51 protein-coding genes and 4 pseudogenes (2 of these 55 cut by a window edge) are annotated in these 56,942 nt (G+C 58.2%); 21 read left to right on the top strand and 34 right to left on the bottom strand.

Features of this window, described 5'->3' with window-relative positions; translation table 11 throughout:
* The 4 genes from POR16_RS19885 to mksB form a co-directional block, all read right to left on the bottom strand.
* Window positions 1-1,112, bottom strand: the 5' portion of a protein-coding gene (locus POR16_RS19885; protein ID WP_005890953.1) for a right-handed parallel beta-helix repeat-containing protein. Its footprint begins 136 nt before the window's first position; only the first 1,112 of its 1,248 coding nucleotides appear in the window; it begins with the start codon at window positions 1,110-1,112; the stop codon falls past the left edge of the window.
* A gap of 172 nt (window positions 1,113-1,284) precedes the next feature.
* Window positions 1,285-4,113 carry an Mks condensin complex protein MksF gene (gene mksF, locus POR16_RS19880; RefSeq protein ID WP_005890954.1) on the bottom strand — a complete coding sequence of 943 codons (2,829 nt, stop codon included), beginning with the start codon at window positions 4,111-4,113 and terminating at the stop codon, window positions 1,285-1,287.
* The gene (mksE, locus tag POR16_RS19875; RefSeq protein ID WP_005890955.1) at window positions 4,110-4,817 is read right to left on the bottom strand and encodes an Mks condensin complex protein MksE; all 708 of its coding nucleotides are present in this window, start codon (window positions 4,815-4,817) and stop codon (window positions 4,110-4,112) included. The genes mksF and mksE overlap by 4 nt, the downstream gene beginning before the upstream one ends.
* A complete protein-coding gene (gene mksB, locus POR16_RS19870; RefSeq protein WP_005890956.1) occupies window positions 4,807-6,084 on the bottom strand; it encodes an Mks condensin complex protein MksB in 1,278 nt (425 codons plus the stop codon). Before mksB ends, mksE begins: the two co-directional genes overlap by 11 nt.
* A 145-nt stretch (window positions 6,085-6,229) precedes the next feature.
* Here mksB and POR16_RS19865 point away from each other — a divergent pair, with 145 nt between their 5' ends.
* Both POR16_RS19865 and rimI read left to right on the top strand, forming a co-directional pair.
* A complete protein-coding gene (locus POR16_RS19865; protein WP_005890957.1) occupies window positions 6,230-7,036 on the top strand; it encodes a hypothetical protein in 807 nt (268 codons plus the stop codon).
* Complete coding sequence (rimI, locus tag POR16_RS19860; protein ID WP_005890959.1) at window positions 7,029-7,481, top strand: ribosomal protein S18-alanine N-acetyltransferase; 453 nt, start codon at window positions 7,029-7,031, stop codon at window positions 7,479-7,481. Before POR16_RS19865 ends, rimI begins: the two co-directional genes overlap by 8 nt.
* 9 nt (window positions 7,482-7,490) lie before the next feature.
* On the opposite strand, the gene POR16_RS19855 is transcribed toward rimI, so the two are convergent.
* Entirely contained in the window at window positions 7,491-7,895 is a 405-nt protein-coding gene (locus POR16_RS19855; protein WP_005890961.1) for a hypothetical protein, read from the bottom strand.
* Window positions 7,896-8,071: 176 nt separating this feature from the next.
* Here POR16_RS19855 and can point away from each other — a divergent pair, with 176 nt between their 5' ends.
* Window positions 8,072-8,710, top strand: coding sequence for a carbonate dehydratase (gene can / locus POR16_RS19850; RefSeq protein ID WP_005890963.1), 639 nt, complete (start codon window positions 8,072-8,074; stop codon window positions 8,708-8,710).
* Between the two features lie 71 nt (window positions 8,711-8,781).
* Here can and POR16_RS27155 read toward each other — a convergent pair whose 3' ends face one another.
* The 4 genes and pseudogenes from POR16_RS27155 to POR16_RS19835 all read right to left on the bottom strand — a co-directional run bounded on the left by POR16_RS27155 (window position 8,782) and on the right by POR16_RS19835 (window position 13,296).
* The gene (locus POR16_RS27155; protein WP_412458892.1) at window positions 8,782-9,570 is read right to left on the bottom strand and encodes a methyl-accepting chemotaxis protein; all 789 of its coding nucleotides are present in this window, start codon (window positions 9,568-9,570) and stop codon (window positions 8,782-8,784) included.
* A gap of 69 nt (window positions 9,571-9,639) precedes the next feature.
* Window positions 9,640-10,446, bottom strand: a pseudogene (locus POR16_RS27150) (MCP four helix bundle domain-containing protein); the annotation flags it as partial.
* A 131-nt stretch (window positions 10,447-10,577) separates the two neighbouring features.
* Window positions 10,578-11,225 (bottom strand): HD domain-containing protein, encoded by a 648-nt coding sequence (locus POR16_RS19840; protein WP_005890967.1) that lies wholly within the window; start codon window positions 11,223-11,225, stop codon window positions 10,578-10,580.
* Window positions 11,226-11,280: 55 nt separating this feature from the next.
* Entirely contained in the window at window positions 11,281-13,296 is a 2,016-nt protein-coding gene (locus POR16_RS19835; protein ID WP_005890969.1) for an acyltransferase family protein, read from the bottom strand.
* Window positions 13,297-13,550: 254 nt separating this feature from the next.
* Between POR16_RS19835 and POR16_RS19830 the strand changes: the two genes are divergently transcribed.
* The 3 genes from POR16_RS19830 (at window position 13,551) to POR16_RS19820 (ending at window position 15,939) form a co-directional block, all read left to right on the top strand.
* Complete coding sequence (locus tag POR16_RS19830) at window positions 13,551-13,892, top strand: zinc ribbon domain-containing protein YjdM (protein ID WP_005890973.1); 342 nt, start codon at window positions 13,551-13,553, stop codon at window positions 13,890-13,892.
* A 128-nt stretch (window positions 13,893-14,020) separates the two neighbouring features.
* Complete coding sequence (locus POR16_RS19825) at window positions 14,021-14,452, top strand: thiol-disulfide oxidoreductase DCC family protein (RefSeq protein ID WP_005890975.1); 432 nt, start codon at window positions 14,021-14,023, stop codon at window positions 14,450-14,452.
* 266 nt (window positions 14,453-14,718) lie between these two features.
* On the top strand, window positions 14,719-15,939 hold the full coding sequence (locus POR16_RS19820; protein WP_005890976.1) for a sugar transporter: 1,221 nt from the start codon (window positions 14,719-14,721) through the stop codon (window positions 15,937-15,939).
* A gap of 67 nt (window positions 15,940-16,006) precedes the next feature.
* Here the strand turns inward: POR16_RS19820 and pcsA are convergent, their stop codons facing one another.
* The 4 genes from pcsA to POR16_RS19800 all read right to left on the bottom strand — a co-directional run bounded on the left by pcsA (window position 16,007) and on the right by POR16_RS19800 (window position 20,834).
* Window positions 16,007-16,726, bottom strand: coding sequence for a phosphatidylcholine synthase (pcsA, locus tag POR16_RS19815; protein WP_005890977.1), 720 nt, complete (start codon window positions 16,724-16,726; stop codon window positions 16,007-16,009).
* An 86-nt stretch (window positions 16,727-16,812) separates the two neighbouring features.
* Window positions 16,813-18,828 carry an alkaline phosphatase D family protein gene (locus POR16_RS19810; RefSeq protein ID WP_042932343.1) on the bottom strand — a complete coding sequence of 672 codons (2,016 nt, stop codon included), beginning with the start codon at window positions 18,826-18,828 and terminating at the stop codon, window positions 16,813-16,815.
* Between the two features lie 219 nt (window positions 18,829-19,047).
* A complete protein-coding gene (locus tag POR16_RS19805; protein ID WP_005890979.1) occupies window positions 19,048-19,485 on the bottom strand; it encodes a GNAT family N-acetyltransferase in 438 nt (145 codons plus the stop codon).
* A 152-nt stretch (window positions 19,486-19,637) separates the two neighbouring features.
* Entirely contained in the window at window positions 19,638-20,834 is a 1,197-nt protein-coding gene (locus POR16_RS19800; protein ID WP_005890980.1) for a GGDEF domain-containing protein, read from the bottom strand.
* A 339-nt stretch (window positions 20,835-21,173) separates the two neighbouring features.
* Between POR16_RS19800 and gmd the strand changes: the two genes are divergently transcribed.
* Window positions 21,174-22,220 carry a GDP-mannose 4,6-dehydratase gene (gene gmd / locus POR16_RS19795; RefSeq protein WP_005890983.1) on the top strand — a complete coding sequence of 349 codons (1,047 nt, stop codon included), beginning with the start codon at window positions 21,174-21,176 and terminating at the stop codon, window positions 22,218-22,220.
* An 88-nt stretch (window positions 22,221-22,308) separates the two neighbouring features.
* Here the strand turns inward: gmd and POR16_RS19790 are convergent, their stop codons facing one another.
* Window positions 22,309-23,271: a GDP-mannose 4,6-dehydratase gene (locus POR16_RS19790; protein ID WP_005890985.1), complete on the bottom strand. Its 963-nt coding sequence runs from the start codon at window positions 23,269-23,271 to the stop codon at window positions 22,309-22,311.
* A gap of 261 nt (window positions 23,272-23,532) precedes the next feature.
* Between POR16_RS19790 and POR16_RS19785 the strand changes: the two genes are divergently transcribed.
* The gene (locus POR16_RS19785; protein ID WP_024690778.1) at window positions 23,533-24,846 is read left to right on the top strand and encodes a methyl-accepting chemotaxis protein; all 1,314 of its coding nucleotides are present in this window, start codon (window positions 23,533-23,535) and stop codon (window positions 24,844-24,846) included.
* A gap of 173 nt (window positions 24,847-25,019) precedes the next feature.
* Here POR16_RS19785 and POR16_RS19780 read toward each other — a convergent pair whose 3' ends face one another.
* Window positions 25,020-26,591, bottom strand: coding sequence for an alkaline phosphatase D family protein (locus POR16_RS19780; protein ID WP_024669613.1), 1,572 nt, complete (start codon window positions 26,589-26,591; stop codon window positions 25,020-25,022).
* Window positions 26,591-27,151 (bottom strand): GNAT family N-acetyltransferase, encoded by a 561-nt coding sequence (locus POR16_RS19775; RefSeq protein ID WP_005890990.1) that lies wholly within the window; start codon window positions 27,149-27,151, stop codon window positions 26,591-26,593. The genes POR16_RS19780 and POR16_RS19775 overlap by 1 nt, the downstream gene beginning before the upstream one ends.
* Window positions 27,152-27,352: 201 nt before the next feature.
* Here POR16_RS19775 and POR16_RS19770 point away from each other — a divergent pair, with 201 nt between their 5' ends.
* The 7 genes from POR16_RS19770 to mltA all read left to right on the top strand — a co-directional run bounded on the left by POR16_RS19770 (window position 27,353) and on the right by mltA (window position 34,601).
* The gene (locus POR16_RS19770; RefSeq protein WP_005898009.1) at window positions 27,353-27,760 is read left to right on the top strand and encodes an ExbD/TolR family protein; all 408 of its coding nucleotides are present in this window, start codon (window positions 27,353-27,355) and stop codon (window positions 27,758-27,760) included.
* A 2-nt stretch (window positions 27,761-27,762) separates the two neighbouring features.
* Window positions 27,763-28,518 (top strand): energy transducer TonB family protein, encoded by a 756-nt coding sequence (locus POR16_RS19765; protein WP_024669615.1) that lies wholly within the window; start codon window positions 27,763-27,765, stop codon window positions 28,516-28,518.
* 20 nt (window positions 28,519-28,538) lie between these two features.
* On the top strand, window positions 28,539-30,821 hold the full coding sequence (locus POR16_RS19760; protein ID WP_005890993.1) for a TonB-dependent receptor: 2,283 nt from the start codon (window positions 28,539-28,541) through the stop codon (window positions 30,819-30,821).
* Window positions 30,822-30,847: 26 nt separating this feature from the next.
* Window positions 30,848-31,498 (top strand): MotA/TolQ/ExbB proton channel family protein, encoded by a 651-nt coding sequence (locus POR16_RS19755; RefSeq protein WP_005890996.1) that lies wholly within the window; start codon window positions 30,848-30,850, stop codon window positions 31,496-31,498.
* A gap of 61 nt (window positions 31,499-31,559) precedes the next feature.
* Window positions 31,560-32,813, top strand: a complete 1,254-nt coding sequence (locus POR16_RS19750) for a phospholipase D-like domain-containing protein (RefSeq protein WP_005890999.1) — start codon at window positions 31,560-31,562, stop codon at window positions 32,811-32,813.
* Entirely contained in the window at window positions 32,810-33,295 is a 486-nt protein-coding gene (locus POR16_RS19745) for a GNAT family N-acetyltransferase (protein WP_005891002.1), read from the top strand. Before POR16_RS19750 ends, POR16_RS19745 begins: the two co-directional genes overlap by 4 nt.
* Window positions 33,296-33,410: 115 nt before the next feature.
* Window positions 33,411-34,601 (top strand): murein transglycosylase A, encoded by a 1,191-nt coding sequence (gene mltA / locus POR16_RS19740; RefSeq protein WP_005891005.1) that lies wholly within the window; start codon window positions 33,411-33,413, stop codon window positions 34,599-34,601.
* Between the two features lie 100 nt (window positions 34,602-34,701).
* On the opposite strand, the gene POR16_RS19735 is transcribed toward mltA, so the two are convergent.
* Both POR16_RS19735 and parS read right to left on the bottom strand, forming a co-directional pair.
* Window positions 34,702-35,163: an RES family NAD+ phosphorylase gene (locus POR16_RS19735; protein WP_122381138.1), complete on the bottom strand. Its 462-nt coding sequence runs from the start codon at window positions 35,161-35,163 to the stop codon at window positions 34,702-34,704.
* The gene (gene parS / locus POR16_RS19730) at window positions 35,160-35,609 is read right to left on the bottom strand and encodes a type II RES/Xre toxin-antitoxin system antitoxin (RefSeq protein ID WP_005891013.1); all 450 of its coding nucleotides are present in this window, start codon (window positions 35,607-35,609) and stop codon (window positions 35,160-35,162) included. The genes POR16_RS19735 and parS overlap by 4 nt, the downstream gene beginning before the upstream one ends.
* Before the next feature lie 275 nt (window positions 35,610-35,884).
* Between parS and POR16_RS19725 the strand changes: the two genes are divergently transcribed.
* The 3 genes from POR16_RS19725 to aroA all read left to right on the top strand — a co-directional run bounded on the left by POR16_RS19725 (window position 35,885) and on the right by aroA (window position 38,728).
* Window positions 35,885-36,889, top strand: a complete 1,005-nt coding sequence (locus tag POR16_RS19725) for a response regulator (RefSeq protein ID WP_005891015.1) — start codon at window positions 35,885-35,887, stop codon at window positions 36,887-36,889.
* Window positions 36,890-36,892: 3 nt separating this feature from the next.
* Complete coding sequence (locus POR16_RS19720; protein ID WP_005891018.1) at window positions 36,893-37,375, top strand: PAS domain-containing protein; 483 nt, start codon at window positions 36,893-36,895, stop codon at window positions 37,373-37,375.
* A gap of 96 nt (window positions 37,376-37,471) precedes the next feature.
* Window positions 37,472-38,728 (top strand): 3-phosphoshikimate 1-carboxyvinyltransferase, encoded by a 1,257-nt coding sequence (aroA, locus tag POR16_RS19715; protein ID WP_005891019.1) that lies wholly within the window; start codon window positions 37,472-37,474, stop codon window positions 38,726-38,728.
* Window positions 38,729-38,822: 94 nt separating this feature from the next.
* On the opposite strand, the gene POR16_RS19710 is transcribed toward aroA, so the two are convergent.
* From POR16_RS19710 to POR16_RS19665, 10 genes are all read right to left on the bottom strand, one after another.
* Entirely contained in the window at window positions 38,823-39,485 is a 663-nt protein-coding gene (locus POR16_RS19710; protein WP_005891022.1) for a ChrR family anti-sigma-E factor, read from the bottom strand.
* Window positions 39,485-39,997, bottom strand: a complete 513-nt coding sequence (locus tag POR16_RS19705; RefSeq protein WP_024669623.1) for a sigma-70 family RNA polymerase sigma factor — start codon at window positions 39,995-39,997, stop codon at window positions 39,485-39,487. Before POR16_RS19705 ends, POR16_RS19710 begins: the two co-directional genes overlap by 1 nt.
* Before the next feature lie 217 nt (window positions 39,998-40,214).
* Entirely contained in the window at window positions 40,215-41,096 is an 882-nt protein-coding gene (locus tag POR16_RS19700; RefSeq protein WP_005891031.1) for an aldose 1-epimerase, read from the bottom strand.
* The gene (locus tag POR16_RS19695) at window positions 41,071-42,042 is read right to left on the bottom strand and encodes an EamA family transporter (RefSeq protein ID WP_005891036.1); all 972 of its coding nucleotides are present in this window, start codon (window positions 42,040-42,042) and stop codon (window positions 41,071-41,073) included. Before POR16_RS19695 ends, POR16_RS19700 begins: the two co-directional genes overlap by 26 nt.
* Before the next feature lie 83 nt (window positions 42,043-42,125).
* Window positions 42,126-43,406: a TRAP transporter large permease gene (locus POR16_RS19690; protein WP_005891039.1), complete on the bottom strand. Its 1,281-nt coding sequence runs from the start codon at window positions 43,404-43,406 to the stop codon at window positions 42,126-42,128.
* Window positions 43,407-43,934, bottom strand: a complete 528-nt coding sequence (locus tag POR16_RS19685) for a TRAP transporter small permease (protein WP_005891042.1) — start codon at window positions 43,932-43,934, stop codon at window positions 43,407-43,409.
* A gap of 62 nt (window positions 43,935-43,996) precedes the next feature.
* Window positions 43,997-45,022, bottom strand: coding sequence for a TRAP transporter substrate-binding protein (locus tag POR16_RS19680; protein WP_005891046.1), 1,026 nt, complete (start codon window positions 45,020-45,022; stop codon window positions 43,997-43,999).
* Between the two features lie 56 nt (window positions 45,023-45,078).
* The gene (locus POR16_RS19675; protein WP_024690768.1) at window positions 45,079-45,963 is read right to left on the bottom strand and encodes a glucurono-1,5-lactonase; all 885 of its coding nucleotides are present in this window, start codon (window positions 45,961-45,963) and stop codon (window positions 45,079-45,081) included.
* 43 nt (window positions 45,964-46,006) lie between these two features.
* Window positions 46,007-46,831, bottom strand: a complete 825-nt coding sequence (locus POR16_RS19670) for an NAD-dependent epimerase/dehydratase family protein (RefSeq protein ID WP_005891050.1) — start codon at window positions 46,829-46,831, stop codon at window positions 46,007-46,009.
* Between the two features lie 179 nt (window positions 46,832-47,010).
* Window positions 47,011-48,279, bottom strand: a complete 1,269-nt coding sequence (locus POR16_RS19665) for an OprD family porin (protein WP_024669627.1) — start codon at window positions 48,277-48,279, stop codon at window positions 47,011-47,013.
* A gap of 464 nt (window positions 48,280-48,743) precedes the next feature.
* Here POR16_RS19665 and budC point away from each other — a divergent pair, with 464 nt between their 5' ends.
* Entirely contained in the window at window positions 48,744-49,508 is a 765-nt protein-coding gene (gene budC, locus POR16_RS19655; RefSeq protein WP_005891056.1) for a meso-2,3-butanediol dehydrogenase, read from the top strand.
* A 122-nt stretch (window positions 49,509-49,630) separates the two neighbouring features.
* Here the strand turns inward: budC and POR16_RS27145 are convergent.
* A pseudogene (locus POR16_RS27145) lies at window positions 49,631-50,227 on the bottom strand (methyl-accepting chemotaxis protein); the annotation flags it as partial.
* A gap of 306 nt (window positions 50,228-50,533) precedes the next feature.
* Window positions 50,534-51,418: pseudogene (locus tag POR16_RS27140) on the bottom strand (methyl-accepting chemotaxis protein); the annotation flags it as partial.
* A gap of 507 nt (window positions 51,419-51,925) precedes the next feature.
* Here POR16_RS27140 and POR16_RS27135 point away from each other — a divergent pair.
* Both POR16_RS27135 and POR16_RS27130 read left to right on the top strand, forming a co-directional pair.
* A pseudogene (locus POR16_RS27135) lies at window positions 51,926-52,900 on the top strand (cache domain-containing protein); the annotation flags it as partial.
* Between the two features lie 45 nt (window positions 52,901-52,945).
* Window positions 52,946-53,806: a methyl-accepting chemotaxis protein gene (locus tag POR16_RS27130; RefSeq protein WP_371903717.1), complete on the top strand. Its 861-nt coding sequence runs from the start codon at window positions 52,946-52,948 to the stop codon at window positions 53,804-53,806.
* Window positions 53,807-53,919: 113 nt separating this feature from the next.
* Here the strand turns inward: POR16_RS27130 and POR16_RS19640 are convergent, their stop codons facing one another.
* From POR16_RS19640 to POR16_RS19625, 4 genes are all read right to left on the bottom strand, one after another.
* Entirely contained in the window at window positions 53,920-54,183 is a 264-nt protein-coding gene (locus tag POR16_RS19640; RefSeq protein ID WP_005887007.1) for a hypothetical protein, read from the bottom strand.
* 283 nt (window positions 54,184-54,466) lie between these two features.
* Entirely contained in the window at window positions 54,467-55,231 is a 765-nt protein-coding gene (locus tag POR16_RS19635) for a hypothetical protein (RefSeq protein ID WP_005891064.1), read from the bottom strand.
* Between the two features lie 483 nt (window positions 55,232-55,714).
* Entirely contained in the window at window positions 55,715-56,611 is an 897-nt protein-coding gene (locus POR16_RS19630; RefSeq protein ID WP_005891067.1) for a LysR family transcriptional regulator, read from the bottom strand.
* Between the two features lie 167 nt (window positions 56,612-56,778).
* A protein-coding gene (locus POR16_RS19625; protein WP_005891070.1) for a zinc-dependent alcohol dehydrogenase family protein crosses the window boundary here: on the bottom strand, window positions 56,779-56,942 show its end. Its footprint extends 829 nt past the window's final position; 164 of the gene's 993 nt are visible here — the last part of the coding sequence; the start codon falls outside the window, past its right edge; the stop codon is at window positions 56,779-56,781.

Here is a 56,942-nt window from a genome sequence, read left to right as displayed (position 1 = left end):
ATGGGCTCCGGTAACGTCCACGAGTTGTGTGTCATATCCAGCCCCTCAGTGTTAACCGTCAACCTTCCCTTGTAGGCAATGTTGTTGACCAGATTGCCAAGGGCAATCGGCGAACCGTCCGCTGCGATGCCCAACATGTTGTAATTCGCACCATTGGAAAAGGCAGTGTTGTTAATGAAATCAAGTGCCAGTGTGTGGTGGTTGGCATAGAAGCCAGCAGACTTATTGTCGAAGGCGACTGAGTTGCGAACGGTATGTTTGACGCCGTCAGGTACATACTTCCCGCCGTAGCCTCCCGCCTTGATGCCGTTACCGTTTCCCGCCTCAAGTTTCGTACGCGTGCCAGGCAGATAACCTTGCTGCCATGCCCACGAGTTTTCGATAGTTACTGGCGAGAAGGCATTGATCAGGTCAAAACCATCGTCGGAGTTGTCCCAGGCGCGGCAACCGCGGAATATATTGCCTGGGTGGCCCGCTTTGATATGCGCACCGAAGCCATCGGCACTCTGGCCTGCACCGTTTGAGGTGTAAGGGTCGTAGTTGTCGTGGGAGTCAGTGTTCAGCACCAGATTGTAGCCGCCGTTTTGAATGAACAGGCCTGGCCCCATGTTGTGATGCAGATTGAGTTGCTCGAAGGTATTGTGGCTGCCGCTGTTCCAGATGCCCCAGGATTCGTGATTAAGATGGTTTTCCGGTTGCTGCGGGACACCGGTCACCTCCAGCCCTTTCAGGTGTAACCAGCTGCCGGTTACATTGAAACCTTTGACGCGGCAATCGTCTTTCATGGCAGAGAAGTCGAAGACAGGTGTTTCGCCCGGATAGGCCCAGTAGCGGATAGGTTTGTTTTCGCTGCCGCTGTTGTTCAGGGTGATGGCATTGACGGTGTCTGTACGCGTGGCACAGCTGTTTACGCCCGCGGTGTACGCATAGACTCCTCCGCGGAAGTAAACCGTGTCGCCAGCCTTTGCGGCTTGCTGCGCACGCATGATGGATCGCAGCGGTGCGGCTTTTGTACCGGCAGCGTGATCATCACCGTTGGGGGCAACGTAATAGTCAGTTGCATGGGCTGTTGCAGCAACGGCCAGCAAGGCCGTCAACAGTATCGTTCTCATGAGGTTACTCCAAGCCTGCCTCATGTGATCGTATGCGTGTTTGCTGCAACCCATTATGAATTCGATGAACAAAGAGCGTCTTCGCCGATGGCCTGCAACAAGGCCTCGCTCAATTCAAAGACAGCAAAAAGGCCGCATTCTCATGCGGCCTTCTGGTTACAACTGACCGTCCTTACGAAACGACTTCCGGAACCTCCGGAACCTCCGGCTTCACTTCATCGCGACGCTGAATGTATTTCCAGTCCGCCTCATCGATGTAGATGCCATTCGGTCCGCTGCCGCCTTCCAGGTCGATGGCCACATGAGCTGAAACCTGCGGCTTCACACTTGCAAGGATCGGCACGAAGCCCAGTTGCAGGCTTGTTTCCAGCAGCGCAGCCTGGTTCTTCTCGTCGATGTCTGCCGCTTCGTCGAGGTAGTAGGGCAGGCGCACGCGACCCGCCTGATCTCTATCCATCAAGTGCAGCAACAGGTACATGTTGGTCAGCGCCTTGATGGTCATCGTGGTGCCGTTGGACGCTGCGCCGTCGATATCGGTATGAATAACCGGCTGACCATTGACCTTGGTAATCTCGAACGCCAGCTCAAACAGGTCTTTCAGGCCCAGCTGGTTGTGATTGGCAGCCACCAGTCTTGCCAGGTATTCCTTGGCCTCTTCGTTCTTGTTGTCCTGTTCGGCGCTCTGACTGAGGTCGAAAACCGACAATGTCTCGCCTTCTTCGTACTGTCCGGCGCTGTGGATGATCTGATCGATGTGTTTCAACGCTTCCTTGTTCGGGGCAAGGACGATGCGGAAGCTCGCCAGGTTCGACACCTGGCGCTTGTTGATCTCGCGGTTGAACAGTGCCAGTTGATGCTCGAGGCTGTCGTAGTCGCTGCGGATATTTCGCAGTGTACGAGCGATGTCGGTCACTGCAGCGCGACGAGCCTTGCCCAGCGTCAATGCTTCCTCGCTGCGGTGCGCGTAGGCATTGATCAACAGTTGCAGACGGCGCTCCATGTCGTCCTCACTATCGAACTTGGCCACACCTTTCAGACGAACCTGAGCATACAGGGCTTCTATCTGGCCATCGCTGCGCAGCAGGCCCTGCCAGCTGTCTTGATAGTCATTGAGCAGAGGCAGCAGGTTATCCATCGAGTCGTCGATCGGGTCCATGAACGGCGTGCCGAATGGCAGGTCAGCGGGCAGCAACTGGCGGCGTCGCAGAGCATCGTCCAGCGTGCGCTGCTTGGATTCCATATCGCCGATCTGGCGTGCGATCAGTTGCAGCTTGGCTGACAGTTGCTGAACGCGTTCGGTGAATGCATCACTGGAGCGTTTCAGCTCATCCTGAGCTGCTTCCATCTGTGCCAGTTCTTCCAGCTTGCCGGACTCTTCTGCGCTCAATGTCTGGCAGCGACGGAAATCTTCCAAGGCTTTCTGGGCATCCAGCACCTGCTGATACAGCGCTTCGGTCTGTGTCTTGCTCGCCGAGCGGTCTGCAGCTACCGCCTGTTGGGTTTTCAGTTGCTTGAGCTCTTTCTCCAGGCGTTCCTTCTGGTCACGCAACGCAGCGCGGTCCGCCAGTGCCTGCAATGCAGGAGGCTCGATATTCGACAGGTTGATGTTCAGTCCAGGCACAGCAAACTGCTCGCCTTTGAAGCTGTCCAGAATGGCTTCCAGGGACTTGACCCAAGCACCATTCTCGTCCAGCGAAATACCCTGCTCGCCCAGCGGCAGGCTGAACAACGCGCTGTTGAACAGGCGCATCAACCGCTCTACATCCGGCTGGGAAAACTCTTCACGCAGGCGCGCGTAGCTATTGTTGTCGGCATGGTCGAGTTGCTGCCTGACTGACTTGAGGCGTTTTTCCAGATCCCGCAGACGCTCGTCCAGGTCTTCCGCGCTGAACTGCCGGGACTGGGCAAGCGCACCGGCGAGTTCGTCGTGGGCATCTTTGGCGGCCAGCAACTGCTGTTCGAGGACCTTGACGTCGTCGACCAGCGCGAAGCGATTCTTGAGCACAGACAGCTCGCCAACCCAGCGCTGAATACTGCTGATTTCACGCTCCAGACGCATCAGCTCTTGAGTGCTGCTGCGCTGGTCGTTCTGCATTTCATCCTGCTGAGCGCGGTAATGCTCGGCCTGAATGACCAACTCTTCCTTGCGCGCACCGGAATAGTCCGACCAGGTGCCCAGCAACGAATCGAGGATGGGCGACAGGCGATGCAGCTTGCCACGCAGCAGGTCGCGTTGTTTGACGCCGGCAGCCAGAGCCTCGACCAGCGGGCCAGCCAGCACCAGCGAATTGTAATCCTGCTCCATGCGCCGCACGTCGCGGAACGCTTCTTCACAGGCCGCGATGTAATCGACGCTGCCCGAGCGCAGGCTGTGCTCGAACGCATCCAGAAACAGCTGCTTGAGTTTGGCCGCAGTGATTTCGCGCATGTGCAGCAGGTTGATGAACAGCGCGCGGAAGGTCTTGAGGCTTTGTTCGCTGGTAGAGCGCAGCGGGATCAGTGTCAGGTCCAGCGGAATCGACGTATGGCCGCCGACCAGCAAGCGGCGCAGCTCGTCCGGCTTGAGTTCGTAGGCCTTCAGCCCTTGGCTTTCCAGATTGCTGAACAGCTCTTTCTGACGCAGGCAGGTGTCGTTCTTTTGGTAATGACCCAGATCCAGCTCGCCAGCGTACGCGAAGAACTGATGACCGAAGCCACCACCCGGGCCGCGCCCTACAACGCCGATCACGTGTGGGCCGTGGGGCAAAGAGACTTCGACCAGAATGTAGCTGGTGTCAGAGGCAAAGTAGAAGCGTCGCGACTGCTCGAGACTGTACTTGCCGAAGCTCATGTCCGACATGCGCGCCAGAATCGGAAACTGCAGGGCGTTGATCGAGGCACTTTTGCCAAGGTTGTTCGCGCCATACACCGACAGCGGGTTTTCCAGCGGGAACAGGCCCAGGCTGTAGCCGGCAGTGTTCAACAGAGCAAAGCGGCGGATGCCATAACGTTCCTGGCTCATGTGTCCATCTCCTGTCGTTGCTCATCGGCAATTGCCCGGGCCAGCGCCTCTTCCTCGGTTTCTTCGCCAAACTCGGCGAGATCCAGAGGATCGTCTGTTTCCAGCAGTTTTTCGTCGCTGTCATCATCGATAAGCACAGGCGTCGGCAGCGGCAGGGCGCTGTGCAGGCTGGCCGCCAGATCGCGGTCCTGTTGCACCGACAGGCACACATCGAGAAAACGGTGCATCGGCGGCAGAAAGCGGTAGATGCCGACTTCTTCGCTGGCGAAACCCAGTTGAGTCATGCGGCGCATGATCTTCTCTTCCAGTTCTTCCTGAGTCTGCACTTCGGCCTGGAGAAACAGGTCGCGGTACTTTTCCAGCATGGAAGGCAATTCGTCGCGTCCCAGGCTGCCGCCGTCCAGCACCGACATAGGGTCACGGCCCTGATCGGCCAGATGCTCGACGAGAATGAAGGTGAACAGCGCCAGGCGCTGAGCGGTCTTGTTGACCTGCGCGGCGGCCAGTTCCGGTACGAAATAATAGAAACCGCGTGTGTCGCAGACCAGCTCGTAGCCCAGAGCCTTGAACAGCGTGCGGTACTGATCCTGACAATTGGACAGTTGGGCGTACAGCTCCGGGTCGCGGCGGCTGATGTGGTAGCCCTTGAACAGCTCGCGAAAGATCGGCGCAAGCTGGGACATTTCGGATAGATCAAGATGCATGAACGGTGCTCTCGGAATTCTCTGGCTGCTCGTCTTGAGGAGCGAGCAGGGCAAAGGAGCGCAGGCTGACGCGGTGCTCCCGGGTTAAATATTCGCGACGCTCCAGGCGTTCGCGGACGAAACGCTTGTCACGCGACAACCGCGAGAACCAGTACAGCAGCTCGTCGGTTTCGCCGGTCGGCTCCTGCTCCAGCAACCAGACCATCAGGTCGGGCATCGGCAGGGCGTTTTCGCAGCGTTCAAGCATTTCCTTGACGGTGCGCGGCGCACGTGGCGGCTCGCCTTTGCGTGTGCCGCTGGCCTTGGGGAATTTAGCGGGTTTGGGCTCGAAGCGCGCCAAGGCATACACATAAGCCTCGACCTGGCTCGCGCTGCCCAGAAAGGTACTTTGCGGACGGGTGAACATCGGCATGGCCGCCTGTGGCACCGCGTCCAGGCCTTTGCGGCGGATAGCCGACAAAGCCAGCGCCGCGCCGCGGGTCACCGCATTGTGACGACGGGCCTCTTCGCGCAATGGCAGCAGCAGCTCGCGCGCATGACGCAGTGTCAGCTGGGCGCTGGTCTGCATTTCAAGGATGCGCGCATGTGTTCGCAGCAGCATGTCGTCATCGACCAGATGGCCGAGACGCTGTTGCTCGGTCAATAGGCGCAGCAGCACGTTCTCGACCTTGCGCACGCCCTGTTCGAAAGCACCATCGGCGTTGACCAGTTGAATCATCGGCTCGACGTATTCATCCCAGGTGGCCAGCACTTCTGCATAGCGCTGGCGCAACGGGATCTGCCGGTCGCTGGTCTTGGCCCGGTCAGCGACTGCGACCAGTGCCTGCTCGTCGTTGGCCAGCTTCTTGAGCACGTCGCGGACGCGCATGTCCAGCAGCCGCAGCTGTCTGGCCAGATCGTTGGCATCGCGAACATCGAAGGCGTCCTGAATGTAACCGGCCAGTCGTTCAAGGTGGCGCAAGTAGGCTTCGATTTCCAGGCACAGACCAAGGCGATGCTCGCGGCGCAGATAGGACAGGAAGTCGTGAATCTGCGCGTTGAGTTCAAAGCGGTTCGGGCTTTTCGCGACGGGCACCAGAATGTCCAGACGAATCCACACGTCCAGCAGGTTGGTGATGTCTTGCGGGGTGCTGTCCTGTTGCTGTGCGGCCAGTTGCAGACGCAGTTCGCTCAGGCTCAACGTACCCTGGTCGAAATGTTCGCATAAGGGCTCGAGTAGCGCCCAGTGCTCGGCAAGGGCGCGCAGGACGCGCTTGGGTTCGATCATCGTTAGGCCGGCTTGTTGGCAAGTGAAAAGCGGCAATTGTACTGCATCAGTCGCCTGATATTTCACCTCGCGGCGATATGCTGCAGCGCGAAAACACGAACAAGGCTAGAATTGCGCGCTTAACTTATCCACAGGTGGCTGACCCTTGCTCAACGAGTCCCGTCGCCGCGCTTACTTGACCGCCATGCAGGTGGTCAACTGGCTGCCGCGCACAGAACTGCCATTCGCCGCACCCTCACGCCCTGAACTGCTCGTGCCGTTGCCGGCTCTGGTCGAAACGCAGAGTGTTGCACCTGTTGCTGCACCTGCGGCCCAGGCTGCTCCCGCTGAGGCGTCGAAGGTCGTGCCGATTGCACGTCAGCCCGAACGACCGAAGATTGAGGTGCCTCGTCCTTCGTTGGCCAGCACCCGCACGGCTGCCCCGGTAGCCGAAGAGGCCGAGCCGACGCCGCCCAAGGCGCCGGTCGTGCCGCCTCCGCGCTTTGCTTTGCAATTGTTGCGTGCCGGACGCTGCCTGCTGCTGGTCGAGTTGACGACCGGCCAGCCTTTTCAGAGCCGCGATCCTTCCTATCTGCTGCTCAAGGACATGCTGCGCGCAGCCGGTCTGCCCGACAGCCCGCAGATTATTGGCGAACCGGTTCGCTGGCCGTTGCTGGTACGCGGGCAAATGGACCAGGGGCCGGAAGCGGCGCGCGACTTCGTGCAGGGCTTTGTCGGGGCACGCCTGGAAGACGAAGCCTGCGCCTGCCTGTGGCTGATCGGTCTGCCGTCGATGAAATACGCCGGTGAAGTCGATGCCGAATCTTACAACCGCGAACTGCAGGTCGAGGGTCTGGGCGTTGCCTGGGCACTGCCAGGCCTGGAACTGTTAATGGACGAGCCTGAACGCAAGGCTGATGTCTGGAAAGCCATGCGTCGGCTGATGACGCGCTGGAAATCGATTGATGAGTGACGCCGTAACCTTTCGCCGCATGACCGAAGCCGACATGGACGCTGTGCTGAAAATCGAATATGCGGCGTTTACCCACCCATGGACGCGCGGGATTTTTCTCGACGGGCTCAAATCCTATGAGATCTGGCTGATGTTCGAAGGCGCGCAGCAGGTCGGTCATGGTGTCATTCAGGTCATCATCGACGAAGCACACCTGCTCAACATCACTGTAAAGCCGGAAAATCAGGGACGTGGTCTGGGGCTGCTGCTGCTCGATCATCTGATGAAGCGTGCTTACCAGCTCAATGCCCGGGAATGCTTTCTGGAACTGCGCGACAGTAATCGGCCAGCCTATCGTCTGTATGAAAACTATGGTTTCAACGAGATAGGCCGGCGTCGTGATTACTACCCGGCAGCGGACGGTCGTGAAGATGCCGTGGTCATGGCCTGCACGCTGCTGGACTAACCGTTTACATCAGCGCTGATTGCTGTCCAGTGGGTCGATGATCGCCATTTCCTCTTCATCGAGACCACTGCCTGCGCCGATTTCATCTTCATCGACGACGGTCAGATCAAGATCAGCCGGGTCGCCATCGCCCTGCTCGGACGGCGACCGCGCCCCGTCTTCATGGATCAGCGTTTCCGGAGACAGGTCGTCGTCAGTCGAGTGGTGGTCGTCCGTCGAAGCGCCCGTCAGGCCGGCCTCACGTACGCGTTGATCCGGAATTTCATGTTGCAGCTCGCCTTCAGGGATAAGATCGCCGATACGGGCCGGTTCTTCCTCGTCGAAATCGAGTGTTTCCATGGAGCCCATGCGATCTTCGTTGTCATCGATGGGTTCCGGTTCGGTCGCTCCGAACGGGCGGCGTGGATCGTTCATAAGAAATCCTCATTTCACGTGGTCGTGGAAAGTGGACCGGCCATGACTTTGAAGATTCCTTTTTGTTGACCGGCAGTTGATGGCTGATGAACCTGTGTGGGTGGCGGTAAGAAAGACGTGACTTGAGGGATTCGACTCCAGTCCAAGGCTGGGCATCATTATCGAGGCGTCAAAGCATGAACGAGCTACAAGACCTGATTGATAACAATGCACGCTGGGCCGACGCGATAAAGCAGGAAGACCCTGACTTCTTCGCCAAGCTGGCCCGCCAGCAAACGCCTGAGTTTCTGTGGATCGGTTGTTCCGACGCGCGCGTGCCGGCCAACGAGATCGTCGGCATGCTGCCCGGTGATCTGTTCGTTCACCGCAACGTGGCCAACGTGGTGCTGCACACTGACCTGAACTGCCTGTCGGTGATCCAGTACGCGGTAGACGTGCTGAAGGTCAAGCACATCCTGGTCACCGGCCACTATGGCTGCGGCGGCGTGCGAGCTTCCATGCAGGACCGTCAGTTCGGCCTGATCGACGGCTGGCTGCGCACAATCCGTGACCTGTATTACGAAAATCGCGAATTGCTGGCCAAACTGCCGACCGAAGAAGAACGTGTCGACCGCCTGTGCGAACTGAACGTGATTCAGCAGGTGGCCAACGTCGGTCATACCAGCATTGTGCAAAACGCCTGGCATCGTGGGCAGAGCCTGTCGGTGCATGGTTGCATCTACGGCATCAAGGACGGTCGCTGGAAGAGCCTCGACGTGACCATCAGCGGCTTTGAGCAACTGCCGCCGCAATACCGTCTGCGTCCGCAGGATTGATCGACGCGCAACCGCGCTGTTTCAACGCCAGCCCGCCTGTTTAAATGCAAGGGCTGGCGTTGATGCAATCTTCACAGCACGAACCGTTGCACCATCAGGTTCAGGTCGCTGGCCAGCATCGACAGCGCGTTGCTCGCAACGGTTGTCTGCTGTGCGCCCGAGGCTGTCTGGCTCGACAGATCGCGAATGCTGCTCAGGTTGCGATCCACTTCACTCGCTACCTGAGCCTGCTGTTCCGCCGCACTGGCGATCAGCAGGTTGCGATCGTTGATTGTGGCCGTCGAGCTGATGATAACGTTCAGCGCCTCGCCGGTCGCAGCGGCCTGCTCCAGCGTCAGATTGGCCTGAGTTGCGGTATGCCTCAGCGAACTTGCCGTCTGCTGGGTGCTCTGCTGCACGCCGTTGATCAACCCTTCTATTTCCGCTGTGGACGCGCTGGTACGTTGTGCCAATGAGCGCACTTCATCGGCGACCACGGCAAACCCGCGTCCCGCTTCACCCGCGCGCGCGGCCTCGATGGCGGCGTTGAGCGCCAACAGGTTGGTCTGATTGGCGATGGCGCGAATCACGTCGAGAATGCTGCTGATGCTCTGTGTGCGCTCGGCCAGCCCTTCGGCCTGATGGGACGAGTCGAGGACATTTTCGGTCAGTGCCCTGATCGAAATGATGGTCGCCGACAGCTTGTCCTGCCCTTGCGCTGCGGCCTGAGTCGATGCCTGGGACTCGGTCACGGTGTTGCTGGCGTTGCCTGCCACTTCCACGGCAGCCTGGCTCATCTGATTGACTGCGACGGCAGCTTGCTCGATTTCATCGTTCTGCAATTGCAGGTTGAGCGCGCTGGCCTCGGCGATGCTGCCCATCTCCTGCACCGATTGTGACAATTGTGTCGCTGCTGCATAAATCTGATCAATCGTGCCATGCAGGTTGTTGCGCATGCGCCCGAGCGTCATCAGCAGCAGCGCGGTTTCGTCCTTGCCTTCAGCTATCGGATGGTGGGTCAGGTCGCCATCGGCGATGGTGCTGGCGATTTGCAGGGCCTGGCGCACAGGATGAATAATGCTGACGCTCAGGCGCCATGCCAGAAGCAGGGTCAATGCCAAGGCAACCGCGATGGCGCTCAGGGCGATGATGCGGGTCTGCTCGTAGCGGGCGCCGGCTGCCTCCACCGCGCTTGCCGCACTTTGCTTGTTCAGCTCGCGCAGCAGTTGTACCTGCATGTCCATCAGGTCGCCTTGCATCATGAGCATGGTGTTGGCCAGCATTCTGGCTTCATCCAGCTTGTTCTGCTCGACCAGTGTGATCTGACTCAGCAGGCCTGGCATGAAGGCCTTGTAAGCCTCTTGCAGCGCCATGATGGAGTCGTGTTCGGTGCCGGACTGAACACGCGCCAGGTATTCCGAAAAACCTTTATCGACCTCGTTCTTGAGCTGTTCTACGTTGATCTTGCTGTTGATGACGGCCCCTGGGTCGTCGGCGTTGGCAATCAGGCGGGTGGTTTCACTGCGCAGCTTGACCAGGCCGATTGCGATGGCATCAGCCACGGCGATACTGGGCAGAGCGCCACTTTCGACGACCTCGCCCTGATTGCGTATCTCCTGCATCTGCAGCAGACAGAAAGCGCCCAGAGCAACCATCAGCAGAGAGGTGATGCCGAAGCAGATCACCAGGCGAGGCGTGATCCTGAAACGACGCAGGATGGTTGTCGTTGTGGTCTGCCGACGAGAGAAACGAGGCATCAATCTTTTCACGGCACACAACCCCTATAAACACACGGACCTTCTAGGAGAGCCGTTTATAGGGCAGTTGTGTGATGTCTTTGTGACATCTAGCGTTTCAAACGAAAACAAACCACAGTTCACGGCAGCGGTTAGCCAATTTCTTCCATCATTTCGTCCAGAAAGCGCTTCAATCGCGCGTGTCTGACCTCTGCCATCTGTTTGCCCGTAGGGGTCTGAAAGCCTTCTGCGAGATGAAGCAGCTTGGTATAGAAGTGGTCGACGGCAAATTCCTTGTCGTCATAGGGGCGCTGGTTGGCGTAAGGATCAACTGGGTCGTAGAGCGATCTGCCCATCCGGCCTGACACATAAAAAGTGCGCGCCACGCCGAGCATGCCCAGCGAGTCAAGCCGGTCAGCGTCCTGCAAGATTTTTGCCTCCAGCGTCAGCGGAGTTATCGCCGCCGAGAAGCTGTGAGCCTCGATGGCATGCGCAACGGCCGCGATGTTTGCTTCGTCCCACCCAATGCCTGCCAGTAGCTCATTGGCCCTGGCGGCCGCCAGTCGTGACGCTCCGGCACGGAACGGCGAGTCTTTCTCGACCGAAACACAGTCGTGCAGCAACGTGGCAGCGATCAGCACCCGCGCATCGCCGCCTTCCCGATCACGGATAGCGCAGACGTTTTTCCAGACGCGCAGCAAATGCGAGGCGTCGTGCGATCCATCGATTTTTTCGGCGTGGGTATACGGGATCAGCTGGTTGGCGAGATCCTCGAATGGGGCGAAGCGTGCGGCGATCATGGGTCGTCCTGAAAAGTGGGGCTCGACCAAGGATTGCAGAAAGCACGCCCCTCTGTCATTGGGCAATGATCTGGTTGATCTGCGCAGCAAGCAGCCCGGCACCTTCTGCATTGAGGTGGTTGAAATCCTTGTAATAGGATTTCAGATCGCCTATCAGGCACTGCCCAAGCTTGCAGAATGCGCTGTCCGGGATAATCAGGCGGATCTGATCTGACGCCTGTGCATGCTCGAACAAGGTGCGTGTGAAGCGCTGAAGACGTTCATGCGTTTCCACAGTTACCGATACTTCGCTGATCAGTTGCAGTGTCTGTGCTGCGTTTTTCGGGTTGTTGCGAGCCAGCCGGTAGTAAAGGTTTTTCGGCTCGATCAGTTGTTGCGGCACTTGCGCGACGATGATGACTTCACTGCCAATCGCTCGATAAGCCTGAACGGTGGTTTCAAGGGCTTGCGTGAAAACGATTCGCGAAGCTTCGCGGGTGCGCTCCTGCCGGGAGGCTGAAATCAGAAAGTATCTGGCCGAAAGTTTTTTGCCGTAATCGCCGTCGGTGTAAAGCGTCCAGCGGGCGACCAGCACCACTTTTTTGATTTTGTGCTTTTTCACGTAGGCAAATTCACGACCGGCCAGCGCTTCGCACACCCCCGGCGCATGGTTGCCGCTGACGACGTCCACACCCAGCAGCGGCAGGCAGCCGCCCAGCCCGATATGAACGACGGTTGTGCCCTGGTCACGTGCGACTGCATCGAAGGTCGACAGCAGGGCTTCAGCATGACTGTCGCCGAACACCGCCAAGGCTGGCGTCCCTGTGCTGTCGCGCTTGCCGAACAGACAGAAATCGATTTCGTCCTGGCCGCAGCGGTCGCGTATCTGTGGGTCGGCGAACTGCCGATACAGAGCCGGGTCGACATCAAAACGCTGGCCAAAGCCGTTGTTCAGATAGCCGGTCAGCCCCAGAGCGATGAACAGCGCCGATGCGAGACCTGAGAAGGTGAATACCTGCTGACGGCTGAAGCCACCTTTGAAGCCACCTTTTTGGCGAAAAGGCTGTTCGACAAATCGCCAGCTCAGCCAGGCCAGCACCAGCGACAGCAGCGTCAATGCCAGCATGACCTGCAGGCCGGGTTCCGCCAGGCTGCTCTGACGGGCGAAGGCAAAGATGGGCTGATGCCACAGGTAAGCGCTGTAGCTGACCATGCCGATGAGCACTAGGGGTTGACTGCTCAGCACCTGTCCGGCCCAGGTATTTTTGTTGGCGTAAACGATGATCAACGTTGCGCCCACAACAGGCACCAAGGCATTGAAGCCCGGAAAAGGCGTGTTGCTGTCGAACGCTGCTACAGCGTAAGCGATGAGCAAAATGCCCAGTAGCGCCGCCGCCTGAGCTACAGGGCCCGCGGTGTCTGCTTTGTGGGGGCGCCAGGCAAAGTAGAAGGCGATGAACGAACCGGCCAGCAACTCCCAGGCGCGTGCGTGCAACAGGTAAAACGTGCTGCTGGCGTCGTGCTGCGCTCCCCGTTGCGCCAGTGTCAGGCTGCCCAGTGCCACAACTATCAGCAGCGCGACGAGCCTGCCGCGACCGATGCGCCAGCCCAGCATCAGCAACAGCGGAAAAAGCAGGTAGTACTGTTCTTCGACTGCGAGTGTCCAGGTGTGTAGCAGTGGCTTGAGTTCAGCCGTTGCGTCGAAATAGCCACTTTCCAGCCAGAACAGCACATTGGAGGAAAACGTCGGTACTGCTACCAGGCTCTTGGCGAAGTATTTCAGGTCAGGCGGGTCAAGGGTCATCCAGGCGACTGGCAGGCAGACGAGCATGACCGCGAACAGCGCGGGCAAAATGCGCCGTGCGCGCCGCTCGTAGAAATTGATCAGCGAGAACGTGCCGCGTGCCATTTCCGCGATGATGATCGAGGTAATCAGGTAGCCGGAAATCACAAAAAATACGTCGACGCCGACAAATCCGCCGCTCAGGAACGGTAAGCCCGCGTGATAAAGCATGACGGGAACGACGGCCAGCGCGCGCAGGCCATCGATCTCGGGGCGATAGCCGAGCGCCGGGTTGTGTGGAATGCCCATGGGGTGTGTTCTCGGGTGGTACAGGGGGATAGGCAAGAACTGCGATAGCTACCGCCAGCGCCGGGCGCAGGACGGAAATGCATAAAGAAGAGGGCAAGGAGGAAGTCGGTTCAGTGGCCTGTATTTTTTAGTTCAGTTGCCTGCATCTGTCCACTCGATGACCTCGCTCCCGGCTATCCACAAGCAGCGCTTACCCTTAAACCGGAAAAGCCCTTTATAATTCATGGTTTTTACCCCCTGATGCGAGAACCCCTGTGAGCTTACCGTCCTGCCCGAAATGCAATTCCGAATACACCTATGAAGATGGCAGCCTGTTGATCTGCCCGGAATGCGCCCATGAGTGGCCTGCTGACGCCGGTAGTGCCGATGCAGCCGATGACGTGAAGGTCATCAAGGACTCCACCGGCAACGTCCTGCAGGACGGCGACACGATCACCGTGATCAAGGACCTGAAAGTCAAAGGCTCATCGTTGGTGGTCAAGGTAGGCACCAAGGTCAAGAACATCCGTCTGGTCGACGGCGATCACGATATCGACTGCAAGATCGATGGCATCGGCGCCATGAAGCTGAAGTCCGAGTTCGTCCGCAAAGTTTGATTCGGTCTGGTAATCGCTTTAACGTGAACGCCTCGCCTGTCGCTCGACAGGCGGGGCGTTCGTATTTTCGGCTGCACTTCGCCTGTGCTCTGCTGCAACAGGTGGCTGCTCTTACAAGGCAGGTAATCATGTCCACAACCCCCGCGCCGTATTTGCAGCCTGATGAGTGTGTCGTGCTGTTCGATGGCGTCTGCAAACTGTGCAATGGCGTGGTCAGGTTTCTGATCCGCAACGATCCTCATCGACGCTTGCGCCTGGCAGCCGTGCAGTCGGACGAGGGCCAGGCCCTGCTGAAATGGGCCGGCTTGCCGCTGGACGAATTTCATACCATCGCGGTCATCGTCAATAATCGGGTGTTTGTGCGCTCGGACGCCTTTCTGCACATCATGGGTCTATTGCCTGCGCCGTGGCCGTTGCTCAAGGTGCTGCGTATTTTTCCGCGCGTTCTGCGTGATTGGGCCTACAACCGCATCGCGCTCAATCGTTACCGCCTGTTTGGTCGCTATGATCACTGCCTGTTGCCATCGCCAGAGCACCGGCAGCGCTTCCTCGGAGATTGACGACCGGCGGTCACCTGCAAAATCTCATACCTATGGACGGGTTGTGATCCACCTTGGTGGTCCGTAGAATTCGCGCATCTGGCTGTATTCCCTATATTCACAATAATCCACTTCACACACTGCGCCCGGTCTTGACGGTCGAGCGGAGCGTTTTTGCGTTGGTTTTTCAGTGGGACAGGCCGTGGTTTTATGCACAGGTGCCATGCGTGTTGTGATGCGTGGCGGTCGACCTCCGGGTTTGAATATTTTTAGAGAGCTGTGAATTCTTGATAACGACACCTCCGAACGCCCATGAAAATGAAAGCGCTGGCAGCTGGCTGGGCGTCTTCGCGTTGGCCTTGGCGGCCTTCATTTTCAACACCACCGAGTTCGTGCCGATCGGCCTGCTGAGCAACATCGGCCAGAGCTTCGACATGACGCCGGCACAGGTCGGGCTGATGCTCACGATCTACGCCTGGGTGGTGTCACTGATGTCGCTGCCGATGATGCTGGCGACGCGCAATATCGAGCGGCGCAAGCTGCTGATGTTTGTGTTTGGCCTGTTTGTGGTCAGCCACGTCATCTCTGCGATGGCCTCAAGCTTCGCGATCCTGCTGGTCAGCCGTGTCGGTATTGCATTTGCGCATGCGGTGTTCTGGTCGGTCACCGCATCGCTGGCAGTGCGTATCGCGCCACCGGGCAAACAGGTTCAGGCCCTCGGGTTGTTGGCGACAGGTACCTCGCTGGCCATGGTCCTCGGCATTCCGCTGGGTCGGGTGCTTGGTGAGGCTCTGGGCTGGCGCACCACCTTTCTGGGCATCGCCGGGGTCGCTGCGCTGGTGGTTTTCCTGTTGGCCCGCGCGTTGCCTTTGCTGCCCAGTCAGAACTCTGGCTCGTTGCGCAGCCTGCCGATCCTGTTCAAGCGTCCGCGCCTGATGGCGATCTATCTGCTGACTGCCATCGTCGTGACTGCGCATTTCACCGCCTACAGCTACATCGAACCGTTCACCCAGACGGTGTCCAGGCTCAGTGGCGAAATGACCACGATCCTGCTGCTGGTCTTTGGTGGCGCAGGGATCATGGGCTCTATCATTTTCAGCCTGTTCAGCGATCGGTTCCCGAATGGGCTGTTGATCACTGCCATTGGCACCCTGACGCTGTGCCTGCTGATGCTGTTGCCGCTCTCCGGCGATGCAATCTCGCTGGGTACGCTGACTGTGGTCTGGGGCATGGCGATCATGTGTTTCGGGCTGCTCTTGCAAGCGCGCGTGCTGGCGCTGGCGCCGGATGCGACCGATGTGGCGATGGCGCTGTTCTCGGGCATCTTCAATATCGGTATCGGCGGCGGGGCGCTGCTGGGCAGTGTGGTCAGCAGTCAGCTGGGGGTGGCGGATGTCGGCATCGTCGGCGGTTTGCTCGCCCTGAGCGGGCTGGGACTGTGCTGCTATACGACGCACCACTTCGGCAAGGTCCGGCCTGCGGCTGAGGCGGCTGCCTCGAGCAAGTGATGCTCGCATAAAAAAGCTCGCTGACCGCGCAGGGCGATCAGCGAGCTTTCATGGTCTGACAGTCAGCTCAGGCCTTGAGCCGGCCCAGCCATTCCAGTGAAGTTCTCCAGATGCAGATCCCCAGGAAGTAAGCCGACATGGTCATCCACACGCCCATGACCACGGGGCCATTGTGCGGATGGTTGCTGATCAGCAGGGCGCTGGATAGCAGCCATACGGTGGTCACTGCGATGTTGATCGGCATGAAGCGACGCACACGGAAAGGGTGCAGAAACTTCATGCGGGTCAGGGTCAGCAAAGCCAGAGCGATGATGGTGATGAATGTCAGCCAGGGCGCCGGCGAAAGAATGTAAAGGCACAGTGCGACTACGTTCCAGGCCGCAGGAAAGCCCTGAAAGTAGTTGTCCTTGCTCTTCATGTCGACGTTGCAGAAGCAGAACAGCGACGAGACCAGGATCACCGAGATGCTCAGCAGCAGGGTGTAGTCCGGCACCGGAATGTATCGGTAGATGAACAATGCGGGGATGAACACGTAGGTCAGGTAATCAATCACCAGGTCCAGCACCGACCCATCGAAGTGCGGAAGTACCGAGGTGGTGTTGACCTTGCGTGCCAGCGAGCCGTCTACGCCATCTACGATCAGCGCCGCACCGAGCCACAACAGGCAGGCTTTGGGTTCATTGTTAAACAAGGCAATGGTAGCCAGAAACGCAAGGACGACGCCGGTGGCGGTGAAGCCATGCGCGCCCCAGGCGTTGATTCTGGCTATGCGTTGATTGGTTATCACGGGGCGCTCTCCAGGAAATAATGCTTGCCAGGGTGTGCCGCAAACCTGACGGGTAGCAACTATCGACCCGGCAACTGCCGATAAGTTTAGCGGTGACTATCCCTTGTTTTCTGGTTGTTTTCCAGAAAACTGCGATCTGTTCCCGACCGACCGTCCCTGTATTCTTCCGGTTCGACGAAGCAGGTAGGCGATTCACCGTTGGCATTGAGTTGGTTGATCAGGGTCGGCTGGCCTTGTTCATTGAAGAAAACCTGACCGACACCTGCCGAGTTCCATAAGCGTTCACCAGCCTTGCTGTGCTCGGGCGTGCGCGGGATGACCTTCATCAGGCGGCGCTTGGTGAACCAGTTAAGCGGTGAGCGGGGTGAGTATAACCAGCGATTCAACCGATCAAAAGTATCGAGTAAGCGTCGGGGGAATTCATTCTTGATACCGCTGCTGGTGATCTGCCATATATGAGGCCCGCCACTGCGGTGGCGAATCAGGATTTCGTAGACAAACGAGTAATGCACATCGCCTGACAGAATCACGTAATTACCGGGGGTTCTGGAGTGGCGAAAGATGTTCAGAATGACGTTGGCTGCGCCCCGGTGGGCCATCCAGTTCTCGGCGTCTACCAGCAGCGGATAGCCGCACCAGCTGAAAATCCGCTGTATTGCTTCGATCAGCTTGACCCCGAACACCGGCGCGGGCGATACGATAATTGCCGATTCATGATCAATCAGCTCCTGCTGCAGTTCGCAGAGCGCCTCCCAGTCCAGCAGACCCGACGGATGGTTGAAATTCGACTCGCTGCGCCAGCGGCGGGTCCGGGTGTCGAGCACCACCAGCGCCGGGCTGGTCGGCAGAACGTAATGCCATTGCTGGAACTTCAGCAACTGATCGATCAATGTGTCCTGCGAGCGGCTGTCCAGCCAGTGGTCATTGCCGACAGCTTCGGCGCTCAATGAATGCGCCTGCCTGATAAGGTCGTTGAGCGCATCAGGATCATTCCCCCAACCCTGGCACAACAGGTAGGCCAGCAAGGCGTTGCCGATGATGCGCTTCGAGAACGGGTGGCCGTAGGCTGTTTCTTCCCAGTTTGCCGACAAATTCCAGTCATCGGTGATGTCGTGGTCGTCGAAGATCATCAGGCAGGGCAGGTGCGCCATGGCCCGCGCTACGCTGCCCAGGCCTGAAATGAACTCATCGATCAGTTGCTGCTCTTTGGCATAGCGTTCGAGTTCTTCTGCATCGAGGCGCGGCATGCCAGGTTCGATAAGGGTCCACGGCACAGGCGACCAGACCAGCAGGTACATCGCCATGACCTCCGCCAGGGTGACCAGATGGTTGTCCGCTGTGCTGCTGGTGAATACAGGTTTGCTGGCGCCACCAAAGAACCGTTCGCGCAGGGTGTCGTTGCTTTTCAGCGCGGGCAACAGATCGGCGCGCTGATAATAGCTGGCCGGATGCACGTAGAGGCTGGCGCTGTCCTCGACCACTGCGCCGTCGAGCTGCTCGTTGAACAGCCCCAGGCGGTTGATCAGCGCGTGAACGGCGCGCAGCATTGGCCCGGCGACATCGTCGGCGTAGACCTGATCGCCGCTCATCATCAGCAGTGCGGGGCGCTGCAGCGGGTCCTGGGTGTCGGCCAGCAAGCGGTCCACACACAGCAGACCGTCCGCTGCGCAATGGTGCGGCTTGCGGCAAGAGCCATGCAGCAGATGATCGATGCTGCTGCGCACCACGAAGTTCGGGTAACGAGCGCCCTCGTAAAGCAGGTGCGGCGCCCAGTCGGCAATACCCCCTGGCTCACCTTCCACCCGCAGGTCGTAATCGATCCAGGTATCTCGCGGCAGATCGGCTTTCAGTTGCAGATCGATCAGATGAACAAAGGCGTGGCGGCCCACCGCAATGACCTGACATTGCTGCTCGGTGAGAGGGTGCTCAATGAACTCGTCCGCCGCACGATCAGCACCAGCATGGCGTAGACGCAGCGTGAGGCTCAGAGGACGCGAACCCACGAGCCACATCACCAGGCGGTTGGCTTCCTGACGGCGTAACAGCGGGCCTGCGAGAACGGAAGGTAGTGACGCGGGTTGTTCGGCGGACGAAGAGGGCATCCTGATTCAAAGCTCTGGCGGACCGTAGGCGCAGAATAGTAACGCAGCAGGGGCGGAACATTCTTGTTACAAAGCGTGCGTAACGGGGTCAGCGTGTTTCTGAACGTTGCAGACAAGTGGACCGCTTCAATGGGCGCTCAGGCAATGAGCCAATTGTTGCAGCGCATGGCGGCGAGCCTCGCCGCAATCGATAATCGCACCAGGCTCGCCGCAAATACCTCAGGGCTGTTCGCTCGACAGGCGCTTCTGGAAAAAGTAGCGTTTGTGCCCGCGCGGGTAGTCATCGAGCTGGCCGAACTCGGTGTAACCGTGACGGCGATAGAAGTCCGGCGCCTGGAAGTCGAAGGTGTCCAGCCATATGCCCACACAGCCTCTCTCTATGGCCAGATCTTCGGCCATCTGCATCAGACGTGAGCCCATCCCCTGTCCACGGACCTGCTCCGGCACGACCAGTAACTCGATGAACAGCCATTCGAACAGAATGCGCATGTGCAGCCCCCCAAGAACCTCCTGCGTCTCGTCATCGCGAATGAATATTGCAATCTTCTCGGACTTCCCGTCCCCTGCCTGCTCGGCGTTGAAACGCTTCAACGGCTCGAGAATCGCCAGACGATCCTCTTCAGTGGGGTTGTTATTGATGTCAATGTGAACGCCCATGCGATGGCTCCCAGCCAAATGATTGCGCGTCGAGATTAAAGCGGGAAGGGGAGTGGGGTAAAGCCTGGCAAATCACTTACCTGTCGGGTGATCAGGCCTGCCTTGCAACAGCGGATAGCGTCCGCACTTGCCGTTTCTGCCGCCTGGAGGCATCAGGGCTGGCAAAACACAGCATTGCGCCCGGCGCGCTTGGCAGCGTACAGCGCATCGTCGGCAGCGCTGATCAGCGTGTCGTAAGTGGTCAGGGGGGCAATCGCAGACGCGACGCCGAGGCTGATGGTGACGTGCGCGCCTTCCCCCTGTGCAGGATGCGGCAGCTTTAGGGCAGCCACCGAGGCTTTCAGCGTTTCTGCCATTTTTGTGGCCTGGCCAGCATCGGCATTCATCAAGACCAGCACCTCTTCACCGCCAAACCTGAACGCCATTGCACCACAGGCGGTTGCACTTCGCTGAATCTCGTTGCAGAGCAATTTCAGGCAGACATCGCCTTGCGGATGGCCGTAGTTGTCGTTGTAGGATTTGAAGTGATCAATATCCAGCAGGATGATGGCCACGCTTGCCTGCTTTTTTCGAGCGCGCTCCCAGACCGACGTCAGCACTTCGTCCTGATAGCGTCGATTGAACAGGCGGGTCAGCGCATCGGTACGTGCGTATTCCAGCAACTGCACTTGCAGCAAGCGCCCGCGCAGCGCAAAAAGATAGCTGAGACGGGCTGCCCGCTCCAGAAAATAGGAAGCCATCAACAGCAGCATGACCGTGGAGACGAACAACAGTGCATTGGCCTGCCAGATGAGCACATCACCAAAGTTGGCGATGTAGGTGGTCACTAGCTGGATGATCAGCATGGATGACATTGCAGCAGCTGCGTGGCGCAGCGGCAACTGCTGGATCATGGTGCAATAGACCATGATCAGCAGCATGCCCAGCTGATAAAAGATCTGATAAGGGCTCTCGCTGTAAATCATCACCACCATCGGCATGAGCGAGCACAGCACGGTAGCCACGGCTGCGGTCGTTTCCATCGCCTGACGAGAGGGAAAGCGCCGAGCGAGCACCAACAGAATGATAAACATAGGTGTGATCAGGCACAGACGGCCCAAGGCCACGTACATAAACACATCCCGCAAAATCAGCCAGTCACTGATCAGAAACAGGTTATAGATCAGGCTGCCACCGATGCTCATGACTGTCAGAAACTCACGCCGTTGCAGCCGGGTTTCCACCTGGTAACGCCGCTCGAGAGCGCGGTTGAAGCGCAGCCCGCCCACGCCTGTAACAATCGTTCGCTCGACCTCGGCAAGGGTTTGCGAATCTTCAGGGCTGGGACGATCAAAGGGTGAGGCGAGCATGTTGCACCAAGCATTAACATCGAGAGACATAAGACATTATGCATGATGTCTTAGTGCCATCAATTTGCGTCAAGCTAATTCATAATATCGACCAGCGGTCTGTGTGGCCGCAGCGCCAAGGCGCTATATCAGCCGTCGGACTCGCTGTCTGATCCTCCCCGAGTGATCGCACAAGTGGCTATTTGAAATTGACCGGCTGCACTTCAGATTCCAGATCTATAGTGATCGGGTGCTTCGACTCAAACTCTGGGTTGTCTTCGAAGCGCGCGTGCTGCTGTTCATCGACACAGCGCACTACAATAACTACACGCCGAGCCAGCCCCAGACCGGAATCCCATTATGACCACACCCACAGAGTCCGTAATCATCACTGGCGTCACAGGCCAGGATGGCGCTTACCTTACTCAGCTTCTGCTGGAAAAAGGCTACAAGGTCTACGGTACTTTTCGCCGTACCAGCTCTGTCAATTTCTGGCGGCTTGAGGAACTCGGTGTCGCCGAACATCCGAATCTGCATCTGGTCGAGCATGACCTGACAGACCTGAGCGCGAGTATTCGCCTGCTGCAAAAGGCTGAGCCCACCCAGATATACAACCTGGCAGCGCTGAGCTTCGTCGGTGTTTCCTTCGATCAGCCCATCACGACAGCGGAAATCACTGGTCTTGGAGCCGTCAATCTGCTTGAAGCCATACGGATCGTGAACCCGAAAATACGGTTTTACCAGGCATCGACGTCCGAGATGTTCGGCAAGGTGCAGGAAGTACCGCAGGTTGAGACGACGTCGTTTTATCCGCGCAGCCCCTATGGTGTCGCCAAATTGTATGCGCACTGGATGACGATCAACTATCGGGAGTCCTACGGCATCTTTGGTGCCAGCGGAATTTTGTTCAATCACGAGTCTCCGCTGCGCGGCAAGGAGTTCGTCACCCGCAAGATCACCGATGCCGCTGCTCGTATTTCACTGGGCATGCCGCAGATTCTGGAGCTGGGCAACCTGGACGCACGGCGGGACTGGGGCTTTGCCAAAGAGTATGTCGAAGGTATGTGGCGGATGCTGCAGGCCGACGAGCCTGACTCTTTCGTCCTGGCAACCCATCGATCCGAAACTGTTCGTGATTTTGTATCCATGGCGTTCAAGGCTGTCGACATCAACCTTGAGTGGGTGGGCAGTGCAGAAAACGAGCGCGGCATCGACGTGAACACAGGCAAGCCTCTGGTGCAGGTCAATCCACGGTTCTATCGACCGTCTGAAGTCGAATTACTGATCGGCAATCCTGAAAAAGCCAGAAACGTGCTGGGGTGGGAGGCAAAGACCGGTCTCGAAGAGCTGTGCCGGTTGATGGTAGATGCCGATGTAAAGCGTAATCAGAACGGGCGCTCGTTCTGATTGAAGCCCTGCGCGCGGCAGGGCTGAGCTTCAAGGCGTCATTGATCATGACGCCTGTGCTGGCAATCCGGTGAATATATTCGATTGCTCAAACTACTGTTGATGCCACTTCGTGACGCCAGTAGTTCAGAAGGTTGGCAAGCGTTTCGTTCAGGCTGGTAGTCGGTTTCCAGCCCGTGAAGCCTCGCATCGCGGAGTTGTTGCCGAAGGCGCTGGGTATGTCCGAAGGACGCATGCGCTCCGGGTCGACTTTTACTTCGATGGTGCCTGAGCTTAGTGCCATGAGATGCGCAAGTATGGTTTCGAGGCTGGTGGGCTCCCCGCTGCAGATGTTCAGGCACCCGGGACAGTCTTCTCGCGTGTCGGCCAGCGTCAACAAGGCGATATAGGCCTCGCACACATCATGCACATCAAGAAAGTCTCGCGCCGCCAGCAGGTTGCCGACTTTCAACTCGGGTAGCTGTTTTCCCGCCTCGATCAGGGCGATCTGTCTGGCAAACGACGCGGTAGCAAAATCAGGCGACTGCCTGGCACCAATGTGATTGAAGGGGCGTACGACAACTCCTCTGTGGCCCTGACGCAAATGCTCGTTGAACGCCGCTTCTGCCGCGAGCTTGCTCGCTGCATAGGGGTTCATCGGCTTGCAGGCGCTCTCTTCGCCCAGCGCGGTGCCTTGCTTGAAGGTTTCGCCGTATACCTCCGACGAACTCACGAACAAGGCAAAGGCATCGGGAGCCTTTCGTTGCAGTGCCTGTAACAGGTTTACGCTGCCCATGACGTTGGTTTGCCAGGTCAGTACAGGGTCTTTGAAGCTGGTAGGCACATGGGTGATCGCTGCCAGATGCACAACGTGAGTCGGCGCTGTTCGAGACAACGCGTGCTCCAGGCCCTCTGCATCGCGAATATCACAGCGTACAGACTCGCTGGCCTGTGCGGACAGCGACGACTCGGCGCCTACCAGTGCAATGACATGATGCCCCGCCTGTTGCAGCCTGCTGCACAGCGTCTGGCCTACAAATCCATTGGCACCTGTAATCAGAATGCGTTGCATCAAAGCTTCCTCAAATGACCGTGCGTCAGGCAACGGAGCTTAACAGACCCTTTCGGCCCGGCAGGACTGGCCCTGCCGCACATCGACATCAGCTTTGCCCCTCTGGTTTCAATCCAAGGCTAGCTCAAATGCGGATTTTCGGTTCTACGTCACGAATGTCAGGCAAAACATAGAATTTCACCTGTCATATTCCGACGAAATGCCTCCACTGCGTCTACGCTTGTGCCGATATATACGTACAACCCTCTCAACGGTGCAGCCATGTTCAATACTCGCTTGAAAAAGGAATTACAGGCACAACAGGCCGAGTTATTCATGTACCGGCAAATGCAGAAAGGTATCGACGCGCGAATGCTGTCGATGACTCTGGATGCCAGCAACCGCATCTCCCACGCCAACGGGAATTTCCTTCAGGCGCTGGGCTATACGCTCGATCAGCTTGTTGGCCGTGACATGGACCAACTGGTGCCGAGTTACGTCAGGCAGCTCGCGTGTTATCGCGACCTGAAGTCAGCGACGCAGAATGGTGAGTCGGTCATCGACAGGTACCGTTTTCTGCATGCCAATGGCAGCCTGGTCTGGATCCGCGCGATGTGGCAGCCGGTTCTGGATGAGCAGGGCAAGCTGACGCACTTGCAATGTTACGGATCGGATATCACGGAGGTCGTCGAAAAGGCTGCCGAGAATGCTGCGTTCATTCAGGCCCTGTTACGCTCGAGTGCCGTGATCGAGTTCGACCTGAGCGGGCATGTGCTGACTGCCAACGAACAGTTTCTGCGCGGCATGGGTTACAACCTCACGCAAATCAAAGGCAAGCACCACAGCATGTTCTGCGATTCGCATGAAACGTCGCAGGCTGCCTACCGAGATTTCTGGGCAACGCTCAACCGTGGCGAGTTTGTCGCTGGCCGGTTCAAGCGCATCGACAGCAGCGGCCGTGATGTCTGGCTGGAGGCGACCTATAACCCGGTCCATGATGCGCAGGGCAAACTCTACAAGGTCGTCAAGTTCGCCACGCTGGTGACTGATCAGGTAGCCCGCGAAGATGAAGTCAGCCAGGCAGCCAGCGTAGCTTTTGAAATATCCCAACGCACTGACGTCAGTGCCCAGCGTGGCGCAGATGTTGTACAGAATACTGTCGATACCATGCGCAAGATCTCCGAAGAAATGCAGTCGGCGTCCTCCGGAATCGAAGCCTTGGGCAAACAGTCAGTGTTGATCAACTCCATCGTACAAACCATTGGCGGCATCGCCCAGCAGACCAATTTGCTGGCGCTGAACGCCGCCATCGAAGCCGCCCGGGCTGGTGAGCAGGGCAGGGGCTTTGCGGTGGTTGCCGACGAAGTTCGTCAGTTGGCAGGCCGTACCAGTGCGGCGACCGAAGAAATCGTCACCGTGGTGCAGCAAAACCAGGCGCTGGCTGATGAAGCCGTGCGCGGCATGGCCAATAGCCGCACTCAGGCCGAGCAGGGCCTGTTGCTGGCTAACGAGGCAGGCGCAGTGATCGTCGAGATTCAGGAGGGTGCGAAACAGGTGGTCGGTGCGGTCGGACGGTTCGCCAATCAGTTGAAATAGTGCGCTGCGCCTCGATACTCTGCTTCAGATGCTGCGCGATAGATAGAAGGCTTTTTCGCTGATCTGCGGAAAAGCCTTTTTATTGGGTCGCGATTTCTCCTACAGTAATCTCTCTCGAAACGAAGCGGGTTTGACTGTCGCGCAGGGGTGGACAATAGAAGGGCGCTCAGCGCCTATCCCTCCATAGCCCCCGCCTTTCCGGCTTCTACCACAAAGCGCTTGAGCGTCGACACGCTGGCGGCAGGGTCGAGCACATCCGAAACCACCTGGAAGCGGGCAGACATCTGATGTTCAGTCAGGTCGACGGCGACGTAGCCACGCTGACGACTTTCGAAGAACTTCACGTGCGGGTTGAGCCCGAGAATGCTATTGAAGGCCTCGAACGGCGGCCCGCCGGATGTGACCGAGGTGCCGACGAATTCGGTGGCGATGACGGCTGAGTCCGGGTTGCCTGCATCGGCATGCAGGTCAGTGGTCCAGAACGAATGAATATCGCCGCCCCAGAACACCGGGTTGCGGGTTTGATGGCGTTGCAGAGAAGCCAGCATACGCTCGCGAGTGGTCATGTAGCCGTCCCAGCCATCGGTCCAGCGGCCCAGTTCCTGGGTACCCGGATTGCGTTGTATCAGCGGCGCGACCAGCAAATCCTGAGCGATGACATTCCATTGTCCGGGGGATTGAGCAAAGCTGCGGTCCAGCCAAGCTTCCTGCTCCCAGCCGAGCATGGTGCGTTTCGGGTCAGTAAGGTCAGCGCAGTCGCCGCGTGCGACGTAGCCCTTGTGGCTGCCGCTGGCCGGAATGCAGGGTTGTTCAGAGCGATATTGCCGACCGTCCAGAACATGAAAACGAGCCAGACGGCCGTAATCCAGATTGCGGTAGATGCGCATATCCGGCCCCTTGGGCAGGCTGCTGGCGCGCAACGGCATGTGCTCGTAGAAGGCTTGGTAAGCGGCGGCTCGGCGACGCAGGAAGCTTTCTACCGATACGCCCGGATCCTGGGACCACTGCGCTGCGTAGTCATTCTGCACTTCGTGATCGTCCCAGGTGACGACGCTCGGCGCGCAGGCATGCAGGGCTTGCAGGTCCGGGTCGGTCTTGTACTGCGCGTATCGGTTGCGATAGCCGGAGAGGTCCATCGGGTCTGGTGTGGCATGGCGACGCGGGAACTGGATTTTTTCAGAAGATGCGTTCATCTCATAGATATAGTCGCCGAGAAAGAACACCAGATCAGGCCGCTCTGCCGCCAGGTGCCGGTAGGCGCTGAAATAGCCGGCTTCCCAATGTGAACACGACACAAAACCGAATCGCGCCGCGACCATGGCGGTTGCTGGCGGCGCAGTGCACGCCTGGCCCACCGGGCTTTGCGCGCCCAGGCTTTCGAACTGATACCAATAGGGACGGCCTGGCTGCAGACCGCTCGCTTCAACATGCACTGAGTGCGCAAAGCGCGCATGGGCAGTGGTCTGGCCCGAACGCACAATGCGTGTCATGGCCGCGTCGCTGGCGATTTTCCAGCGCACTTCAACTGGCTTGGTCAAGCCACCGTCGCCTGTCGGGGTGACTGGTTTGGGGGCCAGACGTGTCCAGATCACAAAGCCGTCCGGCACCGGGTCGCCAGACGCCACGCCTAGCGTAAACGGATAATCGACACCGGCGCTGCGGGCGAACGGGCTCAGGATCGACAGTAAGGTGGCACCGGCCACTCCCGTGATAATGCGGCGACGGTCCGCGTTGAAATCAGTCATTACATGGTCTCCGACGCTACGTACTGCGAGCGCAATAGCCCGAACAGCAGCATGTCCTTGAATACACCGTTTTTCAGAAACACCTCTTTCATGCATCCCTCGTACGACAGTCCGCACTTCTCCAGCACCCTGGCGCTGGCCGGGTTGTCGCTGAAACACTGACCTGCGATGCGATTGAGGTTCATGTTGGTGAAACCGTGCATCAGCAAGCCCTGAACCGCTTCGCAGATGTAGCCCTTGTTGCGGTAGTCGGCTCCTGTCCAGTAACCCAGGTTGGCGCTGTGATGCGATTTGGAGAAGCGTAACGAGACGACCCCGGTCAGCTCTAAGGTCTCCCTGACGTGAACCCCGAGGGTCAACGTTCGACCTGCGGCAAAATGTTCGGGTATTTCAGCGATGAATGCCTGCGCATGCTCCAGCGTATAGGGGCTGGGCAGCGTCGAGGTCATGGCCGCGATAGTGGGCTCGTCTGCCAGGCGTGACAGGGTCGAAGCCTGGTCCGGGCGCAACGCAGCGAGCAATAGACGCGAGGTTCGGATAGTTGGCAGCAGGACGCTCATCCGTATTTTCCACCGGGTTAAATGCTCAAACGCTGCAGCGTTGTGATGGCGTTTGTGTGACAGATGCAAGAATCATTTATGTGCCACAGGATGTGCGCACAAAAGCCATGTAACAGTCATGTATCGGACTTGTAAAACCAACCGATCGGTCATGTTCGGTTGTTAGATTCTCGGCCTCTTACAAGAGAGCGAGAAGCTGGCATGAGAACGTGGGATGAACCCAAGAAGCGCAAGGCACACATCGAACTGATCCCGATGATCGACGTGATGATGTTCCTGTTGGTGTTTTTTGTACTGGTAAGCCTGAACGTGATTCCGGCTCTGGGCATGAAAACCCAGCTACCCAGCGCCAGCAGCTCTCAGCAGCTCAAACCGCAGAACAAATCGATCCTGACCCTGGGGCTCAACGGCGAGTTGCAACTCGACGGCAAGGCCACCACCGTCGACGCTCTGGTGCCAGCCTTGAAGGCGCTGGAAAAGCCGGACACCAAAACCACCATCATCGTGAACAGCGACAAAGGCGTTGAAGTCGCACGCCTGGTCGAGGTCATGGACACCTTGCGTCTGGGTGGCTTCACATCCGTTTCCATCGCTACGCGTAAGTCCTGATCATGTACGCCCTGTTTCGCGTACGCCAGTGGCTTGGTGGCCTGCCTGCGCTGCTGGCACTCATTGCAATCGTGATTGGTGTGCAGACTCGCCCGCTGAAAATGGAGCCGGTCTACGACGAGTCTGCAGTGGAACTCGCGCTGATCGAGCCCGAAGCGCCTGCGCCGGAGCCATTGAAGCAGGCCGAGCCGCCTCCGCCTCAGGCCGAAGAGCCGCCGCCTCCGCCACCCGTAGTCGAGAGCGAAGACGCCGAGCCTGCTCCGCCGCCCAAGCCCGTTCCCAAGCCCAAGCCAGAGCCGAAACCTGAGCCGAAACCTAAACCTTTGCCCAAGCCCAAACCGCCAGTGGCCAAACCCGTCGAGCCGGTTCAGGCACCCAGCAAACCGGTGGTCAGCGCCCCGGTATCGCCGCCGTCACCACCCGCGCCACCCGCACCGCCGAAGGTGGACTCTCAGGGTATTGAAGGGGGTTACCTCAAAGGGCTGCGCAACGAACTGGACGGCTACAAACAATACCCGACCGGACGTCAGGCATCGCTCGAGCGCCCGAGTGGCGAAGTGGTGGTGTGGTTGCTGGTCGACCGTCAAGGGCACGTGCTCGATTCCGGTATTCAGAGCCAGGCCTCCAGCATGCTGCTCAATCGAGCCGCGACCAATAGCCTGCGCCGCATCAAGCAGGTCAAGCCATTTCCTGAACAAGCCTTCGGCGGGCGCAATGAACAGCGCTTTACCGCCACCTTCAACTACAGCGTGCAATAGCACTGACAAGGAACAATGTGATGAAGTTTTCCAGGATTCACCTTGCGTTGGTCGCCGCTGGCATGAGCCACGGCATGGCCATGGCTGACCAGAACGCCAGTGATGTCGGCACCATTGGCGTGCAAGGCAAGGCAACTGCCGGTGGTGGTTACATGGTGCAGGAGGAAAGCATCAAGGCGCGTTCCACTGTCACTAAAGAAGCACTCGACAAGCAGACCGCGACCGGGAATGCGATCGACAAGCTCAAGTACACGCCAGGCCTGAACATCTCCAGCGAAGACGCCACCGGTCTTTCAGGATTCAAGTTCACCATGCGCGGGCTCAACTCCGATCAGGTCGGCATGTCGGTTGACGGCATGCCGATCAATGACTCCGGCAACTACGCGCTGTATTCCAACCTGCTGGGTGACCCGGAAAACATCGATCAGATTTTCGTGACTCAGGGTGCTGCAGAAAGTGACGGCCCGCACATCGGTTCCAGCGGCGGCAATATTGGCATTGTGACCATTCGGCCCACCAAGGAAACCGGCGCATTCGTCAAACAGGTGGCGGGCAGCAACGGCACTTACAAAACCTTCGCGCGGCTCAATACCGGTGAGATAAACGGGCTAAGCAACTGGTTGTCGATGTCTCACACCGAAGGCCAGAAATGGCGCGGTGACGGGGCAGTGCGCGCTGACAAGGTGGAATGGAACAGCTTTTTCGACATGGGGTCGGGCAATACGGCCAACCTGATCCTCAAGTACCACGAGCAAGACAACAACAGTTACAGCCAGCTAACAAAGAGCCAGTTTGAACAAGGCGGCCGCAAGTTCGACCCTTATCCGTCCAGGCCTGCACTGGGCAGCAACGGCAAACTCTCCGGTTATTACGAGCTGGCGCAAAACCCGTTCCAGACCTTCACCGGTGTGCTCAATACGCAATTTAAACTGGCCGACAACCTGTCGCTGTCCGTCATACCTTATTACTTCTGGGGCAACGGCAGCGGTGTAAACAGCTCGTCCTACGCGCTAAACCGCGGCTCTAACCTGGGCGGTGTATTTGACCTGAGCAATCTGCCGACCGCTGCCGCTTATAACGCTGACGGTTCATCGACCACTGGCGTTTATTACCGGCCTTCACGTACCCAGACCTGGCGCCCCGGCATCACCACCAAGTTGAACTGGGACATCAACGACGAACACAGCGTGCAAGTTGGCTACTGGTATGAACGCGCGCGCCAGTTGCAGACCCAGCCTTTCATTCGCCTGAAGAGCAACGGCAAGCCGGAAAGTATCTTGCCGGACTCCGATTACGTGGTCGATGCCAATGGCAACGAGATCCAGGGCCGGGACCGCTATACCGTTACGCCTGCGCAAAAAGTCTGGGCTCAGGACACGTGGTATTTCGCCCCTGACTGGACACTCATTGGCGGCCTGGCCTTCATGAATGTCGAACGAGAAGGCGACAACCACGGCAGCCTCACCGAGCGGCCGGAAAAACGTGACCAGACGTATAACAAGCTGCTGCCCAACGTCGGTCTCAAATATCAGCTCGATGAGCGTGACCAGTTGTTCTACAGCCTGTCGCGCAACATGCGCATACCGCAGAACTACGTGCTGTACGACCCGGGCACCGGCTCCATCAACAGCAAGCCGGAAACCAGCTGGAACCACGAACTGGGCTGGCGCTTTACCGACCAGGACATGACGCTGGCGGCCACCCTGTTTTACATGCAGTTCAAGGACCGTCAGGTGTCTTCGAAGGACGTCAACGGCGACTTTGCCGATATCAACGCCGGCGCAGTGGACAACAGCGGTCTGGAGCTGGAGTGGAGCGGCCTGTTGCCTAACCACTTCAACTACTACACCTCATACACCTACACCCGCGCCAAACAGAAAGATGACCTGACCGTTTTCAATAACGGCGCAGCCATCGAATTGCCTACCAGTGGCAAGCAGTTCACCAACGTGCCGAAGAACATGCTGGCGGCCAATATCGGCTATGACGATGGCAGTTATTACGGCACGTTCGGCGGCAAGGTCACCAGCAAGCTTTACGGCGACCTTACCAACGACGAAAGCATTCCGGGGCGCACCATCTTCAATCTGGGCGGAGGCATCTATTTGCCGGTGGACAAGAAAATCGTCAAGGACGCCACCTTGCGACTGAACGTCGACAACCTGTTCGACAAGAAATACCTGGACGGCGTGTACACCACCAAAACCAACGCAGGCACTTACAGCGGTTTCCGCGATGGCGACCCGGCCTACATCGTCGGGGTCGAGCGTACCGTCACGGTTTCCCTGGAAGCCAATTTCTAACCCTTCATTGACCAGAGGTCTGCGCCATGGACATGAATCAGCTCCACGACATCACTTTCTACGTGATGTATGCCGCCATCGCGATTGCGATCTTTGTCGCGATCGAACGAGGCATCTACTTTGCTTATGTGCGCCGCCAGTCGCGGGCGCTGCAAACAGCGCTCAACGCTTCGGTACACAGTGAAAAGGACCTGCCTGAAGCACTGACGCGCCGGACCAGCCTCCCACTGGAAATGGTCCTGCCGGTGCTTGCCCAGAAAAATGCCCATGGCTCACGCCGGGATCTGGATGACGTCATCGAAACTCAGTATCTGAGCACGCGAGCGCCGTTGTCCCGCAGCCTCTGGCTTATCGAGACCATCACCACGGCCGCGCCATTACTGGGGTTGCTGGGCACTATCCTGGGCATCATCGACACTTTCAAGGCCTTGGCCAGCGCCGGGGTGTCCGACCCAGGGCAGATCTCTGCCGGTATCGGCACTGCGTTGTTCGCGACAGGTCTGGGTATCGCAATCGCCTTGTTCTGCGTGGTCTTTCATAACTTTTTTCAGGACAGCCTTGAGCGCATCAACGATCAGCTCAAGATCCTGTTGATCCGTGCCTCCAGCGGGGCAAGGGTGCAGGATGAAATGTCGCACCCGGTCACGGTTCCCCAGCCCAACTACCGGACGGCATGATTAACCCACAGGCGCATGTCACTGGCATGCGCCTTTTGCCTGTTCTGGCGATGAGACTTCCATGACTTCGTCTATCCGTTTTCGCTCGATGCCCATGCGCTATCGCGGTCTGATCGCTGCGTTGCTGTTGTCGAGCCCGTTGGCACATGCCGACTTCGCTATTCCCGGTTTTGAACTGGTCCACACCGTCCCCGTCGGGACCGACCTGCAAACCCCCGATTTGCGAGCGCCCGGCGATGTCTGGCGCGAGCTGTTCGACGGTGCCACCAAACGCATCGACATCGAGCAGTTCTATGTGGCCGATCAGCCGGGTTCTGTCATGAACAAGGTGCTCGATAGCCTGCAATCAGCCGGGCAGCGAGGGGTGCAGATACGATTTCTTCTCGAAGACAAAGGCCTGAAGATGTCCGACCCCAAGACCCTGGAGCGGTTGCGGGCGATCCCCAATCTCACGCTGAGGGTGCTGCCTTATGCCAAACTTACTGGCAACGGCATCATCCACGCCAAGTTCTTTGTGGTTGATGGCAAACAGGCATTTATAGGCAGTCAGAATTTCGACTGGCGCTCACTGGAGCACATTCACGAAACCGGTTTGCGGATTGATGAGCCGGGTGTGGTGCGACAAGTGCAGTCAGTGTTCGAGCAGGACTGGCTGGCCCAAGCGGCCATTACCGACGGCAAGCCAGTACCGGTTCCTGTTTCGTCTACCAACAGCGTCGCATCGTCAGACGGCAATTATCTGGTCGCCAGCCCGCAACGCTACAACCCGCCTGGTGTCGTCGATTCGCAGGCAGAACTCCCACGCTTGCTGGGCGAAGCCAAGAACGAGGTTCGCATACAGTTGCTGGATTACGCCCCTTTGTCCTATGGTCCGGACAAGACCCGTCCATATTACCCGGTCATTGATAACGCTATCCGCAGCGCAGCGGCACGCGGTGTATCCGTCAAACTCATGGTTTCAGACTGGAACACCGGCATGCCCGAAGTCGCCTACCTGAAAAGCCTGGCCCTGGTGCCCAACGTACAGGTACGCATCGTTACCCTGCCAATGGCCGCGCAGGGCTTCATTCCCTATGCACGGGTGATCCACAGCAAAACCATGGAAATCGATGACCGGATCGCCTGGGTCGGCACCAGCAACTGGCTCGGCGGCTACCTCGACAACTCGCGCAACCTGGAAGTGGTACTGCACGACAGTTCCATGGCCAAACGCATCGGGCAACTGCATGAGCAACTATGGGATGGACCTTACGCCAAGCCCATCGACATCAATCGCGACTACCCGGAACCGCACCCAGGCCAGAGTTCGAAATGAGCTTGATAGTGCGCGCGATGGCTGACAGCGACTGGCCTTCTCTGGCTCTTTTATTCGAGCAGCCGGTATTTCGCTGGTGGACGCTGCGCATGCCGTATCAGTCATCCAGCGATATAAAACGGCTTGTCGAAAACCGGGCCTCTTCCGGCTTGTCCCTGGTTGCCGAGCAGGACGGTGCAGTGGTGGGGTGCGCCATGCTTTATCGATTCCAGGGGCGAAGGCAACACGCCGCCGATTTCTGGATGGGCGTCGCAGACGGACATCATCGTCAAGGCATTGGGGGGCTGATGTTAAAAGAACTGATCGAAACCGCCTCGCGCTGGCAAAACATCAAACGCCTGGAATTGACGGTATTTATCGACAACGAGCCTGCTATCGCGCTGTACGAAAAACATGGCTTCGTCGTAGAAGGCACACACAGGGAATTTGCTTATAGAGATGGCGAGTACATAGACGCGCTCAGTATGGCGGCAGTCTTTTGAGGTGCATAGGCTGAGCCGCGAATGCAGTTCACCCCCTAGGCCACTCAGCTTCATTCAGCCACAATGACGCCTTTTACCCACCAGCCTGCTGTGGGCTGTTAAAGGATTGGTGCTGATGATCTTCTCTTTCAAGTCATTGTCCCGGAGCCTGGCGCTGGCTTTGCCACTCGCCGCTTTACTCACGGCGTGTGACAAGTCCGATAAACCGGCAACGCCACCGGCTGCGCCGCACACCACTTACGCCCAGGCCACCTGGGAAGCGCTGCCAGCAGTTTCGGATGCTGATTTGCAGGCAGGTTTCGCCTCATGGCGCAGCGCCTGTGTGCGGCTGAAGGCCGACGCAGTGTGGGGGCCGACGTGTGCTGCGGCGGCGAGCCTTGCAGCGGCGCCGGATGCGGCGCAGATCCGCACATTTCTGCAGGACCAGTTGCAGGTTTACAGCCTGCGCGCAGACAGCGGCAGCGCCGATGGCCTGATCACCGGGTACTACGAGCCTGTTTATCCCGGCAGCCTGACTCGGACGGAGACCGCCAATGTGCCGGTGTATGGCATTCCTGACGATCTGATCGTGGTGAATCTGGATAGCATCTACCCCGAACTCAAAGGCAAGCGCCTGCGCGGTCGTCTTGAAGGGCGTGTACTCAAGCCTTACGACGATGCAGCAACGATCAATGCAAACGGGCTGGCCGCGCCAGTGATTGCCTGGCTGACCGACCCAATGGACTTGCAGTTTCTGCAGATCCAGGGCTCTGGCCGCGTCAGCCTGGAGGACGGTTCGCAATTGCGTCTTGGCTATGCCGATCAGAACGGCCGTCCGTATCGCGCCATTGGTCGCTGGCTGGTCGAGCAGGGCGAGTTGAAGAAGGAAGACGTGACCATGGGCAGCATCGCTGCCTGGGCCAAGGCGCATCCTGAGCGGGTCAATGAACTGCTGTCCAGCAACCCGAGCTATGTATTTTTTGCTCGTAACCCTGACAGCAACGAAGGCCCTCGTGGCTCGCTCAACGTGCCGCTGACACCGGGCTACAGCGTGGCCATTGATCGCAAGGTCATCCCGCTGGGCAGTCTGCTCTGGCTGTCCACTACGCGCCCGGACGGCAGCAGTGTCGTGCGCCCGGTGGCCGCTCAGGACACTGGCGGTGCGATTGCCGGTGAAGTGCGCGCCGATCTGTTCTGGGGCACCGGCGAGGAGGCCGGCAAGCTGGCGGGCGACATGAAGCAGAAAGGCAATATCTGGCTGTTGTGGCCGAAGGGTATGGCCTTGCCGCAGGCGGCTGAGCCAGCTCAGGCGCCCGCAACCCACTGAACGACGGCCGAAAACGTCTCACGGGTAGCGCTATGTTGCATCGGTATCAAGCATCGATATCAGGCATAGCGCTACCGGTTATGGCCGCGACTCAGTCCGCTCATTTCAAACGCGGGTCCACTTCGAATTCCAGCGTTCTGGCCGTGGCAACAACGGCCTGGAACTCCGGGTGCTGGACGTTGAGCAGATAGTTGTACTCGCGCGGGATGATCACGCTGGGTACGGCCAGCGCCAGGCTTTGACCGGAGGCCAGCCAGGCGTCGCCGAATGAGGCGCTGGCCGGCGGGGCAGGCTCTTCACGCCAGTCTGGGGGCAGGGTGTCAGGACGAGCGTTGAGGATGTGCTCCTCGGCAATCTGCAGCTCCAGCATCGCGTAATGACGGGCCACGCTGGCGTTATTCAGGTGAACCAGTATTTCGAGTAGCGCAAGGGACTCGCTGCCGGCGCAATAGACGCACGCGTTGCCTTTGCTGTTCCAGCGTCCACCGTAGAGTTTGGCCCCTTCGCCATCAAATGCTTGCGCCAGCCATTTGCGCTTGACCAGACGATAGACCGAAATCACGCTACGACTCCATGCTCCAGTCGACCGATCAGGTCCAGCACAGCCTGGGTTTCGGCTGAAGTGGCGAGCATTTCCAGCGGCCTGCTGTTGCCCAGCCCGTGAACCGGATTCGCCAGCCAGAGTCGGGTGGCCTCGGTGTCGCCTTCGAACAGGTCCAGTGCCGCCTTGTAGACAGCTGCGAGCCGAAACAGACGATCACTTTCTTCGGCGTTGAAGCGACGCACCTTGAGACGACGCTGCAAGGTTGCCGGAGCGATGCCCAGGTGTTCGGCGAGTGTCGAACGATTCAGGTCTGTGTAATGCGCCAGCCGTTCGAACACCTCGTAGGGCAAGCCGCTGTGCAGCGCCGTATAAAGACGGGCGCCACGCTCTGGAATCCCCAAGTCCTCCCAGAAATCGTCCTGCCGGGGCACAGCCGGGTGGTAGTCGCCTATGGGCAGAGACATGTCACACCTCTCTATCGAGTGATTACTATTAAATCTATCACTTGATAATAGTCTCGTTTTAGCGCCAGCGGTAGTGATCTGGCGCAACGGAAAGCGACATAAATTACAGAAACTTCAAACATCGCCGACTAAGGCTATAGTTCTGCTTTAAATGCTGACCATCAAGCGTCCATGCTCGAACCAGCCGTTTTCTAAAAGAGCCAACGAAGACCCGTCAAAACCATACGTGCTGTCCGCCACCGTCAGCCTGATTTTTCCGTAGTGAGAACCACACGATGTCCACGCTTGCGCTATTGATATGCGACGACTCGAACATGGCGCGAAAGCAACTGCTGCGTGCCTTGCCTGCCGATTGGGATGTGTCGGTGACCCTGGCTACCCAAGGGCAGGAAGGCCTGGAGGCCATCCGTAAAGGTCAGGGCGAGATTGTGCTGCTCGACCTGACCATGCCGGTCATGGACGGCTACCAGACGCTGGCGGCAATTCGTGCGGAAAATCTGGACGCCAAGGTCATCGTGGTGTCCGGCGACGTGCAGGACGAAGCCGTGCGCCGGGTCATGGAACTGGGTGCCCTGGCGTTTCTGAAAAAGCCCGCTGACCCGGACGAGCTCAAAGACACGCTGGAACGTCTTGGCCTGCTAGGCAAACCGGCGACATCCCCTGTTGCCTTGCCAGCCCTCAACGGCAAAGGCGGGGTGATCAGCTTTCAGGACGCCTTCCGCGAAACCATCAACGTCGCCATGGGCCGCGCTGCCGCGTTGCTTGCCAAGGTGCTGGGCGTGTTCGTGCAGTTGCCGGTGCCCAACGTCAACATGCTCGAAGTCGGCGAATTGCACATGGCGCTGGCCGACGCCCATAGCGATCAACGGCTGACAGCGGTCTGCCAAGGTTACATCGGCGGCGGTATCGCTGGTGAGGCGCTGTTGATTTTCCATGACTCGGAAATCTCTGGCATGTCCCAGCTGATGGGCGGCGATCACTCCGACAGCTCCAATATGGAGATGCTGCTGGACCTGTCCACGATTCTCATCGGCGCTTGCCTGAGCGGCATTGCCGAGCAGATCGACATCGCGTTCTCCCAAGGGCACCCGCAGTTGCTGGGCGCGCAGGGCGGAATCGACGAACTCATTCGCGTCAATCAGCAACGCTGGAAAAAGACCCTGGCGGTCGAGATCAGTTACAGCGTGGAAGGCCACAATATTCACTTCGATCTGCTGATGCTGTTCACCGAAGACTCGGTCGAACTGCTTACCAAAAAACTCGCCTACATGATGAGCTGACCCATGAGCAACGCTATCGAAATCAACGAGCTTCATTGGTTGCTGGCCGTCACCCAGAACATTGACGTAGGCATCGTGGTACTGGACCTGAACTACCGGATAACGGTCTGGAATACCTTCATGGAAAACCGTTCCGGTGTGGTGCCCTATGTGGCTGTCGACAAGACCTTTTTCGAGGTTTTCCCCGAGGTAAATGCCAAGTGGTTCAGCAAGAAGGTCGATAACGTCGTGACCCTGGGCACGCCGGCGTTCACGATCTGGGAGCAGCGGCCGTACCTGGTGCGTTTCAAGAACTACCAGCCGATTACCGGGCACGAAGAGTTCATGTACCAGAACACCACGCTGTTTCCGCTGCGCTCGACCACAGGCGCTATCAGCCATGTGTGTCTGGTGATCTATGACGTCACCGATGTGGCAGCCAACCGCAACCAGTTGCTGGCCGCCAACGACAAGCTGCAGCAACTGTCCGGCTCTGCGCAAAAGTAAACGGCTGCGCAGGCTCGCGCGTCCAGCAAACCGCCCTGCGGGCTTGATCCCGCTCGTGCTAGGATCGTGGTTTTTCCGCTGACATTCAGGGACATCATGCGACCTCAAGCCACCCTCACTGTTTTGCCTGTCGAGCGCCCGCTGGTCGGGCGCGTCAGCCCGCCGGGCTCCAAGTCGATCACCAACCGCGCGCTGTTGCTGGCCGGCCTTGCCCAAGGCACCAGTCGCCTGACCGGCGCGTTGAAAAGTGACGACACTCGCGTGATGTCCGAAGCTTTGCGGCTGATGGGTGTGCAGGTCGATGAGCCTGACGAAAGTACGTTCGTAGTGACCAGCAATGGGCACTGGAACGCACCGCAACAAGCGCTTTTTCTGGGCAATGCCGGAACCGCGACGCGCTTTCTGACCGCTGCGCTGGCCAATTTCGAGGGCGACTTCGTGGTGGACGGTGACGAGTACATGCGCAAGCGCCCGATCGGCCCGTTGGTTGACGCCTTGCAACGCATGGGCGTGGACGTCAGCGCGCCAAGCGGTTGCCCGCCAGTGGCTATCAGCGGCAAGGGTGGGCTGGCGGCAGGTCGTATCGAGATCGATGGCAACCTGTCCAGCCAGTATGTGTCGGCGCTGTTGATGGCCGGAGCGTGCGGCAAGGGCGCTATTGAAGTGGCCCTGACCGGCAGTGAAATCGGCGCCCGTGGGTATGTCGATCTGACGCTCGCCGCCATGCAGGCGTTCGGTGCAGAGGTACAGGCCATCGGCGACTCGGCCTGGAAAGTATCCGCTACCGGTTACTGCGCCACTGACTTCCACATCGAGCCGGACGCCTCTGCAGCGACCTACCTGTGGGCCGCACAGGCTTTGACCCAGGGCAGTATCGATCTTGGTGTGGCCAGCGACGCATTCACTCAGCCAGACGCGCTCGCCAGCCAGATCATCGACCTTTTTCCGAACATGCCCGCCGTTATCGATGGTTCGCAGATGCAGGACGCCATTCCGACGCTGGCTGTGCTCGCGGCCTTCAATCGCCAGCCAGTGCGCTTTGTCGGCATCGCCAACCTGCGCGTCAAGGAATGCGACCGTATTTCAGCCTTGTCCCAAGGCCTGTGCGCCATTGCTCCCGGCCTGGCAGTCGAGGAGGGCGACGATCTTCTGGTCAATGCCAATCCGGCTCTGGCTGGTACCACTGTCGATGCACTGATCGACACTCACGCCGACCACCGTATCGCCATGTGCTTTGCGCTGGCCGGTCTGAAAATCAAAGGTATCCATATTCAGGACCCCGATTGCGTCGGCAAGACCTATCCGGGCTACTGGGACGCACTGGCTTCGCTGGGTGTGAGTATCCAGCGCTGAGCCCATGCGAGATGGGGTCGGGTACAGAAACGCAACGTGTCGTTCTGTATGACGGGATGCGAGCATTCGATTTCGACTGCTCGCAAGTTTCACCTCAAATCCCGAAGAACGGCTGCATCATCCTCGCCAGCCATCCGTGAAAACGCAGTTTTGAATCCGCAGCCAGCACGCAGATGCACTCCCGATCCGGGTAGGCAATTGGCTGATGCTGGATGTGGCTGTCAAGATCGGCCACATCACCCGGCCCGAACTCACCCAGCACATCGTGATATGCGCCTTTGAGGACCATGGTTATTTCGCCGCTTTCATGGCTGTGAACCGGCATGCTGACGCCCGGAGCGATTTTCAGCAGCATCAGGTTGCCGTGCTCTATACCTTCGGCGCGCACACGCTGCACGCCGGGGATCAGCGTCTTCCATTTCAGCGTGCTCAGATGGCGCCCGAAATACGCCTGCATACAGGTCGGCAGCAGGTCCGGGTCCTGATTGGCTGCGGGTATCGAGTTTATAGGGGGCGCAGAATGTGCAGTCTGTTCATCCAGGCGGGCCAGCATCGCCGAACGGCTCTTGAGCGAGATGATCGTGTTTGCCTGTTGTTGCATCAATACACCACCGATCTGCTCTGCCTGCCGTAGCCGCGCCCTGCACTCGGGGCAACGCTCCAGGTGCGCGGCGGTGACCAGCGTAAGAACCTGCGACAGCGCCCCCGACGCATAGCTGACCAGCGTGGCTTCATCCGGATGATGCGATGGGCCCATCATGATTCCTCCATCCCTGAACGCAGCTTCTGAAACGCCAGGCGCAAGCAGGACTTCACCGTGCCCAGCGGCATGTCGAGGCGTTCGGAAATTTCTCGATGGCTGAGCGCTTCGAAATAGGACATGCGCAGCACCTTGGCTTGATCAGCGGGGAGGTTCTGAATAGCGATGTTCAGGTTGTGCTCCTGACGCTGGCTGTAATCGAGCGTTCTGTCTACCGGTGCCTCCAGACGCTCGAGTTGTTCCAGCGAGTCCTGCACCTGCACCCAGCCGCGGTCCTTGCGCACGCTGTCGATGTACAGATTGCGCGCGATGCGAAACAGCCAGGTGCCCAGGCTCGCTTTGGCCGGGTCAAAGGAATCAGCCTTGTTCCACAGCTTGAGCAGCACCTCCTGTACCACCTCCTCAGCCTGCCCTTCGGGCACATTCAACCCCGTCAGGTAGCGCAACAAGCGCGGCGCGAAGTGATCGTAGATGCGCAGGAAGCTATCGCGGTCCCGTTGCCGGGCCACTGCGGCGACTTCATCAATCCAAAGTCGGGTTGTCGTCGAGTCGCTGTGCGGGGTGGACAAGTGACAGAAGGTCCTGAGACGGGCAGTTATGCGCATGATCCACCTTCTGATCACCAATGTATGGTTTTGGTTCGCGGTCAAAGAGGTTACGAAGATGCAGAGAGGATGGATCACAGCATGCGATGAGCGGGCCGGCAGACTTCTTCAAGAAATGTGATCAAGCGTTCTGTGTCAGAGCCATATAGCTCAGGCTGACCCCAAGCGTCATCGACTCCCCCTGCCGCAGCAGCTTCAAACCCGGATGGCCGGGCAAATGATGAGCATTGACCGGGTGGCTGACCGGCTCGAAACAGAAGAAATCCAGCCCCGGCGGGCAGAACACCAGAAAGTATTCGCTGCCGGTGGCCTCAACGTGCAGCTCGTAGCCCAGGTCTGGCTGGCTGATGAGGCTGTGACCCTCCCAGCCGGTGAAGCCATTGTCGAGGCGCGTGGCGGGCAGGGTGTTGCCGTGCCGGAAGTCCCATTCGGCGGGCAGGTCCTGCAACTCGGTGGGCAAGCCTGCGGGGTCGCACAGCCAGACCTGCGCTGCCTTCACCTGCAAGCGTGTGCGAGGCGTACGTGGCAGGTAAGGGTGCAAGCCCAGACCGTGCCAGGCGGCGCGGCTGTCCTGGTGCGTAGTGGTCAGCTCGATGCTCAGTTTGCCACCGCGCAGGGTGTAGCGCAGTTCGGCGCGGTAGGCGAACGGTGTCTGACTGTCGAGTTGCAGGCAGATACTCTGCTGGGTCTGCTCGACGACCGTCCAGGCTTGTTGCCAGGCGCTGCCATGAATGGGCAGCGGGTCGTTTGCACTGTTGGGCGCCAGCGTCAGCCAGCCATCCGGCGTGTCGAAACCGCTGTTGCCGATCCGGTTCGACCAGGGAGCCAGCGGGTAGCAGGCCAGCCGACGGGGCGTGCCGGCAGCCAGTGCGTCCTCGCTGCTGGGGCGCAGCAGGGGATGGCCGCTGGCCAGAGCGGTCCAGTTGACGATACTGGCGCCTATTTCGGGGGCGACGCTCAGACGGGTCAGGCCATCTTCAAGGATCAGAACGTTCACGGGCATGAGGCAGGACCTTGCTGGATGTGTGAGGAACAGGCGAAGGCGTGCGCCGCCAGGTCAGCAGAACAATCCCGCTGACCACAATCAACCCGCCAATGACCTGACCGCTGCTGAGCAACTGGTCCAGAATCAGCCAGCCGAACAGCAGGCTGGCCACCGGTTCGATGTTCATTACCGGCGCATTGCGGCTGATGTCCAGGCGCGCCATACAGATGAACAGCAGCGAAAAGCCCAGCCCGTACAGCAGCACCAGACTGGCCAGCGCAGTCCAGCCGACACGGCTTGCCGGCAGATCCACGCCGCCGGGCAGCAGGCCGCTGGCACCCGCTACCGCAGCCGCGACGAAGACCACCGCCATGGTCAACATGCTGCGCACTGTACCGCGCATGCTGGCCAGTTTGTTGTCGGTAATCCACAGCGCAAAGGCGAACACCACCGCGGCAGTGAATGCATAAGCGATGCCCTCCAGCCACTGTGGTTCGCTGCTGCCGGAGTTAGACAGTCGTTGTGGCACGTCCAGCGCCAGGGTCAGGCCAAACAGGATCAGTCCCATCAGGGCTGCGGCACGCCGCGTCGGCCTGGCTCCGCCCAGCGCCCAGCTCAGCAGGGCCAGCAGGATCGGCGAGACATTAACCACCAACAGCGCCAGAGCCACCGGAATGCGCGCCACCGCTGAATAAATACAGAAACTCTGGGTTGCGATAAGCAGCCCGAGCAACAGTTGCCAGCGCCATGTGCTGGCGGCAAGGCGGGGTTTTTCACGTTGCCACAGCACCAGGCTGACCAACACCAGCAGGGTCACGCCGGAACGACAGAGGATGGCCAGCAGCAGCCCGGTGTCATGATCGAAGGCGATACGCGCCGCGATATGGTTGCCGGCAAACGAGCAGGCCAGCAGCGCCAGAATCATCACAGCGATGTGGCGGGGGAACAGGGCAGGAGCGGACATACGCAACCAGCCTCCTTGGCTGGAAAAACCGGATCGCCTGCCGGAACCCGTTTCCAGGCCCCGGCAGCGTTACCACGACAGACTTAAAGCACGACGCTCGGCAGCCACAGTGAAATGGCCGGAACGTAAGTGACCAGCATCAGCACCATGAACAACGCGATGTAGAAGGGTACCAGTGCTTTTACCGTGGCTTCGATAGTGACTTTGCCCACCGCAGCACCGACGAACAGCACTGCGCCGACCGGCGGTGTGATGAGACCTATCCCCAGATTGACCAGCATGATCATACCGAAGTGCACTGGGTCGATGCCGACGCCGACGATGACCGGCAACAGAATCGGGGTCAGGATCAGGATCAGCGGCGCCATGTCCATGACGGTGCCCAGCAACAGCAACATGACGTTGATGCACATCAGGATCACGTAGCGGTTGTCCGACAGGGTCAGGAACGCGGTAGTTATCTTCATCGGGATCTCCATCAGCGTCAGGATGTAACCAAAGCTGGCAGCGAAACCGATCAGGATCATCACGATGGAAATGGTACGGGCGGCCCGGTGCATCAGTTTGGGCAGATCGCGCCATTTGTAGTCGCGGTAGATGAACATGGTGACGAAGAACGACCACAGCACGGCAATCGCAGCCGACTCGGTGGCGGTGAAAATACCCGACAGGATGCCACCGAGAATAATGACCATGGCCATCATGCCCCAGAGCGCTTCACCGGCAATTTTTAACGCCTGACGCAGCGGTATCACTTCGCCTTTGGGGTAGTTGCGCTTGCGCGCGAAGATCATGCACAAGCCCATCATCACTGCGCTGAGCAACAGCCCCGGCAAAATTCCGGCCATGAACAGCGACGCGATCGATACAGTGCCGCCCGCGGCCAGCGAGTAAAGCACTGAGTTGTGGCTGGGAGGCGTCAGCAGGGCCTGAACCGAGCCGCTGACGGTTACTGCCGTGGAGAAATCGCGTGGGTAACCGTTACGTTCCATTTCCGGGATCAATACCGAGCCCACCGACGCGGTGTCGGCGACTGACGAACCGGAGATTGCGCCGAAGAAGGTCGAAGCAACAATATTGACCAGCGACAGGCCGCCGCGCACGAAACCCACCAGCACCGCCGCAAACGCGACCAGCCGCCGGGACATGCCGCCTTCGGCCATGATTGCACCGGCCAGCACGAAAAACGGAATCGCCAGTAGCGAGAACTTGTTCACGCCACCGGCAATCTGGATCATCAAGGCGTCTGCCGGAATGTCGATCCACCAGGCGCCGATCAAGGCAGAAAGGCCCAGCGCGTAAGCGACCGGCATACCTATCAGGATCAGTGCGATGAAGCTGCCTAACAGTATAAAAGCGTCCATTTATGCGGCACCTTCGCTTTCTTCAATGACGTCGAAGCGCATCACCGCGCGATGACTCTGGTCGCCCAGAAACAGCCGTTCCAGCACGAAAATCAGGGTCACGATGCCGCCAAGGGGAATTGGCAGATAAGAGATCCCGACGCGCAGAAACGGCAACTCGCCGATAAACTGATTCCAGGTGGTGGCGCACAGCTTGAAGCCCTTGACGATCATGAACAGCGCCACAATCGCCATCAGAACCTGCACCACCATTGCGGCGATACGGCGTACCTGCTGCGGCATGCGGTCCACCGCCATCGACACCGCCATGTGCGCCCCGGCGCGGTAGCTGGCTGCTGCGCCGAAGAAGGTAAACACCACCATCAGCAGAATGGCCGTGGGTTCCGGCCAGCTGGAACCGCTGCCGAGGATATAGCGGGCAAAGATTCCCCAGGGAATGATCAGGGTCATGATCAGCACCGACAGACCCGCAATGCCGATACAGACCCGATAAACCGTGTCGTTGATGCGCAAAAGCGTATTTTTCATTGGGCTCACCACTGCGGCGGCGAACGAGCTTGTGCTCGTCCCCGCAGCGTAATCGGACAGGCTTATTGGGCCGTTGGGGTACTGGTCGCCGCTAGCGCCGGGTTGGTCTGTACCGCATTGATACGCTCGATCAAGGCCTTGTAAGGCGCGCCGAACTTGTCGCGTACCGGCTGGGTGGCGTCGTAGAAGGCTTTTTTCTGCTCAGGCGTCAGCGTGATGAACTCCACACCTGCGGCCTTGAGCTTGGTTTCCGCGTCGGCTGAAGACTTGTCCCACAGCACGCGCTCTTCCATTTGTGCTTCACGCGCGAGCTTTTTCACCAGCGCCTGCTGCTCCGGGTTGAGCTTTTCCCAAGTGGTTTTCGCCATCACGATGGGCTCGGGCAGAATCAAATGCTCGGTAATCGTAAAGAATTTGGCGTTCTGGTAATGGTTGTGCTGAAAGTAGGTGGGCGGGTTGTTTTCTGCGCCGTCAATGACGCCGGTCTGCAGCGCGCTGAAGATTTCGCCGGTGGCCATGGCGATGCCGTTGCCGCCCATGTCGTTGATGGTTTCGATGAACACCGGGTTGCCCTGAACGCGTATTTTCATGCCTTTGAGGTCTGAAATCTGCCGTACCGGTTTCTTGGTGTACAGGTTGCGGGTGCCGCCATCCATCCAGGCCAGAGCGACCATGTTGAATTGCGAGTTGGTGATCTTGTCGAGAATTTCCTGGCCAATCTCACCGTCGATGATCGTGCGCATGTGCGCCTGATCACGGAATACGAACGGCAGGTTGAAAACATTGACGTCTGGCACCACCGGGCCGACGATGCCGAGGCTGACGCGGGTCATCTGCACAGCGCCACTCTGGACCTGCTCGACCACTTCCTTCTCGGAGCCGAGCACGCCGCCAGCGTACATCTTGAAGCTGATTTCGCCCTTGGATTGCTCTTCGAGCTTTTTACCCATGTTTTGCTCGGCCACGACCGGCGCGTAGCCTGCGGGGTGGACCTCGGCGAACTTGATTTTGATGTCTTCCTTGGGCGTGCAGGCCACACAAAAGACCAACGGGAGTGCGGCGATGAGAAGCTTGCGTTTGAAATCCATGGATATCTCCAATATTGTTATTTTTGGTCGAGCTATAAGGTTTTCAGCAGGCGCAATCAGCCCTGAAATACGGGTTCCTCCAGGCCTTTGACGCCAGGTCGCAACGCGAACACGCCACCGGCGAGTGGCTGGTCGCCGAGATCGCCGCCCGGGCGAATGGAGGTGACGAACAGAGTGTCCAGACCGGGGCCGCCAAAGGCACACATGGCCGGTTTTTTCACCGGCACGGCCAGCGAGCGGTCGAGCTTGCCGTCGGGTGTAAAACGGTGGATCAGGCCAGCATCATTGCCGCAGATCCAGTAGCAGCCATCGGTGTCCATCGCAGCGCCGTCGGGACGGCCCGGATGAAGGTTCATGTCCACGAACAGGCGACGGTTAAGCGGAGTGCCGTTGTCTGGGTCGTAGTCGAACGCCCAGATTTTCTGCACGCCGGGGTGCGAATCGGACAGGTACATGGTCTTGCCGTCCGGGCTGAACGCCAGGCCGTTGGGAACGATGAAGTCCTTCAGCTGTGCGTCCAGCGTTTTCTGATCGGCGCAGTAGCGATACATCGCGCCGACCACTGCGCCAGCGGACATGTCCATCAGCATGGTGCCGGCCCAGAAACGGCCCTGTCGGTCACAGCGGCCATCATTGAAGCGCATGCCGGCCTGCGCGTGTTCGACGCAGGCCAGCAGCGTGCTGATCAGGCTGCCGTCGTCGCAGGGTTGCAGGTGAAAAATCCCGCTTTCCATCCCAGCAATCCAGCCACCGCGGCTGTCTGCTGCGATGCAGGCGAGCATCTGCGGAGCGTCCCAACTGCGTGTGCTGCCAGTTGCATGACTCCAGCAATGCAGACGGCCTGCCGGGATATCTACCCAGTAAAGCGCCTGGTCACGCACGCTCCAGACCGGGCTTTCGCCAGTGGCGTTCTGCGCATCGACTATCAGCTCGGCATCCATGACGATTCTTGTCTCCAGGGTTCTGAAAGAGAGAGACTGATGTTCAGTCGCCGAACGGGCCCGATGCTACAAAAGCGCCGCCCTGATAGACCATCGCCGGGTCATCGGCTGCCGGCAGCGGCTGCGCTTCAACCTTGGCGCGAAATTGTTCCGAGCTGTCTTTGGGGACGTATCCCAGGCTGCTGGCAAGACTGTTGTCCCACCACACGGTCTTGTTGTCCGACACGCCATAGACCACTGTATGGCCTACTTTCGGCGCATACAGGGAGCGCTCGATGAGTTGTGTCAGGTCGCCGAAGCTCAGCCAGGTGCTCATCATTCGACGGTTTTGCGGTTCGGCAAACGATGAGCCGATGCGGATGCTGACAGTCTCGATGCCGTAGCGATCAAAGTAGAAACTGGCCATGTCTTCGCCGTAGGACTTGGACAGGCCGTAATAGCTGTCCGGGCGACGAGGCGAGTGCGCATCGATGGTTTCGTCCTGCTTGTAGAAACCGATCACATGGTTGGAACTGGCAAAGATCACCCGCTTCACGCCATGGCAGCGTGCGGCCTCGTAAATGTGGAAGACGCCACAGATGTTGGCACCAAGGATTTCCTCGAACGGTCGCTCGACCGATACGCCGCCAAAATGGAGAATCGCATCCACACCTTCGACCAGTTGGTGTACCGCGTTCTTGTCGGCCAGATCGCAAACCTGAACCTCTTCTCGGTCGTCGACCGCCGGTGCCATCTCGGCAATGTCGGAGAGGCGCAGCACCTGAGCGTAAGGGCGCAGTGTTTCGCGCAATACCTTGCCCAGTCCGCCTGCCGCGCCGGTCAGCAGGAGGCGATTGAAGGGAGTTGGAGTGGTATGAGCCGATGCCATGAGAAAGTCCTAATTTGTTATTTTTTGTCATCTGTTGTCGTATGACTTGCCGGATTATCGACATCGCCCGCGCTGCTTGTCAACGCGGCCAACGTATAAATCGGGCCGTAATATTCCGGGCCGACACAGGTAGTTACAAAGGCAAAGCCTGCAGTGAACGCCAGGCTTCGCCTTCTGCTTCAGAGCAACGAAATCGGGTAGCTGACGAACACACGGTTCTCATCGAATTCGTTGGCACTGAAATCGCGACGCATGCTTGAGTTGCGCCATTTGACGTTCAGGTTCTTGAGCGCGCCGCTCTGCACCGTATAAGCCAGTTCAGACTCGCGTCCCCATTCCTTGCCATCAGTGATCGTGCCGGTGTGTACGTTATCGCCGCTGATGTAGCGGTTCATCATCGTCATGCCGGGCACCCCGAGCACCGCGAAGTTGTAGTCATGGCGCAGCTGCCAGGACTTCTCTTTGGCGTTGTCGTAGCTGGCGTTGTAGCTGTCGTTGGCCAGTGTGCCGCCGCTGGTGCCGTTGACACGCATCCACGCCGTATCACCAGTAAGCTTTTGCAGGCCGACATAAAACGTGCTGCCGCCGTAGCGGGCCGAGAGCAGTGCGTAGGTGGTCTTGTTGTCCAGATCACCCGCCAGTTTGTTGCCGTCTTCCTTGCCGGTGAAGAACCCCAGGTTTGCGCCCAGGGTCCAGTCGCCGATGGGCTGGCTGTGCAACAGGTTGAAGAACTGCTGCTGGTAAATGTCCTGCAACTCCGAATACCAGACGCCTACCTGAGTACGCTTTTCATTGAAGACATACTCGCCGCCGCCGAAATTGAAGCGGTCGGACGTGAACGCGCCTCGTCCGTTCATCGACATGTCTTCCATGCTGGCGTCATTGCGCGGGCTGTTACCGCGAAACTGCCCGCCGTAAAGCGTCAGGCCGTCTATCTCTTTGGACGTCACCTGACCGCCCTGAAAGGTCTGTGGCAATGAACGACCGTCATCGGAGCGCAAAATCGGCAGCACCGGCATCCACTCGCCGACCTTCAATTCGGTCTTGGAAACCCGCGCCTTGCCTGCCACGCCAAGACGTCCGAAATCATCAGCCGGGCGCCCGTCGCTGTGAATAGGCAGCAACTGAGTGCCGCCGGTCCCTTTGCCGCCATCAAGTTTGAGCGAGTACAGGCCCAGCACATCGACCCCGAAACCGACCACGCCTTGGGTAAAGCCGGACTTGGCATCGAGAATGAAACTCTGCGTCCATTCTTCAGCTTTGTTCTGCGGCGCAGCACTGTTGGGGAACGCCGGATTGGTGAAGTTACGATTGAAGTAAGCGTTACGCAGCGTCAGCGTCGCTTTGGTATCGTCGACGAAGCCTTCAGCCATGCCCAGCATCGGGAAAATCAGCGTCATGCCGCCAACACCCAGCAAAATGCGCGAACGGGTAGAGTGAGTTGTCATTATTGTTGTGCTCCCTTTTTTTATTGAAACCGTCCTCTTTTCTGGCCACGTGCAACTGCGACCGACACCTTCGAGGATTACGTGATGCCTGTTGCCAGGCATGGCCCCGACCGACAGACGATCGAGGACGTTCGCCGTGCTTCAGCGAATACCGAGAATCTGGAAGGGGGTCAGGCAGCGCAACGCGGAGACGTCCGACGAAAATTCAATAATCCCTGGAGCGGGTATGCAGGCAAGCGTTGTCATATAGGTGGCCCAGTCTTGTTTTTATTGTTGGCGTTATAGGTTGTCGTACAACTTGAAGGATATTTGCAGCGCAGCCTGTGTTTGTCAACGAGCTGTTAGTCGGGTTTACCGATTCACCTGATTTTAAACGCTCATGTTGAAGTGACTGAATAGGAGTGAACGGGGCCAGCGGCTCAACGGTCCACCCGGTAACCCCATTGTTTTTTTGGAGCTGCCGCATGAATCGTTTTACTCAAAAAGTCGTTGTCGTCACTGGAGCAGGTTCCGGGATAGGCGAGGCCACCGCCAAGCGTTTCGCACAGGAAGGCGCGAGCCTGGTACTGGTTGGCCGCAATCAGGACAAGCTTGCCAAAGTGGCTGCACAACTGGCCGGCGCAGGGCATTTGGTCAGGGCTACTGACGTGGCGGACCTGACGGATGTGGAAGCGCTGTTCAAGGAAGTGGCTGAGCGTTTCGGTCGCCTGGACGTTCTGGTCAACAATGCCGGTGTCGTCAAATCCGGCAAAGTTACCGAGCTGGGAGTAGAAGACTGGAAAGAGTTGATGTCGGTGGACCTCGACGGCGTGTTCTATTGCACCCGCACGGCCATGCCTGCGTTGATTGCCAGCAAAGGCAACATCGTCAACGTGTCATCGGTATCCGGCATGGGCGGTGACTGGGGCATGAGTTTCTACAACGCGGCTAAAGGTGCGATCACCAATTTTACCCGGGCACTGGCCTTGGATCATGGCGCTGATGGCGTGCGGGTAAACGCTGTATGCCCATCGCTGACTCGCAGTGAGCTGACCGAAGACATGTTTGACGATGAGGCGCTTATTGCCAAGTTCATGGAGCGCATTCCGCTGGGTCGACCTGGCGAAGCGGAAGACGTTGGCGATGTGATTGCCTTCCTGGCGAGCGACGATGCGCGCTTCGTAACTGGCGTAAACCTGCCGGTGGATGGCGGGTTGTCAGCGTCCAACGGGCAGCCGCAGCAGGCTTGAGGCTGGTCTTGCCGCCTGATGAGGCCCTGAGAAGCGCTATCGATCCTTGCGCGTGAACCTTGGGCGCACAAAAAAGCCCGGTAAAAACCGGGCTCCTGAGTTGTTATGGCTATTGCGAGAGATCAGATCCTGAAGTGACTGACCATTGTCTGCAACTGGCCGCCGAGGCGAGCCAGTTCGACACTGGAAGCCGCTGTTTCTTCACTGGCTGACGCAGTCTGCTCGGATACATCGCGAACGTTGACGATGCTGCGGCTGATCTCTTCAGCCACAGCGCTTTGCTGTTCGGCGGCTGCAGCGATCTGCTGGTTCATGGCTTGAATGCTCGAAACTGTGTGGGTGATGCTGCCCAGCGATGTACCTGCCTGACGACTCAACTGCACGCTGCTGACCGTCAGTTCGCGGCTGTTGAGCATGATGCTGGACACTTGGCGTGTACCGCTTTGCAGGGCAGCCACCAGGGTTTCGATTTCCACCGTGGACTGCTGCGTGCGTTGAGCCAGGCCACGGACTTCGTCGGCAACCACGGCAAAGCCACGTCCGGCTTCCCCGGCGCGTGCTGCTTCAATGGCGGCGTTGAGGGCAAGCAGGTTGGTTTGCTCGGCCACAGCCTTGATCACGTCCATGACCTTGCCGATCTTGTCGCTTTCCTGCTCCAGGTGGTTCATGGCATCGGCGGAGCGACCCACTTCAGCTGCCAGACGCTCGATCTGAGCGATCGCTTCACCAACGACCTTGTCGCCATCGCGTGCTTCGCGGTCGGCATTCGACGCTGCCTGCGAGGCCTGTTCGGCATTGCGGGCCACTTCTGCAACGGTCGCGGACATTTCGTGCATGGCAGTGGCCACCTGATCGGTTTCCACTTTCTGGCTGTTGACGCCGGCACTGGTCTGCTCGGTGACTGCGGAGAGCTCTTCAGCAGCGCTGGCGATCTGTACCACGCTGTCGCGAATCCCGCCGATCAGCTCGCGCAAGGTGCTGCCCATGCGCTGAATGCCTTGCTGCAGAACACCCAGCTCGTCGCGGCGAGTTACCGCCAGTGTCTGGGTCAGGTCGCCGGACGCGATGCGATCGACCACTGCCAGGGTTTCCTTGAGCGGGCGAGTAATCTGTCGAGTGATGATCACCGCCGCAATGATGCCCAGGATCATGGCCAGCAGCGTGCAGACGATCTGTGTGGTGCGAGCCTGCGCGCTTTCCTGATCGCGGCGATCCAGTTGCAGTCGATACATGTCTTCACTGATCTTGACGATGTCCTGACCCTGCACGGTCATTTCCTTGCGCGCCTGGGCAATCTGCGCGCTGGCGGTTTTGAAATTCTGCAGGGTAGCGCGGTACGCCAGAAGCGAGGTTTCCAGCTGCCTGAGCTGATCGGCCTCAGCACTGTTAAACGTGGCTTTCAGAGTGCCCAGATCCTTGATGGCGGTATCCAGTTTCGCAAAGGCTGCCTGCTCGTTCTCTGGCGTGACATTGGTGGTATAGCCACGCACGTCATACCGGGCAAGCCTCAGGTTGTCCTTGGCGTCGGTGATGATCCGGTATTGCTCGAACCGGTTGGCATCGGCTGGATCCATATTTTTGACTTCAGTCTGCAACTGCTCGAACACGTTGAGGCTTTTGACGGCATGCGTGGTCAGTTCATCACGCGCCGCATTGCTGGCCTTGTAACCGCTGCGCATGTTGTTCAGGGAAGTCTGATAGTCGTTGATGACGGCAGACAGTTGTTCAAGCATCTTCACGTTTTCGGGACTCTTGAACGTGGCCAACAGTTTTTGCTGCTGTGCCTTGAAACTTTCCAGCGAAGTCTGGACAGTCTCGGCAACTTTCTCGTCACCGTCGGCGACCATGTATTGCAGGCGGGTAACACGCAGTTTGGTCAACTGTGCATTGAGCGAAGTGATGTCACTCATCCAGTTGCTGCGGTTAATCAGTCCACCCATGCTGGTCCAGCCAGTCAGCGCAAGAATGGCAGTAAAAACAAGTACCAGACCGAACCCGACGGCCAGCTTCATGTTGACACTGATGTTTGCAAACCAGCTACTCATCCATTTCTCCAGAAACAGCCATTAAAGCAATTGCCCCCTGAATGGCATGGCATACAGGACAGGGGTAGCGTGTGATATACAGACCCTATCGGCAGGCGTCCGCCAAGCTGAAATAAAAAAAGCTGAAAGTCTGAAAAAGCCGACAGACGTTGTTTCGACCCCGTCATGCGCCCTTGGACATCGGGACAAAAAGTTGCCGCAACGCGTGAAATAGAGCGTTGCCTTCCTGCAGTAAAAGGTAAACGATGTCTGTACGCGGGCCGTTAAACCTTGTCTTCTTTAGGCTTATTGTTTTGCCAAGAACACGCCCCTCATGTGAGACACGTTGCGCTGCGATTTGAACCTCCCTCTGTCCTGTTGAGATGCCTCATTATGAATTTGAAGTTCCGTCAGAAGATTCTTCTGGCTGCGTCCTGTGTCGTGGTATTGGCATTTGCCTTGTTCACGTTCTACAACGATTACTTGCAGCGCACTACCATCAATCAGAACCTTGAGTCTTCGGTAGGGCAGGCGGGGCAACTGACGGCCAGCAGTGTGCAGAACTGGCTCGGCGGGCGCATCCTGGTGCTGGAAAACCTCACCCAGAATGTGGCTTATCAGGGCGTGAATTCAGACCTCAGCGGCCTGCTGTCTCAATCCTCGCTGGCCTCGACTTTTCAGTTCACTTACGTGGGTGATAGCAAAGGCGCGTTCACTCAGCGACCAAACGTTGATATGCCGGCAGGCTACGATCCTCGTCAACGGCCTTGGTACAAGTCCACGGTCGATGCTGGCAAAACCATTCTGAGTGCGCCTTACCTGGCTTCCGTCGGTGGCCTGGTGGTGACGATCGCCAGCCCGGTCAAGACGGATGGTCAGGTGTCCGGTGTGGTGGGCGGCGACCTGAGCCTTGATACGCTGGTCAAGATCATCAACTCGGTCGAGTTCGGTGGCATCGGTTACGCTTTTCTGGTCAATGGTGATGGACAGATCATCGTCAGCCCCGACAAAGAGCAGGTCATGAAAAACCTGAAGGATGTCTATCCCGGGCAGACCCTCAGCCTGGACGCGCGCTTGCGTGAGGTCACGTTAAACGGCCAGCAGAGGCTGCTGTCGTTCACCCCGATCACCGGGCTGCCTTCGGCCAACTGGTACATCGGCCTGTCGATCGACAAGGAAAAGGCATATGCCCCCCTGAGCCAGTTTCGCAGCTCGGCGATCGTGGCGGTGCTGATTGCCGTGGCTGTCATTGCCTTGCTGCTGAGCCTGCTGATTCGTGCATTGATGCGCCCGCTGACCGATATGGGCCGTGCAATGCAGGATATTGCTCAAGGGGAGGGCGACCTGACCCGTCGTCTGAGTATTCAGGGCAAGGATGAGTTTGCCGAACTGGGCGGCTCGTTCAACCAGTTTGTGGAGCGTGTGCACGCGTCCATCGCTGAAGTGTCATCGGCCACGTTGCAGGTGCATGACCTGTCGCAACGTGTCGTGAACTCTTCCAATTCCTCGATCGTCGGTTTCGATGAGCAGAGCGCGCGTACCAACAGCGTCGCGGCCGCGATCAATGAACTGGGTGCTGCAACTCAGGAAATCGCCCGCAATGCGTCCGATGCCTCTATCCAGGCCAGTGAAGCCCGCACGCAAGCCGAAGACGGTCAGGTGGTGGTGGAGAAAACCATCCACGCCATGAGCGAGTTGTCGACCAAGATCAGCGAATCCTGCACGCAGATCGAACAGCTCAATGCCAGTACCGACAACATCGGTCATATCCTTGATGTCATCAAGGGCATTTCGCAACAGACCAACCTGCTGGCCCTCAACGCAGCCATCGAGGCAGCGCGCGCCGGTGAAGCCGGACGTGGGTTCGCCGTCGTGGCCGATGAAGTACGCAACCTGGCCCATCGCACGCAAACATCTGCCGACGAGATTCACAAGATGATCGGCGGCTTGCAAACCGGCTCTCAGCACGCGGTGCTAAACATGAATGAAAGCCAGATATCGAGCCAGGACAGTGTCGAGGTCGCCAATCAGGCAGGCAGTCGACTGCGTGACGTGACCCGCCGCATCGGCGAGATCGACGGCATGAACCAGTCTGTGGCAGCCGCCACCGAAGAACAGACTGCTGTCGTCGAAACGCTCAACATCGACATCAACCAGATCAACACGCTCAACCAGCAGGGCGTCGCCAACCTGAACGAAACCCTCAAGGATTGTGCTGCGCTTTCGCAGCAGGCCGGGCGTTTGAAGCAGTTGGTGGAAAGCTTCAAGATTTGAGCAGAATCATTAGACCACTACAGTCAGCGAGACCGGACCACGTGAGTGTGGTCCGGGGTTTGAGGTGGAAGCGATGGGGCGGTTGGATGAGTCGCCATCAGAAAAGCTGCCCGCTACAGATCCTTTTTAACCTCTTTATCAATGTGCTTATCAGCCTTGTGACGCTCTTTGTCGTCATGCTTCGCGCCTTTGTCGACCTCATCGGCATCGTGTTTCATGCCTTTGTCCACTTCCTTGGCGTCATGATCAACACCTTTATCCAGCTCACGATTATCGTGGCGGACACCCTTTTCGAGCTCGCTTTCTGCAAACGCAACGGGCGCTAAAGTACCTGCCAGGAAGAGGGCGGCAGTCATTGAGAGGACGAGTTTTTTCATGCTTTGCTCCTTTGGAAAATACTGGCTCTTCATGAGTCAACATTTTCGAGCATAGCCCAGGTCTTCAGAGTGACAACGCGATTAAGCGAAAGGCAGGTGAGAGAGGAAGTTGTACGCCAGAAACAAGAAAGCCCGCACTAGGCGGGCTTCTTGTTTGGTCTGCAGACTTCGAAAAGTCATCAGACCGGTACTACACAGTCATTTGAACTGGATGATTAAGCCTCTGTATTTGTTGGTTTTTATACTGGGTCATAAATCTGGGCATACAAGGGCCTGTTCGTTGTCAGCTTTTTGGGCTTTCCTTGGTGGGCTCCTCAAGAGCCTTCTCCCTAGCCTTCAGATCAGCCTGGCGAACGACCCGACCGGACTTGTCGTCGATTTTAAACACGGTCTGATCGACTAGCAGGAAGGTGCTCTTGCTATCGGCCAGAATGAGATGGCCGGTCAGCCTCACCTGTTTGTCAGTGACGATTGTTTGAAGGCTCTCCAATCCATGTGGTGTTTTCAGATGTGTGAATTTGGTGAAATCCTTTTGACCTTCGTCTATGCCCTTATTTACGCCAATAGCTGGAGCGAAGAATGCTACAAACATCGAGATCCCGATCCACGTAGACAAGCCGATAATCACTTCCGCTTTTAGCCGCTTGGTGATTACCGTAACGAAAACTGCAGCTAAGAGAACGAACGCCAATGCCATCAGGCCAGGGCCAATGATCGGAAAAGAATTCGAGGCCCTGAGAGCACCTGTCAGTATGTTTATGTACCCCTGCAACAACAGGGTGGGCGTGCTTAGCGCAAGCTCATTGGTATTTATCCCGAATTGTTCGTAGTACCCCACCATGTGTGAGTACCCGTAAATCACTAGGGCCGTCTGCGAGGCGACTGCACCTAAAGTCACCAGCTTTAACGCCAGATCCGTATTGGTTTTGGAGTCCTGAGATGTTGCCGTGCTTGGAGCTGGGGGTGGTTGGTTGGGTGAGTGTGAGACTTCAAGGGCCACGGGTGTCATCAGTTTCACGTTGATCGTTTTATCTCTGTTCCAGAACATTTCGCTTCCCTACGAGCATCGAAAGGCAACGAACATACCCTCATATCCCATACCCAGGCCAGAGCCTTTGCAAAGAGCGCTGGGGACCCTGTAGTTTTCACGAAAGCACGGGGCATGAAACCCGCGTGGGTTTGGTAGCTGCTGATCGGTTGACGTTGGTTGACAGTTGACGGGTTGACAGCAGCAGATCAGTAGCTGAAGGAATGAACATCTGGGTTCACCACCCGATTGGGTGAGTTCACCGGGTTCACCAGTTCACTAAGCTGTGAAAACGTCGGCTACTCAAGATGCGCGGGTTCGGGGGGGACTCTTTTCTCCGACATTATCTTCCTCTCACTTTAAAAGGCTTGCGTACTGCGATAGCCGCACCCTGACCGATTGGCGCCATATTTGGGTGGAGAGAAAGGTACTTGTAGACGGAGGAGGGATAAATCCATTAACGAGTCATGAACTGTTATTCAATTAATACCAACGGGCCGCGTGCTAACGCCTTTTCTCTTCAAATAGCGCACTTACCCACTCGACGAATACCCGCACATTGGGTGAAAGATGACGTCGATCTGGAAACAATACGGAAACGGTCTTTGGCTCGACTGAAACATCCGGCAATACCTCTATCAGACGCCCGCTGTCGATATATCGCTTCAACGCCGGTCGTAGTCCCTGCACCATCCCGATCCCCGCCAACGCGCAGTAAAGCAACGCCTCGGCGTTGTCGACGACAATGCCGCTGCGCATCTTCACATTGATAGTTTTACCGTTGGCCCTAAAGCGCCAGGGCATGATCTGGCGGCGCTGCTCAACCATGAAATTGACTGCCAAGTGGGCCTGCAAATCATCCAGCGTATCGGGTAAGCCATGTTTCTTTATGTAGGCGGGAGCCGCGCAGGTCACCAACGCTACCTCGCCGATACGTTTGGCAATCAGGCTCGAATCATCCAGATCACCGAGCCTCACGGAACAATCGATGCCGTCCGCAATAAGGTCGTTCAGGTTGTCAGAGGCCCCCAAAGATATTTCCAGGCCAGGGTAGCGTTCCATGAACTCGGGCAGTCGAGGGATGATCACCGCGTGACCGAGTACGGTCTGCATGTCGATCCTGAGCTTGCCTCGCGGCGCACGAGTCGGCGAAAACAATTCCAGTGTTTCCGCTAGTTCACTGAGTAATTTTAGGCTGCGTTCGTAGAACTCGTCGCCAGCGGGTGTGGTGTTCACTCTGCGCGTGGTGCGGTGTAAAAGCTGCACGCCCAGTTCGTGCTCTAGATTCTGGATGAGCTTGGAGACTGCCGGACGATGCACATTGAGCGCCTCAGCCGCTTTGGTGTAGCTGCCCTGGTCAACCACTGCAACGAACATTTGCATGGCTTCAATCAGGTTCATCGCCAGCCTCCATTTTAGTGGGCGTTGGGCCACACGTACTCTGCACTGAGGACGATAGCGAAGTGATGCTTGTCTCTCCTAGGCAACAAAGCAAAATAAACCATCACCGCGTAGGGAGTAAACATCGATGGCGTACGGCAGCCAATCTGGCTGCCGAAGTATGTTACTCAGTCAACCACGACGACGATCTTGCCGATCTGCGCGTTCGACTCCATTCTGCGATGTGCTGCCGCGATGTCAGTAAGCGGGAAGACCTGATCGATGACCGGCTTGAGTTGACCGCCCGCCAAGCCTTTGGTGACGAACGCCTTGGCATTGGCTAGCTTTTGCA

This window comes from Pseudomonas coronafaciens pv. oryzae str. 1_6, assembly GCF_000156995.2.
GTDB classification, from domain to species: Bacteria; Pseudomonadota; Gammaproteobacteria; order Pseudomonadales; family Pseudomonadaceae; genus Aquipseudomonas; species Aquipseudomonas tremae.
Note: the sequence above shows the minus strand (reverse complement) of the source record. Positions and strands in the feature narration are given on the sequence as shown.

Excerpts from the sequence above, each read along its gene's own strand:
- POR16_RS19710 (WP_005891022.1), bottom strand. The coding sequence starts at position 39,485 with ATGGGCCCATCGCATCATCCGGATGAAGCCACGCTGGTCAGCTATGCG.
- POR16_RS19835 (WP_005890969.1), bottom strand. The coding sequence starts at position 13,296 with ATGGGCATTCCACACAACCCGGCGCTCGGCTATCGCCCCGAGATCGAT.
- POR16_RS19785 (WP_024690778.1), top strand. The coding sequence starts at position 23,533 with ATGTTCAATACTCGCTTGAAAAAGGAATTACAGGCACAACAGGCCGAG.
- POR16_RS19745 (WP_005891002.1), top strand. The coding sequence starts at position 32,810 with ATGAGCTTGATAGTGCGCGCGATGGCTGACAGCGACTGGCCTTCTCTG.
- can (WP_005890963.1), top strand. The coding sequence starts at position 8,072 with ATGAACGAGCTACAAGACCTGATTGATAACAATGCACGCTGGGCCGAC.
- POR16_RS19760 (WP_005890993.1), top strand. The coding sequence starts at position 28,539 with ATGAAGTTTTCCAGGATTCACCTTGCGTTGGTCGCCGCTGGCATGAGC.
- POR16_RS19800 (WP_005890980.1), bottom strand. The coding sequence starts at position 20,834 with ATGCTCGCCTCACCCTTTGATCGTCCCAGCCCTGAAGATTCGCAAACC.
- POR16_RS19695 (WP_005891036.1), bottom strand. The coding sequence starts at position 42,042 with ATGTCCGCTCCTGCCCTGTTCCCCCGCCACATCGCTGTGATGATTCTG.
- gmd (WP_005890983.1), top strand. The coding sequence starts at position 21,174 with ATGACCACACCCACAGAGTCCGTAATCATCACTGGCGTCACAGGCCAG.
- mksB (WP_005890956.1), bottom strand. The coding sequence starts at position 6,084 with ATGATCGAACCCAAGCGCGTCCTGCGCGCCCTTGCCGAGCACTGGGCG.
- POR16_RS19665 (WP_024669627.1), bottom strand. The coding sequence starts at position 48,279 with ATGACAACTCACTCTACCCGTTCGCGCATTTTGCTGGGTGTTGGCGGC.
- POR16_RS19685 (WP_005891042.1), bottom strand. The coding sequence starts at position 43,934 with ATGAAAAATACGCTTTTGCGCATCAACGACACGGTTTATCGGGTCTGT.
- POR16_RS19670 (WP_005891050.1), bottom strand. The coding sequence starts at position 46,831 with ATGGCATCGGCTCATACCACTCCAACTCCCTTCAATCGCCTCCTGCTG.
- POR16_RS19675 (WP_024690768.1), bottom strand. The coding sequence starts at position 45,963 with ATGGATGCCGAGCTGATAGTCGATGCGCAGAACGCCACTGGCGAAAGC.
- POR16_RS19700 (WP_005891031.1), bottom strand. The coding sequence starts at position 41,096 with ATGCCCGTGAACGTTCTGATCCTTGAAGATGGCCTGACCCGTCTGAGC.
- POR16_RS19840 (WP_005890967.1), bottom strand. The coding sequence starts at position 11,225 with ATGATCGCCGCACGCTTCGCCCCATTCGAGGATCTCGCCAACCAGCTG.
- aroA (WP_005891019.1), top strand. The coding sequence starts at position 37,472 with ATGCGACCTCAAGCCACCCTCACTGTTTTGCCTGTCGAGCGCCCGCTG.
- POR16_RS19750 (WP_005890999.1), top strand. The coding sequence starts at position 31,560 with ATGACTTCGTCTATCCGTTTTCGCTCGATGCCCATGCGCTATCGCGGT.
- POR16_RS19805 (WP_005890979.1), bottom strand. The coding sequence starts at position 19,485 with ATGGGCGTTCACATTGACATCAATAACAACCCCACTGAAGAGGATCGT.
- mksE (WP_005890955.1), bottom strand. The coding sequence starts at position 4,817 with ATGCATCTTGATCTATCCGAAATGTCCCAGCTTGCGCCGATCTTTCGC.
- POR16_RS19775 (WP_005890990.1), bottom strand. The coding sequence starts at position 27,151 with ATGAGCGTCCTGCTGCCAACTATCCGAACCTCGCGTCTATTGCTCGCT.
- POR16_RS19765 (WP_024669615.1), top strand. The coding sequence starts at position 27,763 with ATGTACGCCCTGTTTCGCGTACGCCAGTGGCTTGGTGGCCTGCCTGCG.
- POR16_RS19680 (WP_005891046.1), bottom strand. The coding sequence starts at position 45,022 with ATGGATTTCAAACGCAAGCTTCTCATCGCCGCACTCCCGTTGGTCTTT.
- POR16_RS27155 (WP_412458892.1), bottom strand. The coding sequence starts at position 9,570 with ATGGGCAGCATCGCCGAGGCCAGCGCGCTCAACCTGCAATTGCAGAAC.
- budC (WP_005891056.1), top strand. The coding sequence starts at position 48,744 with ATGAATCGTTTTACTCAAAAAGTCGTTGTCGTCACTGGAGCAGGTTCC.
- POR16_RS19780 (WP_024669613.1), bottom strand. The coding sequence starts at position 26,591 with ATGACTGATTTCAACGCGGACCGTCGCCGCATTATCACGGGAGTGGCC.
- POR16_RS19725 (WP_005891015.1), top strand. The coding sequence starts at position 35,885 with ATGTCCACGCTTGCGCTATTGATATGCGACGACTCGAACATGGCGCGA.
- POR16_RS19810 (WP_042932343.1), bottom strand. The coding sequence starts at position 18,828 with ATGCCCTCTTCGTCCGCCGAACAACCCGCGTCACTACCTTCCGTTCTC.
- POR16_RS19630 (WP_005891067.1), bottom strand. The coding sequence starts at position 56,611 with ATGAACCTGATTGAAGCCATGCAAATGTTCGTTGCAGTGGTTGACCAG.
- POR16_RS19855 (WP_005890961.1), bottom strand. The coding sequence starts at position 7,895 with ATGAACGATCCACGCCGCCCGTTCGGAGCGACCGAACCGGAACCCATC.
- POR16_RS19640 (WP_005887007.1), bottom strand. The coding sequence starts at position 54,183 with ATGAAAAAACTCGTCCTCTCAATGACTGCCGCCCTCTTCCTGGCAGGT.
- POR16_RS19790 (WP_005890985.1), bottom strand. The coding sequence starts at position 23,271 with ATGCAACGCATTCTGATTACAGGTGCCAATGGATTTGTAGGCCAGACG.
- POR16_RS19755 (WP_005890996.1), top strand. The coding sequence starts at position 30,848 with ATGGACATGAATCAGCTCCACGACATCACTTTCTACGTGATGTATGCC.
- parS (WP_005891013.1), bottom strand. The coding sequence starts at position 35,609 with ATGTCTCTGCCCATAGGCGACTACCACCCGGCTGTGCCCCGGCAGGAC.
- POR16_RS19635 (WP_005891064.1), bottom strand. The coding sequence starts at position 55,231 with ATGTTCTGGAACAGAGATAAAACGATCAACGTGAAACTGATGACACCC.
- POR16_RS19720 (WP_005891018.1), top strand. The coding sequence starts at position 36,893 with ATGAGCAACGCTATCGAAATCAACGAGCTTCATTGGTTGCTGGCCGTC.
- rimI (WP_005890959.1), top strand. The coding sequence starts at position 7,029 with ATGAGTGACGCCGTAACCTTTCGCCGCATGACCGAAGCCGACATGGAC.
- POR16_RS19770 (WP_005898009.1), top strand. The coding sequence starts at position 27,353 with ATGAGAACGTGGGATGAACCCAAGAAGCGCAAGGCACACATCGAACTG.
- POR16_RS19825 (WP_005890975.1), top strand. The coding sequence starts at position 14,021 with ATGTCCACAACCCCCGCGCCGTATTTGCAGCCTGATGAGTGTGTCGTG.
- mksF (WP_005890954.1), bottom strand. The coding sequence starts at position 4,113 with ATGAGCCAGGAACGTTATGGCATCCGCCGCTTTGCTCTGTTGAACACT.
- POR16_RS19690 (WP_005891039.1), bottom strand. The coding sequence starts at position 43,406 with ATGGACGCTTTTATACTGTTAGGCAGCTTCATCGCACTGATCCTGATA.
- mltA (WP_005891005.1), top strand. The coding sequence starts at position 33,411 with ATGATCTTCTCTTTCAAGTCATTGTCCCGGAGCCTGGCGCTGGCTTTG.